This window comes from Streptococcus sp. 1055 (genome assembly GCF_013276815.1).
Taxonomy (GTDB): Bacteria; Bacillota; Bacilli; order Lactobacillales; family Streptococcaceae; genus Streptococcus; species Streptococcus pseudopneumoniae.
The window spans coordinates 1-50,931 of sequence record NZ_VMLT01000044.1; the positions used below are offsets into that span (position 1 = coordinate 1).

Below are 50,931 nucleotides of genomic sequence, written 5' to 3' on the forward strand. Positions count from 1 at the left end.
CCACTGTCAGCAGACAATGGACAAGGTTGCTTTTTGAAAACAATTGAGTATAAATAACACTAAAAAGCAACAATTACTGCTGTAAACGGAACTGCTAGTTGGACACCGGATGAAGCATTACAAGCTGGAGATAAAATAACTACTAGAAACATAGCTAGAGACAGAGAATATATACCAGCTACTTATGGTGGAAATATTAATGTAGAAAGATCTACATCAGACATGAGTGATTCGGTAACAATACCAACTCCAACAACTCCAACATTAGATAAAGATGGGGCGAAAAATGAAGTAGAACAAGCATTTTCAACGAAAACTTCTAATATAGATAAGGATAATTCTTTAACTAATGAAAAAAATAGAAGTGAAAGGATTAGCGAAAACAGTAAAAGATAAAGCTATTCAAAATATAGAAAACGCTCAAGATGAAACAACGTTGAACACAGCGAAGAATAATGGAATTACTAACATAGGAAAAGTCACGTTACCAAGAACTACTAAGAAAGCTGAAGCAAAAGAAGCCATCAATGCGGCAGCAGAGGCTAAGAAAACAGAAATTTCGAATCGTTTTGATTTGACAATTGAGGATAAGTCAAGAGCATTGCAACAGGTAGATCAAGAGGCGAACGATGCTAAGATTGCGGTGGACAAGGGCGTAACAAATAAGGATGTAGAACAGGCAAAAGTGGTAGGAATCGATGCTATCAATAACATCAATCCACAACCAACTTCACGTCCACTTTCTACGCCTCAACCGCAACCTTCTACCCCTACTCAGCCAGACCAAGGAGACACAGAGACACCAACAACTCCATCTAGTCCAAGTGCTCAACCGTCTCAATTATAATAAAATGAAACAGAAATAGGACAAAATAATCAGGATAATCAAATAAATTTCTAGCAATGTTTTAGAAGTCAATATGTACTATTCTAGTTTCAATATACCATAACTGCTCCTAGTCAACCTGCAAATCCTGTCCCAGCTCCAAGCTCAGCTCCGACTCAAGATCCTAGAGTGGTAGCAAGCGCTTCGGCTAGCTCAACGAGCACGCAAGCTCCAGCTCAAGAGCAAGTTGACAAGTTCTGAACTTCGTGCCTTGACAGAGTAAGGTCTGCATACTGCAGTAGAGTCTGTGAAGGCTGCCTTGAACTCTCTCAAAGATGTGCCAGCAAATGCTAGCGACAGCAAGCCTGCACAGGACAAGAAGGATGCCAAACAAGGAACGGAAGATAGTAAGGATTCAGCTAAGATGACTGAAACAACCTCAGTTCCACCAGGAGTGATTGTAGTCGGTCTACTCGCCCTTCTAGGCGTGATTGCCTTCTGGTTGGTTCGCCGTAAGAAAGAGTCAGAAATCCAGCAATTAAGTACGGAATTGACCAAGATTCTCGGACAACTAGATGCAGAAAAAGCGGATAAAAAAGTCCTTGCCAAAGCCCAAAACCTTCTCCAAGAAACCCTTGATTTCGTAAAAGAAGAAAATGGCTCAGCAGAGACAGAAGCTAAACTAGTAGAGGAGCTTAAATCAATCCTTGCTAAACTCAAGTAAAATGTGATTTCTGAAATGTCAGACCTAAAAGACATTTCCGTTCACAAAAGCAGCGACGAGTAATCCTTGTCGTTGCTTTTTGGCTATTTTTGGGGATAAGATCCGCCTTGACTAGCAAAAGAAAAGATTGGTCCAATAGTGTTCAAGACGAATTTGCGTAGCAGAAAGCTTACAAATAAAATTGAATATAGTAAAATAGGATTAGAAATCTTAAGAAAGTTGGTTCTTTATTGGAAACGATAATATTTTCAATCTCCGTTTTTTTAGCAGGGGTCTTGTCCTTCTTTTCTCCCTGTATTTTTCCTCTTTTGCCAGTCTATGCTGGAATTTTGCTGGATGATCAGGAAAGTGCAAAAAGTTTTTCCTTATTTGGGAGAAAGGTTCTTTGGTCCGGTTTGATCCGAACACTTTGCTTTATCGCAGGTATCTCTCTCATTTTCTTTATTCTAGGCTTTGGTGCTGGCTACTTTGGTCATATTCTCTATGCAAATTGGTTTCGATATGTTATGGGAACAATTATTATCATTTTGGGACTTCACCAGATGGAAATTTTTCATTTTAAGAAATTAGAGGTTCAAAAAAGCTTTACTTTTAAGAAATCAGAAGCCAATCGTTATTGGTCAGCCTTTTTACTCGGTATTACCTTTAGCTTTGGTTGGACGCCTTGTATTGGTCCAGTTTTAAGTTCTGTTTTAGCGCTTGCGGCTTCTGGAGGCAATGGAGCTTGGCAAGGTGCTATCTATACTCTTATTTACACTCTGGGGATGGCTCTTCCTTTCTTGGTCTTGGCTCTAGCTTCAGGTGTAGTCATGCCTTATTTTAGTAAAATCAAACGTCATATGATGCTAATGAAGAAAATTGGTGGTTTCCTCATTATTTTAATGGGAATTTTGTTACTATTAGGACAAGTAAATGTTCTAGCTGGAATTTTTGAATAAAGGAGAAAATGATGAAAAAAGTAATGTTTGCTGGCTTAAGTCTCTTGTCATTAGTTGTATTGATGGCCTGTGGTGAGGAAGAAACTAAAAAAACTCAAGCCCCACAACAGCCAAAACAACAAACGCCTGTACAGCAAATTGCTGTTGGGAAAGATGCTCCAGACTTCACCTTGCAATCCATGGATGGTAAAGAAGTCAAGTTATCTGATTTTAAGGGTAAAAAGGTTTACTTGAAGTTTTGGGCTTCCTGGTGTGGTCCATGTAAGAAAAGTATGCCTGAGTTGATGGAATTAGCTGCAAAACCAGATCGCGATTTCGAAATTCTTAGTGTCATTGCACCAGGAATTCAAGGTGAAAAAACTGTTGATCAATTCCCACAATGGTTCCAAGAACAAGGATATAAAGATATCCCAGTTCTTTATGATACTAAAGCAACAACCTTCCAAGCTTATCAAATTCGAAGCATTCCTACAGAATACCTAATTGATAGTCAAGGAAAGATTGGAAAGATTCAATTTGGTGCTATCAGTAATGCGGATGCAGAAGCAGCATTTAAAGAAATGAACTAGAATCGATAAAAATCTGATTACAAGATGTAGTCAGATTTTTTTTAGAAAAATATTTTATAAATAGTCACAAATCTCCTATATTTATGGTAAAATAGAATCATCATTTTATTTGGAGAAGAAATATGAATATATTTAGAACAAAGAATGTAAGTTTGGATAAAACGGAGATGCACAGGCATTTGAAGTTATGGGATTTGATTTTGCTGGGTATCGGAGCCATGGTAGGGACAGGCATCTTTACAATTACAGGTACTGCAGCTGCCACACTTGCTGGTCCAGCCCTAGTGATTTCAATCGTCATTTCTGCCTTGTGTGTGGGATTATCAGCCCTCTTTTTTGCAGAATTTGCTTCACGAGTACCTGCTACAGGTGGTGCCTACAGTTATCTCTATGCTATTTTAGGAGAATTCCCAGCCTGGTTGGCTGGTTGGTTAACCATGATGGAGTTCATGACAGCCATATCAGGCGTAGCTTCGGGTTGGGCAGCTTATTTTAAAGGCTTGCTCTCTCAATACGGGATAGCCCTTCCTCAGCCTTTAAATGGTACCTTTAATCCTCAAGCAGGGACATTTGTTGATTTATTGCCTATTCTTGTCTTGGTATTGGTGACCTCGCTTGTTTTACTCAATGCTAAAGCAGCCTTACGCTTTAATTCTATTCTAGTTATTTTGAAATTCTCGGCTTTAGCTCTCTTTGTTTTAGTAGGAATTTGGCATATCAAACTTGATAATTGGAGTAATTTTGCTCCTTATGGTTTTGGACAAATCTATGGTGCTAGTACTGGTATTATGGCTGGTGCCTCCTTAATGTTCTTCGGTTTTTTGGGATTTGAATCCATCTCTATGGCTGTAGATGAGGTCAAGATTCCTCAAAAAAATATTCCTAGAGGGATTGTCTTATCGCTTTCTATCGTAACCATTCTCTATGCCTTGGTGACCCTTGTTTTGACTGGTGTGGTTCACTATAGTCATTTAAATGTCAATGATGCCGTTGCCTTTGCCCTTCGTAGCGTTGGGATCAGTTGGGCAGCCAACTATGTGTCATTAGTGGCTATCTTGACCTTGATTACAGTTTGTATCTCGATGACCTATGCCCTATCGCGTATGATTTACAGTTTAGCGCGCGATGGCTTAATGCCTGCCGCCTTTAAAGAACTAACGAAGACTAGCAAGGTACCAAAGAATGCTACTATTTTAACAGGTCTAGCTTCAGCAGTAGCAGCAGGAATGTTCCCTCTTGCTAGTATCGCAGCCTTCTTAAATATTTGTACCTTAGCCTACTTGATTATGCTAGCTTACGGCCTGATTCGCTTACGGAAAGAAAAAGGAATGCCCAAAGCAGGAGAATTTAAAACACCATTGGTACCCTTATTACCGATTTTATCAATCATCATTTGTCTATCCTTCATGTTGCAGTATAATATGGAAACTTGGATTGCTTTCCTAGTTGCTTTGTTGATAGGAAGTATTATTTACTTCACTTATGGTTATAAGCATTCTACCATAGAAGAATAATACTCTTCGAAAATCTCTTCAAACCACGTCAGCTTCGCCTTGCCGTATGTATGGTTACTGACTTCGTCCGTTTCATCTACAACCTCAAAAACATGTTTTGAGCTGACTTCGTCAATTCTATCTGCAACCTCAAAGTCGTGCTTTGAGCAGCCTGCGGCTAGCTTCCTAATTTGCTCTTTGATTTTCATTGAGTATATAAAGTGAGAATCTGTTGAGTTGTTGAAACTCAGCAGATTTTTATATGTGAAAGAAATTTCAAATTTTTTCTAAAAATATCTTGACAGATTAAGTTTTTAGGAGTAGAATGTTTACTAGTTAATTAAACAGTTAAGGAGTTGTTCATGAAGAAACAAAATTTATTTTTAGTCTTGTTAAGTGTCTTTCTTTTATTGCTAGGAGCCTGTAGTCAAAAGGAAAGCCAGACAGGAAAGGGGATGAAAATTGTGACCAGTTTTTATCCTATCTACGCTATGGTTAAGGAAGTATCTGGTGACTTGAATGATGTTCGGATGATTCAGTCAAGTAGTGGGATTCATTCTTTTGAACCTTCGGCAAATGACATCGCGGCCATCTATGATGCAGATGTCTTTGTTTACCATTCACATACGCTCGAATCTTGGGCAGGAAGTTTAGATCCCAATCTAAAAAAATCCAAAGTGAAGGTTTTAGAGGCTTCAGAGGGAATGACTTTAGACCGCGTCCCAGGGCTAGAAGATGTGGAAGCAGGGGATGGAGTTGATGAAAAAACGCTCTACGATCCTCATACTTGGCTAGATCCTGAAAAAGCTGGTGAAGAAGCTCAGATTATCGCTGATAAGCTTTCGGAGGCGGATAGTGAGCATAAAGAAACTTACCAAAAAAATGCGCAAGCCTTTATCAAAAAAGCTCAAGAATTGACTAAGAAATTCCAGCCTAAATTTGAAAAAGCGACTCAGAAAACATTTGTAACACAACATACAGCCTTTTCTTATTTAGCTAAGCGATTTGGACTCAATCAACTTGGTATTGCAGGTATCTCTCCGGAACAAGAACCAAGTCCAAGACAACTAACAGAAATTCAGGAATTTGTTAAAACCTATAAGGTTAAAACGATTTTTACAGAAAGTAACGCTTCTTCAAAAGTAGCTGAAACTCTTGTCAAATCAACAGGTGTAGGTCTTAAAACTCTGAATCCTTTAGAGGCAGACCCACAAAATGACAAGACCTATTTAGAAAATCTTGAAGAAAATATAAGTGTTCTAGCAGAAGAATTAAAGTGAGGAAAAAATGAAAATCAATAAAAAATATGTAGCAGGTTCAGTGGCAGTTCTTGCCCTAAGTGTTTGTTCCTATGAACTTGGTCGTTACCAAGCTGGTCAGGCTAAGAAAGAGTCTAATCGAGTTGCTTATATAGATGGTAATCAGGCTGGTCAAAAGGCAGAGAACTTAACACCAGATGAAGTCAGTAAGAGAGAGGGAATCAATGCTGAACAAATTGTTATCAAGATTACGGATCAAGGTTATGTGACTTCTCATGGAGACCATTATCATTACTATAATGGCAAGGTTCCTTATGATGCCATCATCAGTGAAGAGCTCCTCATAAAAGATTCGAATTATCAGTTGAAGGATTCAGACATTGTCAATGAAATCAAGGGTGGTTATGTCATTAAGGTAAACAGTAAATACTATGTTTACCTTAAAGATGCGGCCCATGCGGATAATATTCGGACAAAAGAAGAGATTAAACGTCAGAAGCAGGAACATAGTAGTAATCACGGTGGCGGTTCAAACAATCAGGCGGTAGTTGCAGCCAGAGCCCAAGGACGTTATACAACGGATGATGGTTATATCTTTAATGCCTCTGATATCATTGAAGATACAGGCGATGCCTATATTGTTCCTCATGGCAATCACTTCCACTATATTCCTAAGAGTGATTTGTCTGCCAGTGAATTAGCTGCTGCCCAAGCCTTCTTATCTGGAAAAGGCGGTCAATTAAGTACGGTTGAATATCGTTCTAGCAGGGGAGAAACAAGATCTAGTGTGAGAACGAGTCCATCTGAAACTCCTCAAAATCTTACAACAACTCCTGAGAGTCAAAATGAGGATTTAGCTAGTCTCCTTCAAGAATTGTACGCTTTGCCACTTAGCCAACGTCATGTGGAGTCTGATGGATTAGTATTTGACCCAGCACAGATTACAAAACGTACTGCAAATGGTGTGGCAGTACCTCACGGAGATCATTTCCATTTCATTCCTTATTCGCAAATGTCTGCCTTGGAAGAAAAATTGGCTCGAAATCTACCAATTGGAGGTCAGCCAGTTCAAAAGCATTCTGATAATACGAAACCAAGCAGTCCTGCGAAACCAAGTTCAGCCATTAAAGCAAACTTTAATCTCAATACGCAGGCACCGAATAGAGCAACTGGAGGAGCCTATACAACGGATGATGGGTATGTCTTTAGTCCAACAGATGTGATTGAAGATACAGGTGACGCTTTTGTTGTACCGCATGGAAATCATTTTCACTATATTCCTAAGAGTGATTTGTCTGCAGGAGAATTGGCTGCAGCCCAAGCCTATTGGAATGGGAAGCAGGGGTCTCGTCCTTCTTCAAGTTCTAGTCATAATGCAAATCCAGCTCAACCAAGCTTGTCAGAGAACCATAATTTGACTGTCAGCCCAACTTATCATCAAAATCAAGGGGAAGACATTCCAAGCCTTTTACGTGAATTGTATGCTAAACCCTTATCAGAACGCCATGTAGAATCGGATGGACTAGTATTTGACCCGGCACAAATAACAAATCGTACAGCTAATGGTGTTGCTGTACCGCACGGAGACCATTATCACTTTATCCCTTATTCACAAATGTCACCTTTGGAAGAAAAATTGGCTCGTATGATAGCTATTAAGGGACAAAATGGTGCAGTCTTGCCGGGAATGAATTATTTGAAACCAGCACCAAAATCGCAAGCTCAACCATCAACTGAGAAAAAACAAACTGATTTTGCAGTAGAACAGGTTGTTAGAAAAGTTGGGGAAGGATATGTTGTGGAAATTGCTGGTGTCAGTCACTATGTTTTTGCTAAAGACTTGGCTAAGGATAAGATTGATGCTATTGAAAATCTCTTGTCTAAGAAAACTCAAGAGACACATGCTCTAGTTGCTAAAAAAGAAAATGTCGCTTCTCGTGACCAAGAATTTTATGATAAAGCCTACAATCTGTTAACCCAGGCTCATAAAGCCTTGTCTGAAAATAAAGGTCGCGTTTCTGATTTCCAAACTTTAGACAAATTAGCAGAGCGCTTGAATGATGAATCTTCTAATAAAGTAAAATTGGTAGATGATTTATTGGCATTCCTAGCACCAATTACCCATCCAGAGCGACTTGGCAAACCAAATGCTCAAATTGCCTATACAGACGATGAAATTAAATTAGCGAAATTAGCAGGTAAATATACAACAGAGGATGGCTATATCTTTGATGAGCATGATATTGAAAGTGATGAAGGAAATGCCTACGTCACTCCACACTTGAACCATAGCCACTGGATTAAAAAAGACAGCTTATCTGAAGCTGAAAGAGCAGCAGCTCAGGCTTATGCTAAAGAAAAAGGCTTACAAGCTCCAAATTCTACTGAAGCAACAGAAGCAAAACCAGAGGCAACAGGGACAGAAGCTATCTATAACCGCGTAAAAGCTGAGAAAAAGGTACCATTAGAAAAAATACCGAATCATTTACAGTATACTGTAGCTGTACAAAATGGTCACTTTATAATTCCTCACTTTGATCACTATCATAACCTTAAGTTTGCATGGTTTGATGAAGGACTTTACTCAGCTCCTGAAGGCTATACCTTAGAAGATTTATTTGCGACAGTGAAATACTACGTTGAACATCCTGACCAACGTCCTCATTCAGATAATGGTTGGGGTAATGCTAGCGACCATGTTCGTAAAAATAAGGCAGACCAAAACGGTAAACCTGATGAAGATAAGGAACATGATGAAGTAAGTGAGCCAACTCATTCTGAATCTGATGAAAAAGAGAATCACGCTGGTTTAAATCCTTCAGCAGATAATCTTTATAGACCAAGCACTGATGCGGAAGAGACAGAGGAAGAAGCTGAAGATACTACAGATGAGGATGAAGTTCCACAAGTAGAGCGTTCTGTTATTGACGTTAAGATAGCAGAGGCGGAGACCTTGCTAGAAAAAGTAACAGATTCTCGTACTCGCCAAAATGCTATGGAGACATTGTCTGGTCTAAAAAGTAGTCTTCTTCTCGGAACGAAAGATAATAACACTATTTCAGCAGAAGTAGATAGTCTCTTGGCTTTGTTAAAAGAAAGTCAACCGGCTCCTATACAGTAGTAAAATGAATGGAGCATATTTTATGGAGAAGTAACCTTTCGTGTTACTTCTCTTTTTTAGAAAAACGTAACAGAAACTTGACAAAAGTAATTTTAAATAGTAAACTATTTACTGGTTAATTAAATGGTTAAATAACCGGTTTAGAAAAACTGTTTAACCGATAAAAAGAAGTTAAGAAAAAGCTTCATCATTTATTGAAATGAGGGATTTATGAAATTCAGTAAAAAGTATATAGCAGCTGGATCAGCTGTTATCGTATCCTTGAGTCTTTGTGTCTATGCACTGAACCAGCATCGTTCGCAGGAAAATAAAGACAATAATCGTGTTTCTTATGTGGATGGCAGCCAGTCAAGTCAGAAAAGTGAAAACTTGACACCAGATCAGGTTAGCCTGAAAGAAGGAATTCAGGCTGAGCAAATTGTCATCAAAATTACAGATCAGGGCTATGTGACGTCACACGGTGATCACTATCATTACTATAATGGGAAAGTTCCTTATGATGCCCTCTTTAGTGAAGAACTTTTGATGAAGGATCCAAACTACCAACTTAAAGACGCTGATATTGTCAATGAGGTCAAGGGTGGTTATATCATCAAGGTCGATGGAAAATATTATGTCTACCTGAAAGATGCAGCTCATGCTGATAATGTTCGAACCAAAGATGAAATCAATCGTCAAAAACAAGAACACGTCAAAGATAATGAGAAGGTCAGCTCTGATGTTGCTGTAGCAAGGTCTCAGGGACGCTATACGACAGATGATGGTTATGTCTTTAATCCAGCTGATATTATTGAAGATACTGGTGATGCTTATATCGTTCCTCACGGAGGACACTATCACTACATTCCAAAAAGTGATTTGTCTGCTAGTGAATTAGCAGCAGCAAAAGCTCATTTAGCTGGCAAAAATACGCAACCAAGTCAGCTAAGCTATTCTTCAACAGCTAGTGATAATACTAATCAAGCTATAGAGAAAGAATCAACTAGCAAGCCAGAAAGCAAAGCTGAAAATCTCCAAAGTCTATTGAAAGAACTCTACGATTCACCTAGTGACCAACGTTACAGTGAATCAGACGGTCTGGTTTTTGACCCTGCTAAGATTATCAGTCGTACACCAAATGGAGTTGCGATTCCGCATGGCGACCATTACCACTTTATTTCTTACAGCAAGCTTTCTGCCTTAGAAGAAAAGATTGCCAGAATGGTGCCTATCAGTGGAACTGGTTCTACAGTTTCTACAAATGCAAAACCTAATGAAGTAGTGTCTAGTCTAGGCAGTCTTTCAAGCAATCCTTCTTCTTTAACGACAAGTAAGGAACTCTCTTCAGCATCTGATGGTTATATTTTTAATCCAAAAGATATCGTTGAAGAAACGGCTACAGCTTATATTGTAAGACATGGTGATCATTTCCATTACATTCCAAAATCAAATCAAATTGGGCAACCGACTCTTCCAAACAATAGTCTAGCAACACCTTCTCCATCTCTTCCAATCAATCCAGGAACTTTACATGAGAAACATGAAGAAGATGGATACGGATTTGATGCCAATCGTATTATTGCTGAAGATGAGCAAGGCTTTATTATGAGTCATGGTAACCACAATCATTATTTCTTCAAGAAGGACTTGTCAGCAGAGCAAATTAAGGCTGCGCAAAAACATTTAGAGGAAGTTAAAACTAGTCATAATGGATTAGATTCTTTGTCATCTCATGAACAGGATTATCCAAGTAATGCCAAAGAAATGAAAGATTTAGATAAAAAAATCGAAGAAAAAATTGCTGGCATTATGAAACAATATGGTGTCAAACGTGAAAGTATTGTCGTGAATAAAGAAAAAAATGCGATTATTTATCCGCATGGAGATCACCATCATGCAGATCCGATTGATGAACATAAACCGGTTGGAATTGGTCATTCTCACAGTAACTATGAACTGTTTAAACCCGAAGAAGGAGTTGCTAAAAAAGAAGGGAATAAAGTTTATACTGGAGAAGAATTAACGAATGTTGTTAATTTGTTAAAAAATAGTACGTTTAATAATCAAAACTTTACTCTAGCCAATGGTCAAAAACGCGTTTCTTTTAGTTTTCCGCCTGAATTGGAGAAAAAATTAGGTATCAATATGCTAGTAAAATTAATAACACCAGATGGAAAAGTATTGGAGAAAGTATCTGGTAAAGTATTTGGAGAAGGAGTAGGGAATATTGCAAACTTTGAATTAGATCAACCTTATTTACCAGGACAAACATTTAAGTATACTATCGCTTCAAAAGATTATCCAGAAGTAAGTTATGATGGTACATTTACAGTTCCAACCTCTTTAGCTTACAAAATGGCCAGTCAAACGATTTTCTATCCTTTCCATGCAGGGGATACTTATTTAAGAGTGAACCCTCAATTTGCAGTGCCTAAAGGAACTGATGCTTTAGTCAGAGTGTTTGATGAATTTCATGGAAATGCTTATTTAGAAAATAACTATAAAGTTGGTGAAATCAAATTACCGATTCCGAAATTAAACCAAGGAACAACCAGAACGGCCGGAAATAAAATTCCTGTAACCTTCATGGCAAATGCTTATTTGGACAATCAATCGACTTATATTGTGGAAGTACCTATCTTGGAAAAAGAAAATCAAACTGATAAACCAAGTATTCTACCACAATTTAAAAGGAATAAAGCACAAGAAAACTCAAAACTTGATGAAAAGGTAGAAGAACCAAAGACTAGTGAGAAGGTAGAAAAAGAAAAACTTTCTGAAACTGGGAATAGTACTAGTAATTCAACGTTAGAAGAAGTTCCTACAGTGGATCCTGTACAAGAAAAAGTAGCAAAATTTGCTGAAAGTTATGGGATGAAGCTAGAAAATGTCTTGTTTAATATGGACGGAACAATTGAATTATATTTACCATCGGGAGAAGTCATTAAAAAGAATATGGCAGATTTTACAGGAGAAGCACCTCAAGGAAATGGTGAAAATAAACCATCTGAAAATAGAAAAGTACCTACTGGAACAGTTGAGAACCAACCAACAGAAAATAAACCAGCAGATTCTTTACCAGAGGCACCAAACGAAAAACCTGTAAAACCAGAAAACTCAACGGATAATGGAATGTTGAATCCAGAAGGGAATGTGGGGAGTGACCCTATGTTAGATCCAGCATTAGAGGAAGCTCCAGCAGTAGATCCTGTACAAGAAAAATTAGAAAAATTTACAGCTAGTTACGGATTAGGCTTAGATAGTGTTATATTCAATATGGATGGAACGATTGAATTAAGATTGCCAAGTGGAGAAGTGATAAAAAAGAATTTATCTGATCTCATAGCGTAAGGAATAGCAGTAGAAAAAGTCTGAATCAAAAATGAAGTTCTCTCAAAAGTTAGAAATAAAACTCTGACTTTGGGAGAATTTCATTTTATTATTAATATATAAAATTTCTTGACATACAACTTAAAAAGAGGTGGAATATTTACTAGTTAATTAATTGGTTAATTAATTTATTTATTTAATCATTTAATAATGAAGACATCATATAAATAATTATAGAAATGAGGTAATTATGAAATTTAAAAAGAAATATATAGCAGCTGGATCTGTTGTTATCCTTTCCTTAAGTCTGTGTGTTTATGCTCTGAACCAACATAGCTAACAGGCCAATACAGATAAAAATCGTGTTTCATATGTAAACAGTAATAAAGACACTAAGAAGACTGAAAATTTGACTCCAGACTAGGTTAGTCAAAAAGAAGGAATTCAAGCAAAACAAATTGTTATTAAGATTACAGGTCAAGGTTATGTAACTTCTCATGGCGATCATTATCACTGCTATAATGGTAAAGTTCCTTTTGATGCGCTCTTTAGTGAAGAGCCATTAATGAAAGCCCCCAACTATCAGCTGAAAGATCAAGATATCGTCAGTTAGGTTAAGGGAGGATATAGTATTAAGGTAGATGGAAAGTATTATGTTTACCTTAAAGATTAAGCTCATGCAGAAAATGTACGAACAAAAGATGAAATCAATCGCCAAAAACAAGAACATGGTAAAGACGATAAAGGAGCTAGTGCAGAAGTATCTGTAGCAAAATTACAGGGACGTTATACTACCGATGATGGTTATATATAGTGAGTTGAATTTAGAATAGCACATCATAGTTTCTAAATCATTGTTAGAAATTACTTTAAAATCCCCTTATCAATTTGCTCATATTCTATTTCAACCTACTATAGTACCACATGGTGGTCACTATCATTTCATTCCTGAGAGTGACTTGTCGGCAGGTGAATTAGCAGCCACATATGTTTTTAACCCTAATGATATTGTCAGAGATATAGGTGATGCTTATATAGTAAGACATGGGGAACACTATCACTATATTCCTAAGTCATCTCTTAACAATCCCCCATCACACTCTAACACGGAAGAGGTAGGAAGTTCTTCTAGTTCTGTATTAAGTAATCCGTCACTACATGTCCACCATGAGGAAGAAGATGGTCATGGTTTTTGATGCCAATCGAATTATAAGTGAAGATTCAGAAGGTTTTGTGATTCCTCATGGAGACCACAATCACTACATCAAGGTTCAAACTAAGGGCTATGAAGTAGCCTTGAAAAACAAAATTCCAGCCCTGCAATCCAACTATCAACCTGGAACTTTTGATGAGAAGGCAGTCTTGGCAAAAGTAGATCAACTTCTAGCTGATAGCAGAAGCATCTACAAAGACAGATTGAGTTAGCTTTAGGTCAGTTTACTGAAAGTTTGAAAAAAATAAAAGTTAGTTGATTGATTACTTCTCTAAATTTTGGGCACACTAAAAAGAGGTCTTGACACCTAAACTTTAAAATTAAAGCATATTGAATCCGTGCTGCTGTGCGAAGCGAATAGCGTCTTGGACGAACATTGTCTTATCTGGATTTCTTATTTCTGTAAGGCCTTGTAATCTTGGATTATAACTCTCCTGTTTTAGGAGTACATGGTAGATAGCAACCAATAATCTGCGACAGATAGCAAGGAAGAAGTAGAAAGTCTTTTGAACAAGGCAAATCAACTCTTGGAACAAATCCATGAAGAAGGAATCAGACAATCCTTGGCAGAAGAAGTAGAAAATCTAAAAGCTGCCACAAACAAGGCTGATGCAGACTTGGATGAAGTAAACAGTCAGGTAAAAGATGTTTTGACTCGTATCGCTAGCGCCCTTCAACAAGAAAAGGAAAATGCTGAGCAAGATTCTCAGACACTTGTACTCTATCAAAAACTCTACGATATTCTCATGTCGCTTCACTCTTATTTAGAAAGTAATAATGGATCTGATGCGGACTTTGATAAGGTGGATGCATTATTAGATCAACTTTCTGCTAATAGTAAAGACAAAACAGCTTTACTTGAATCGACAAAAGCTATTCTAGTTTTGAATCATCAAATCCAGTCAAAAGCTAGCGCAAGTGAAGAAACAAGTCCAGCAAGAAATGCTGAAGCAAATGGTGATAACACCAGTGCTGAGAACCAACCAAACGCAACTGCAGATCTAACATTGAAACTGCTAGCGACGAAAACAAACCAAGCAATACAAGAGATTCTAAACCTGCTGAATCAACTTCAGAAAATAAAACAACAGAATCTTCTACAACTACTGGAAATCAAGAAAAACCAGTAGAATAAAAAGAAAGGCGAAGTAGCTGAGCCACCTCGTCTTTTTAGCCTTTATAAGCTACGATGCCAATGATGGTATCAACTGCACGTTCCATAGTCTGAAGGCTAACGTATTCAAAACGTCCGTGCATATTTTCGCCACCTGCAAAGATATTCGGAGTTGGGATTCCCATAAAGGAAATCTTAGAGCCGTCTGTTCCACCTCGGATTGGTTCGATAATAGGCGTGATACCTAGATCTTCCATAACGGCTTTAGCAACGGTAATTGGAGTCATATCTTTTTCAATGACTTCTTTCATATTGTAGTACTGGTCTGTCAAGTTGAGAGTGACACGGTTGCTCCCAAGTTCTTCATTCATCTTATCAGCGATAGATTGCATGGATGCTTTACGCGCTTCAAAGGCATCTTTTTCAAAATCACGAATGATGTAGCTTGCACGCGCCTCCTCAACACTACCTGTCACATCCATTAGATGGTAAAAACCTTGGTAACCTTCAGTTAACTCAGGTCGGTCATTTTCTGGAAGTTGATTATGAAAATCAATTGCTAGCTGAAGGGCATTGACCATCTGCCCTTTGGCAGTACCAGGGTGGACATTACGGCCTTGGAAATGCAATTCAGCACCCGCTGCTGAAAAGGTCTCGTACTGAAGCTCACCTAGTGGGCCACCATCAACAGTGTAAGCAAAATCAACATCAAAATCTTCTGCATCAAATTTATTGGCACCAACACCGATTTCCTCATCTGGACCAAAACCAACACGAATCTCACAGTGCTTGATTTCAGGGTGGGCAGTTAGATATTCAATGGCAGTCATAATTTCAGCAATCCCTGACTTGTCATCAGCACCTAGCAAGGTTGTTCCATCGGTTGTGATGAGCGTTTGTCCGGGATATTTCTCAAGACTCTTGAAGTCGGCTGGATCGAGTTTGAAACCAGAATTCCCTAGTTCAATCACACCACCATCGTAGTTTTCAATTACCTGGGGATTAACTCCTTCGGCATTAAAGTCAGCAGTATCCATGTGGGAGATAAAGCCAATCTTACGCGTTAAAGATGGATCATTGGCTGGCAAGGTTCCAATAGCAAAACCATTCGGAAGGTAGTAGACATTTTGCAGTCCAACACGTTTCATTTCAGGAATTAGGACATTTGTTGCAAAGTCAACCTGACTCTGTGTACTTGGAGTAGTAGTAGAGTGTTCATCAGAGCGCGTGTTGACCTTAACGTAGGTCAAGAAGCGGTTCAAGAGATTTGGATAAGTCATAAAAAACTCCTTTTGAATTCATTTTTTCCATTGTATCATAGAAAGAAGAGAAAAACAAAAGACAGAAGTTAGGGCAATCTGCTATGTTAGCGTTTACTTATCAGTGGATTCATGATAAAATAAACTTGATAAAAATATCACAAGGAAGCGATTATGAAAAAAGCAATTTTAATGATGACTTTCGGTTCGCCAGAAGAGATTACCTTTGAAGGTGTAGCTGATTTTTTCACAAATATTCGTCGTGGAGTGAGACCTCAAGACCATGAGATTCAAACTCTCTATGATAATTATGTGCGAATTGGAGGTACTCCTCTGCAAAAAATTACCCGTCAAGAGGTTGCCTTGGTAGAAGCTAGGCTAGGAAATGAATATAGTGTTTATTTTTCCAATAAATTTTCCAGACCTTTTATTCCAGATGTGATTGGTCAGATGGAAGCAGACGGCATTGAACAGTGTATTTGCTTGATTTTGGAGCCCCATTATTCTTTTTACTCTGTCATGGGCTATGAGAAATTTTTAGAAAGCAAGCAAATTCAATTTTTGGTCATTAAGGACTGGTATCAGGAGGAAGCGCTCTTAAACTATTGGGCAGATGAAATTGCTAAGATTTTAAAAGAAGAAGTAAAGCAAGATAGCTTTAAAGTCATCTTTTCAGCCCACAGTGTGCCCATTTTTGCCTTGGATTTTGGTGATCCCTATATCGATCAAATTTTCGAAAATAGCAAGTTAGTCGCTGAAAAACTAGGTTTGAGTTCCGAGCAATATACAAATACCTGGCAAAGTGAGAGTGATATTGGGATTCCATGGATTAAGCCAGATGTATTAGAATATCTCAGAGAACAGACAGAACATCCAGACAATTATATTTTTGTTCCTATCAGCTTCATTAGCGAGCATATTGAAGTCTTGTTTGATAATGATGTGGAATGTTATGACTTGTGTCAAGAATTGGGTGTCAACTACCATCGACCACCAATGCCAAATACGGATTCTCGCTTGATTGATGCCTTAGTCAATACAGTTAGAGCCAATGAACATCAAGAGTTTAAGGAATTTCTCCCAGAAGAAGAAACCTTTGATGAGTTAGTTCCTTCAGACGAGACGAAAAACATTTTGGCTGAATCTCAAGATTTACAAATGCCGGAATTTGTGAAAAAACTGATTGAGAAAAAAGGGCGGGAGAATGTTAAGATGCCTTATCTTATCAAGAAGATGATAGAAAAAGCAGGCAAGTTGCCCAAAGAGTAAAGAAAAAAGGATTTAGCTTTCTTTGCGCTAGATCCTTTTAAACGATTATTTTTTCTCAAGAAGAGCTTTGATTTCTTGAAGGACTTCCAATTCGGTTGGTTTTTTTTCGTCAGTTTTTTCTTCCTTTATGCCAGTCAGTTTCTGTGCTTTTTCAATACCCTTGATAATAAAGAAGAGGGCGGTACCCACAAAGATAAAATTGATAATAGCACTTAAAAAGTTACCATAGCCGACTCCATGCCAAGAAAGTTGAGCGATACGTTCGACTTTAGCAGCTTTCAAAGCGGGATTTAAAATAAGAGGAGTGATAATGTCGTTTACAAGTGAAGTAACGATAGCACCAAAAGAAGAGGCAATGACAACACCGACAGCAAGGTCAATCACATTTCCTCGAAGCAAGAATGATTTTAGATTTTTTAACATACTGTTTTCCTTTCAACGTTTCGTGTTTCATTGTATCCTAAATCATTATAGAAGGCAATTAAAAGGCTCATAAATGGAGCATTATTTTCTAAAAATATAGACCTTGCTCAAGATATAATTGATGATAATAATGAGTATTTGTGCAATTATTGTTTCAATAGCATTTATCTTATCAATGTTTTCATTTACGAATTGACCTATGATGTGAGGAAATTGGGTTACAAAGAGAAAAGTTAAAAACAAGTCTAACAGAAAAGTAGAAAGGCGAGCAAGAGAAAATTTCAATAAACGGATAAGTCGATTCTTCCTTGCTTGCTTAAATACAATCGTATCATTTGTGATAAAGGCAAATAGGATACCAATAATATTTGCTAGGGCAGTAGCAAGGAGTTCCTGATGACTTAGTTGATAAATGACTAGTCGTGAGAGAATCGAAACTAGAGTTGTTGCAAGGCCAAAAAAGAGATAGGTTAAGATTTCATTGTTAAAAAATTTTTGAATAGGTTTTTTCATGCTTTAAGTATAGCATAAAGCAGGCTATTGTGCTATACTAGTAAGGTTGAATAAAGCAACCCTTGGTGCTTAGCTTCTTTCACCAAGCATATTACACGCGGATAACCGCCAAAGGAGAAAAAATGAAAAAATTAACTATTCGTGATGTTGCAGATATTGCAATCGTTGCTGCTATTTATGTCGTTTTGACTGTCACACCGCCCCTAAATGCCATCAGCTATGGTGCTTATCAGTTTCGTATTTCAGAAATGATGAACTTTATGGCTTTTTACAATCCCAAGTACATCATCGGAGTTACTATCGGTTGTATGATTGCTAATTTCTTTAGCTTCGGACTACTAGATGTCTTTGTTGGTGGCGGATCAACCTTGGTATTCCTCAGTTTAGGTGTTTGGCTTTTTGCAAAATATAGCAAGGATTACCTCTTTAACGGATTGATTCGAAAAGATCATTTCTTCTTTTCAATCCTCTTTTCAATTTCCATGTTTACCATCGCTGCAGAGTTAAATATTGTAGCAGAATTACCATTTTTCCTTACTTGGTTTACAACAGGAATCGGTGAATTTGCCTCATTGATTATTGGAGCGATTATCATTGGTAAAATTGGTCGTCGAATCGATTTAAGCAAATAGAACAGGACAAGCTAGGTAGCCTTTACCTGGCTTTTTCTTATGGAAAATTTCTAAGAAAACTTGACAAGTTTTTCTGATTATAGTATACTTACTTAAGTAAGCTGATTTAGCTCAGTTGGCAGAGCGCATCCATGGTAAGGATGAGGTCGCCGGTTCAATCCCGGCAATTAGCATGATATGTATAGGGAAACTCTTGAATACGAGAGTTTTTTGTTATACTCGATCGAAAAAATTTCTTATTGACAAAATCAAGTATCTCTAGTAATATAGAATATGCGATGAGTCGATAGGTAGTCTTCGGACTACTATTGAGCATAAGGAGGTCATAACGCAGGAGCGGACCTTGATGAGTTGTGTGAACCTGCTCATCACATGAAGATGCCTCTTAGTCCCTAGTCTAACGACTGGGGATTTTTATTTTCCAAAAAATGATGAAAAAGCTTTGCAATTCATGGAAAAAGTAGTATAATACTTCTATTATAGAAATTTTTAGAAAATTCCGAAAGAGGTTATTTATGGGATATACAGTTGCTGTAGTCGGCGCGACAGGTGCTGTCGGTGCTCAGATGATAAAAATGTTGGAAGAATCAACACTTCCAATCGATAAAATTCGTTTACTTGCTTCTGCACGTTCAGCAGGCAAGACTTTGAAATTTAAAGATCAAGATATTACGATTGAAGAAACGACTGAAACAGCTTTTGAAGGAGTTGATATTGCTCTCTTTTCAGCAGGTGGTTCTACATCAGCTAAGTATGCACCATACGCAGTGAAAGCTGGAGCGGTAGTAGTAGATAATACATCTTACTTCCGTCAAAATCCAGACGTTCCTTTGGTTGTTCCAGAGGTCAATGCTCACGCACTTGATGCCCACAATGGGATCATTGCCTGCCCTAACTGTTCAACAATTCAAATGATGGTGGCTCTTGAGCCAGTTCGCCAAAAATGGGGCTTGGACCGTATCATTGTTTCAACTTACCAAGCAGTTTCAGGTGCTGGTATGGGAGCAATTCTTGAGACACAACGTGAACTTCGTGAAGTCTTGAATGATGGTGTAACCCCACGTGATTTGCATGCCGAAATCTTGCCTTCAGGTGGTGACAAGAAACATTATCCTATCGCCTTTAATGCTCTTCCACAAATTGATGTCTTCACTGACAATGATTACACTTATGAAGAGATGAAGATGACTAAGGAAACTAAGAAAATCATGGAAGATGATAGTATTGCCGTTTCAGCAACATGTGTTCGTATTCCAGTCTTATCAGCTCACTCTGAGTCTGTTTATATCGAAACAAAAGAAGTGGCTCCAATCGAAGAAGTCAAAGCAGCTATCGCAGCCTTCCCGGGTGCTGTTCTTGAAGATGATGTAGCTCATCAAATTTATCCTCAAGCTATCAATGCAGTTGGTTCGCGTGATACCTTTGTTGGTCGTATCCGTAAAGACTTGGATGCTGAAAAAGGAATCCACATGTGGGTTGTTTCAGACAACCTGCTCAAAGGTGCTGCTTGGAACTCAGTTCAGATTGCTGAAACTCTTCATGAACGTGGCTTGGTTCGTCCAACAGCTGAATTGAAATTTGAATTAAAATAGTCATATCGTTTAGGAGTTCAGATGAACTCCTTCTTTGAAATAGAGAGGTGTTTTCATGTCTTATCAAGATTTAAAAGAGTGTAAAATCATCACAGCCTTTATTACCCCCTTCCATCAGGATGGTTCCATCAACTTTGATGCTATTCCAGCCTTGATTGAGCATTTGTTGGCTCATCATACGGATGGAATTCTTCTCGCAGGGACCACTGCTGAGAGTCCAACCTTGACTCACGATGAAGAGTTGGAGTTGTTTGCGGCTGTACAAAAGATTGTCAATGGACGCGTTCCTTTGATTGCGGGTGTTGGTACCAATGATACGCGTGACTCTATCGAGTTTGTCAAAGAAGTCGCGGAATTCGGCGGTTTTGCTGCTGGGCTTGCTATTGTTCCTTACTACAATAAACCTTCTCAAGAAGGGATGTATCAGCACTTTAAGGCTATTGCAGATGCTTCTGACCTACCAATTATTATCTATAACATTCCAGGGCGTGTAGTTGTCGAATTGACTCCAGAAACCATGCTTCGCTTAGCTGACCATCCAAATATTATTGGTGTCAAAGAATGTACCAGCTTGGCCAATATGGCTTACTTGATTGAGCACAAGCCAGAAGAGTTCTTGATTTATACAGGTGAGGATGGAGATGCTTTCCATGCCATGAACCTTGGTGCGGATGGGGTTATTTCTGTTGCCTCTCATACAAATGGGGATGAAATGCACGAGATGTTTACTGCCATTGCAGAAAGCGATATGAAGAAAGCTGCAGCTATTCAACGTAAATTCATTCCTAAGGTCAATGCCCTCTTCTCTTATCCAAGTCCTGCTCCTGTTAAGGCAGTTCTGAACTATATGGGATTTGAAGCTGGTCCAACTCGTCTACCTCTTGTTCCAGCACCAGAAGAAGATGCCAAACGCATTATCAAGGTTGTTGTAGATGGTGACTACGAAGCGACTAAGGCAACTGTAACAGGGGTTTTAAGACCAGATTACTAATAAGACAATAAAATCCATGACCGCAAGAAGGATCATGGATTTTTCTTATTTTCCTAAACAGAATTGGCTAAAGAGTTGGGTGATGAGTTCATCAGGAGCCGCATCTCCAGTGATTTCTCCGAGGATTTCCCAAGTACGAGTCAAATCAACTTGAAGCAAGTCAACTGGCATACCTAGTTCAAGACCTTGGTTAACAGCTTGTAGGCTTTCAACTGCTTTTTCAATCAGGGAAATGTGACGAGCATTTGATAGGTAGGTTGCGTCTTGCTCAACCAAACCAGCATTTTCAAAGAAGAGGTTGTTAATTCTCTCTTCAATCTTATTGATATTTTGATTTTTAAGGACTGAAATGCGAATGACATCTTCTGGAAGTTCAGAGGTTTCAATAACTTCTGGCAGGTCAGTTTTGTTAAGAAGAATAATGCGATTAGTCTCCTGACTGATTTCTAGGAGTTGGCGGTCTTGGGCGGTTAGTGGTTCACTGGCATTTAGCACCAGTAGAACCAAGTCGGCTTCCTTGAGGGCTTTTTTCGAACGCTCAACTCCAATTTGTTCCACGATGTCATCCGTTTCACGGATACCGGCTGTATCAATCAATTTGAGAGGGACACCGTTGATGTTGACGTATTCTTCAATGACATCTCGAGTAGTACCAGCAATATCTGTAACGATAGCCTTGTCCTCACGCAAGAGGTTGTTGAGAAGGCTAGATTTCCCAACGTTTGGGCGTCCGATGATGGCAGTGGAAATTCCTTCACGAAGGATTTTACCGCGACGAGCTGTTCTAAGAAGATTGGTTAGCAATTGCTCAAACTCCATAGTCTTCTCACGGACAACAGCAGTAGTGGCTTCCTCAACATCGTCATACTCAGGATAGTCAATATTAACCTCGACTTGGGCAAGTGTATTGAGGATTTCTTGACGGGTATTATTGATAAGATCAGAAAGGGAACCATCAAGTTGTTTGACCGCAATGTTCATGGCCTTGTCTGTTTTAGCACGGATGATGTCCATAACGGCTTCAGCCTGAGTCAAGTCAACACGTCCATTTAGGAAGGCACGTTTAGTAAATTCACCAGGTTCAGCCAATCGAGCTCCCTCACGGATAGCTAGTTGGAGAATCTCATTGGTTACCGCAATTCCACCGTGGGTGTTAATCTCGATAATATCCTCACGAGTGAAGGTCTTTGGAGACTTCATAGCTCCAACCATAACCTCGTCCATGACTTTTCCTGTCTGAGGGTCAACGATGTGACCGTAGTTGAGAGTGTGGCTGGCAACCTTGTTCAAGTCTTTTCCTTTAAAAATCTTTTGCGCAATAGCAAAACTGTCTGTTCCGCTCAGGCGGACAATACCAATAGCCCCTTCACCTAGTGGAGTAGAGATAGCAGCGATGGTATCAAATTCACGTGTAATCATAATGTTTCCTTTAATAAATAGCTCTTTTATTGGAAATTTTTCCAAGTCTCTTTTCAAATTGTAACAAATTTGAACTATTTCTTCAATGAATGCTACTTGGAGATTGAAAAAGCCTAAGCAATTCTGCTTAAGCTAGCTTATTTGGTGCGCATTTCTCCTTGTGGGAAATAAGTTCCTTCTGGCATGTCGTTGATGATGACATGGACAGAAGATTGAGGTGCTCCAGTGTTACGGACAACCGCTTCCGTTACTTCCTTAGCAAGAGCCTTCTTTTGCTCGAGCGTGCGTCCTTCAAATAAATCGATGCGTACAAATGGCATAATAGCTTCCTCCACTAGTTTTTATTTCTTCTATTTTACCACATTTTGCCGTTTAAAGCTTAAGAAAATTATGATATACTAGAATGTAGCAAAAATTTAGAAATGGACGTGAAGCAAGAAACATGGCACAGTTGTATTATCGTTATGGGACCATGAACTCTGGTAAGACGATTGAGATTCTCAAGGTGGCCTATAACTATGAGGAGCAAGGAAAAGGTGTTGTGATTATGACCTCGGCTCTGGATACGCGTGACGGTGTTGGCTATGTGTCGAGTCGGATTGGTATGAAACGCCCTGCCATTGCGATTGAGGAAACGACGGATATCTTCGGCTATATCCGAGACCTACCAGAAAAACCTTACTGTGTGTTGGTCGATGAGGCTCAGTTTCTCAAGCGTTACCATGTTTACGACCTAGCTCGTGTTGTTGATGAGTTAGATATACCTGTCATGACTTTTGGTTTGAAAAATGACTTTCGCAATGAACTGTTCGAAGGTTCCAAATATCTCTTGCTTTTAGCAGACAAGATTGACGAAATCAAGACCATCTGTCAGTGTTGTAAGAAAAAGGCAACTATGGTTTTGCGTACACAGGATGGACTGCCAGTCTATGATGGTGAGCAGATTCAAATCGGTGGCAATGAAACCTATATCTCGGTTTGCCGTAAACATTATTTTGCGCCAATGATAACCTCTAACGAGGAGCAAAACTATGACAATTGAACTAAGAGATGTTACAATGGAAAATTATTTTGATGTTTTGAATTTGGATGTCAAGGAATATCAAAAACAATTCATTGCAACCAACGCAATTAGTTTAGCTGAAGCATACGTCTACACTAAAAATGGAGATTTTGTAGCTCCATTGGCAGTTTATGATAATGATGCAATTATAGGTTTTGTGATGATAGCTTATGATAAAAAGATCGGAATTAGTAGTGGAAATTATTTACTATTTCGTTTTATGATTGATAAGAATTTTCAAAATCAAGGATATTTTAAACCAATTATGGATAAAGTACTAGACTATGTTCGGACAGCGCCAGCAGGTTTAAGCAATAAACTTTGGTTGTCTTATGAACCAGAAAATGAATATGCAAGATCTTGTTACCTCAGTTATGGATTTAAAGAAACTGGGGAAATATCCGAGAACGAAGTAGTAGCAATCTATGATTTAACAATTGAGAAATAAGGAGAAAAAATGAACATCTATGATCAACTACAAGCTGTAGAAGACCGTTATGAAGAATTAGGAGAATTGCTCAGTGACCCGGATGTCGTTTCAGACACTAAGCGTTTCATGGATCTTTCCAAAGAAGAGGCTTCTACTCGCGATACGGTAACAGCCTACCGTGAGTACAAACAAGTCCTTCAAAATATCGTCGATGCTGAAGAGATGATTAAGGAATCAGGTGGAGATGCAGACTTGGAAGAAATGGCCAAGCAAGAACTCAAAGATGTCAAGGCTGAAAAAGAAGAATACGAAGAAAAACTGAAAATCTTGCTCCTTCCTAAAGATCCAAACGATGACAAGAATATCATCCTTGAAATCCGTGGCGCCGCTGGTGGAGACGAAGCAGCACTTTTCGCTGGAGATTTGCTAACCATGTACCAAAAGTATGCTGAAGCTCAAGGATGGCGCTTTGAAGTTATGGAAGCTTCTATGAACGGTGTCGGTGGTTTCAAAGAAGTGGTTGCCATGGTTTCAGGTCAGTCTGTTTACTCTAAACTCAAGTATGAGTCTGGTGCCCATCGTGTTCAACGTGTCCCTGTGACAGAAAGCCAAGGGCGTGTGCATACCTCTACAGCGACAGTCCTTGTCATGCCTGAAGTGGAAGAGGTAGAATATGATATTGATCCAAAAGACCTTCGTGTTGACATCTACCATGCATCTGGAGCTGGTGGACAAAACGTCAATAAGGTTGCGACAGCCGTTCGTATCGTTCACTTGCCAACCAATATCAAGGTTGAGATGCAGGAAGAACGTACCCAGCAGAAGAACCGTGAGAAAGCCATGAAAATCATCCGTGCGCGTGTTGCTGACCACTTTGCTCAGATTGCACAAGATGAACAAGACGCTGAGCGCAAGTCAACAATCGGGACTGGTGACCGTTCAGAACGGATTCGTACTTATAACTTCCCACAAAACCGTGTCACGGACCACCGTATCGGCTTGACCCTCCAAAAACTAGATACCATTTTGTCTGGTAAATTGGACGAAGTTGTGGATGCCTTGGTGCTTTATGACCAAACACAAAAATTAGAAGAATTAAACAAATAATGAAATTAGCTCAATTATTTTCAGATTTTGAAGAAGAATTGATAAGACAAGGAGAGGAAGCAGAAAGCCTCTCTTTTGTCTATCGTAGCCTGAAAAATCTATCTTTTACGGGCTTTGTTTTTGCCCTCCAGCAGGAAGTGACGGAAGAGGAAGAAGTATTTGTAAAAGGAATTTTCCAACAGTTAGCAGCTCATAAACCGGCACAGTACATCATTGGACAGGCAGATTTTTATGGAATGCAGTTAACAGTTGATGAGCGGGTTTTGATTCCTCGTCCAGAGACAGAGGAATTGGTGGAGCTTATCCTAGCTGAAAATCCTGAGACGAATCTTTCAGTTCTGGATATTGGAACAGGTAGTGGAGCTATTGCTCTCGCCTTAGCAAAAAACAGACCAGATTGGTCAGTGACAGCAGCAGATATTTCCCAAGATGCTTTAGATGTAGCTAATGAAAATGCTAAAAATCAAAATCTTCAAATATTTTTAAAAAAATCTGACTGTTTTACAGAAATTTCTGAAAAATATGATATAATTGTTTCCAATCCACCCTATATCTCTCGTGAAGATGAGTCAGAGGTCGGCTTGAATGTTTTGCATTCGGAGCCTCATCTAGCTCTCTTTGCAGACGAGGATGGCCTAGCTATTTACCGTAGAATTGCGGAAGATGTAAAAGACTATCTCAAAGATGGTGGTAAGATTTACCTTGAAATTGGATACAAGCAAGGTCAAAGTGTTCCTGAACTTTTTAGGAAGCATCTTCCTGAAAAACGTGTAAGAACACTTAAGGACCAATTTGGTCAAGATAGGATGGTCGTGGTTGATGATGGACAGGATTAGACAAGAGTTGGAAAAGGGTGGAGCTGTTGTTCTGCCTACAGAGACTGTTTATGGTCTTTTTGCTAAGGCCTTAGATGAAAAGGCAGTTAACCATGTTTACCAACTCAAACGTCGTCCTAGAGACAAGGCACTCAATCTCAATATCGATTCTCTCGAGGACATCTTGCACTTTTCAAAGAATCAGCCAACTTATCTACAAAAACTTGTAGAGACCTTTTTGCCAGGTCCTTTGACCATTATTCTCGAAGCTAATGACCGAGTTCCCTATTGGGTCAATTCTGGCCTCGCGACTGTTGGATTTCGGATGCCCAGTCACCCTATCACACTGGATTTGATTCGAGAGATAGGTCCCTTGATTGGGCCGTCTGCCAATATTTCAGGTCAGGCAAGTGGAGTGACCTTTAATCAAATTCTAGAGGATTTTGACCAAGAGGTTCTGGGTCTGGAAGACGATGCTTTTCTAACTGGACAGGATTCAACTATTTTGGACTTGTCGGGAGACAAGGTGAAAATCTTACGCCAAGGGGCCATTAAGCGAGAAGATATTCTTGCTCGGTTGCCAGAGATTTCTTTTGAGGAGGAATAAAATGCTAAGAGATTTGCAAGAAACAGATGTGAAAGCTATATGTGAGATCAACCAAGAGGCTTTAGGCTATTCTTTTAGTTCAGAGGAAACGGCTAGCCAACTAGCTAGACTATCTCAGTATTCTCATCATTTCCTACTTGCTTATGAGGATGAAGTTAGTCATGCCTTGCTTGGATATGTCCACGCTGAGGTCTATGAATCACTTTATTCTAAAGCAGGATTTAATATCTTAGCCTTAGCAGTTTCACCTCAAGCACAAGGTCAAGGTATTGGTAAAAGTTTACTACAAGGGTTGGAAGAAGAAGCAAAAAGACGTGGTTATGGGTTTATCCGCTTAAACTCTGCCGATCATCGTCTGGGAGCTCATGCATTTTATGAAAAAGTTGGTTATACTTGTGATAAAATGCAGAAACGGTTTATTCGCATCTTTTAGTTTGATTTTCTAATAAGAAAATGAAACTAATGGACTAGTCACACAATAAAAGGAGAAGACCTATGATTTTTGACAAAGATGATTTTAAAGCATACGATGCTGATCTCTGGAATGCTATTGCCAAAGAAGAAGAACGACAACAAAACAACATTGAGTTGATTGCTTCGGAAAACGTAGTTTCCAAGGCTGTTATGGCAGCTCAAGGGTCTATCTTGACAAACAAATATGCCGAGGGTTACCCAGGCCGCCGTTATTATGGTGGAACGGATGTGGTAGACGTGGTAGAGACTCTTGCTATTGAACGCGCAAAAGAAATTTTCGGTGCAAAATTTGCTAATGTCCAACCTCACTCAGGAAGCCAAGCCAACTGTGCGGCTTACATGGCCTTGATTGAACCAGGTGATACCGTTATGGGGATGGATTTAGCAGCAGGTGGACACTTGACCCACGGAGCTCCAGTTAGCTTCTCAGGTCAAACCTACAACTTTGTTTCTTATAGTGTAGATCCTGAAACGGAATTATTGGACTTTGATGCTATATTGAAGCAAGCCCAAGAAGTAAAACCAAAACTGATTGTAGCTGGTGCTTCAGCCTATTCTCAAATTATCGACTTTTCAAAATTCCGTGAAATTGCGGACGCTGTTGGGGCTAAACTTATGGTAGATATGGCTCATATCGCTGGTTTGGTTGCTGCTGGTCTTCACCCAAGTCCAGTACCATATGCTCATATCACTACAACAACGACTCACAAAACCCTTCGTGGACCTCGTGGTGGTTTGATTTTGACTAATGACGAAGAACTTGCTAAGAAAATCAATTCAGCTATTTTCCCTGGTATTCAGGGTGGTCCTTTGGAGCACGTTGTGGCGGCTAAAGCTGTTTCCTTCAAAGAAGTTTTGGATCCAGCCTTCAAGGAATATGCTGCTAATGTTATCAAGAACAGCAAGACTATGGCAGCTGTCTTCTTACAAGACCCTGATTTTCGTATTATTTCTGGTGGGACTGAAAACCACCTCTTCCTAGTGGATGTGACTAAGGTTGTAGAAAACGGAAAAGTTGCTCAAAACTTGCTGGATGAAGTCAATATTACCCTAAATAAAAACTCAATCCCATATGAAACCTTGTCACCATTCAAGACAAGTGGTATTCGTATCGGATCTGCAGCCATTACTGCACGTGGATTTGGTGAAGAAGAAAGTCGCAAAGTGGCTGAACTCATCATTAAAACCCTTAAAAATGCAGAAAATAAAGCTGTCTTAGAAGAAGTGAGAAGTGCAGTTAAAGAATTGACAGATGCCTTCCCATTATACGAGGACTAAAACTTTTATGGATATTTATATTAAGAAAGCCATTATTCACCAGTTCAGTCCGGATGATACCGAGCTGTTCCTAGCGGATAAGCTTCTCAATATTACTCCAAAAATCGAAGAATACCTGCGTAAAAAAATTGAACGTGTGTATTCAGATGAAGCCAAGACTGGGATTTTCGAAGAAGAAAATCCCTTCTTCAATCATATCACAGACGATTTGTTGGAGACATCAGTAACACTGGCTAATCTCTGGAAAGAGGAGTTCAGCATTTCAGAAAATCTTAAGACCAATGACTTGATTTTTGTGCAATTTTCTAAAGAAGGTGTAGAACATTTTGCTTTCTTACGAATTGCTCTGCGTGAGACCTTGACTCACCTTGGAGGAGAAGTTGATAATCCAATCAAACTGACTCAGAATAATCTGCCTGGATTTGGAACGGGTGCCGACGAAGCCTTGGTGGTCAATCTTCAGAGTCGCAAGTACCATCTGATTGAAAAACGCATCAAGTACAACGGGACTTTTTTGAACTATTTTTCAGATAATCTTCTTGCTGTCGTCCCTAAGATTTCACCCAAGAAATCCATCAAGGAACTGGAAAAGACAGCCCAGAGAATTGCTGAGACTTTTAACACAGATGATTTTCAATTTCAATCTAAGGTCAAATCAGCGATTTTCAACAACCTAGAAGAAAGCAATGAATTGTCACCTGAAAAATTGGCTAATGACCTTTTTGACAACAATCTGACGGCTCGTTTAAGTTTTATTGACCAAGTTAAAGAAGCCGTACCAGAGCCAGTTCAGTTTGATGAAATTGATGCCAGTCGCCAATTAAAGAAATTTGAAAACCAAAAACTCTCCTTGTCAAATGGAATTGAGCTCATCGTTCCCAATAACGTCTATCAAGACGCCGAATCTGTTGAATTTATCCAAAACGACAATGGAACTTACTCTATCTTAATCAAAAATATCGAGGATATTCAAAGTAAATAATGTTTAAACGAATTCGAAGAGTGCTTGTACTAGCAGTCTTCCTTTTTGCTGGCTATAAAGCTTACCGCCTTCACCAAGATGTCAAACAAGTCATGACCTATCAACCCATGGTGCGAGAAATCTTGAGTGAAAAAGACACTCCAGCAAACGAAGAGCTTGTGCTTGCTATGATTTATACTGAAACAAAAGGAAAAGAAGGCGATGTTATGCAGTCTAGTGAGTCTGCAAGTGGTTCAACCAACACCATCAATGATAATGCCTCTAGCATTCGGCAAGGCATTCAAACTCTGACAGGCAATCTCTATCTGGCGCAGAAGAAGGGTGTAGATATCTGGACAGCTGTTCAAGCCTATAATTTTGGACCTGCCTATATCGATTTTATCGCCCAAAATGGCAAGGAAAATACCTTGGCTCTAGCCAAACAGTACTCTCGTGAGACTGTTGCTCCCTTGCTTGGTAATACGACTGGAAAGACTTATAGTTATATTCACCCCATTTCCATTTTTCACGGTGCTGAACTCTATGTAAATGGAGGAAACTATTATTATTCTAGACAGGTACGACTTAACCTTTACATCATCAAATGTTTCACTCTCTTTTCAATATCTGGCTAGACCAGGTGTTTTTGTTATAAGTTTTCTTTAAGATAGATATATTACTCTAAAGAAGTAAAGGAGGAAATTCCCTATGAGAAAGAAACTCTTTCTGACTAGCGCTGCGATCTTGTGGGCAGTAACAGCTATGAATAGCGTCCATGCAGCAACAGATGTTCAAAAAGTTATCGATGAAACCTATGTCCAACCTGAATATGTCCTAGGTTCTTCCCTATCTGAAGACCAAAAAAATCAAACTCTTAAAAAACTGGGGTACAATGCCTCAACAGATACCAAAGAACTCAAGACCATGACACCTGATGTTTATTCTAAAATCATGAATGTGGCCAATTACTCTAGCTTACAGTTGTATTCATCAGCCAAGATTCAAAAGCTAGGTGACAAATCGCCACTTGAGGTCAAGATTGAAACACCAGAAAATATCACTAAGGTGACTCAGGATATGTACCGAAACGCAGCAGTAACGCTGGGTATGGAACATGCCAAAATCACTGTAGCAGCCCCTATTCCAGTTACAGGAGAAAGTGCTTTAGCAGGGATTTACTATTCGCTAGAGGCTAATGGAGCCAAGGTGCCACAAGCTAATAAAGATTTGGCTCAAGAAGAGTTGAAGGCTTTGTCAGATATCAATGCTGAAAACAAGGACAACTCAGGCTATGATGCTAATAAATTAAACGTTGCCCTAGCTGATATCAAGTCAGGACTCGCCAAAGCTAAAGAAAGCAAGGGAAATCTGACAGAAGAAGATATCCGCAAGATTGTTGAAGATACCTTAAAAAATTACAAACTTGATCAGGTCATAACAGGAAACCAGATCAATATCATCATCAATTTTGCCTTGAATCTCTCAAAGAGTGATATCCTCAGCAATGCAGATTTCACTAAAACCCTAAATGACCTTAAACAAAGCATCGTATCACAAGCTGGCGACAGTTTTAAAAATATCAACCTTAACTTTGATGCGGATAAGGCGCTAGAGGACGGTGGTAACTTCTTAAGCTCCCTCTGGCAAGCCCTTGTCACCTTCTTCAAGAGTTTTGGTTCTTAAGAAATTTCATGGTATAATGGATGGTAACCGTAACGTTGCCGTCTTTTTTGTCGGCCAATAGAAAGAGAAAAGAATGTTAAAGAAAAATGATATTGTAGAAGTTGAAATTGTTGACTTGACCCATGAAGGGGCAGGAGTTGCCAAGGTAGATGGTTTGGTCTTTTTTGTAGAGAATGCTTTACCGAGTGAAAAAATTCTCATGCGTGTCCTCAAGGTCAATAAAAAGATTGGCTTTGGAAAAGTTGAAAAATACCTTGTCCAGTCACCACACCGTAATCAAGATCTAGATTTGGCTTACCTGCGTTCAGGAATCGCGGATTTAGGACACCTTTCTTATCCAGAACAGCTCAAGTTTAAAACCAAGCAAGTCAAGGACAGTCTCTACAAGATTGCTGGAATTGCAGATGTAGAAGTTGCTGAAACGCTTGGTATGGAACATCCAGTCAAGTATCGCAATAAGGCGCAGGTGCCCGTTCGTCGAGTGAATGGTGTCTTGGAAACAGGATTTTTCCGTAAGAATTCGCACAACCTCATGCCCCTTGAAGATTTCTTTATCCAGGATCCTGTCATTGACCAAGTCGTAGTAGCTCTTCGAGACCTGCTCCGTCGTTTTGATTTAAAACCTTATGACGAAAAGGAACAGTCTGGATTGATTCGGAATCTTGTGGTGCGTCGTGGTCACTATTCAGGACAAATCATGGTCGTTTTGGTGACAACTCGTCCAAAAGTTTTTCGTGTTGACCAATTGATTGAACAAGTTATCAAGCAGTTCCCAGAGATTGTGTCTGTCATGCAAAATATCAACGACCAGAATACCAATGCGATTTTTGGTAAGGAGTGGCGCACTCTTTATGGTCAAGACTATATTACGGACCAGATGTTGGGAAATGACTTCCAAATCGCTGGCCCAGCCTTTTACCAAGTCAATACTGAAATGGCGGAGAAACTCTATCAAACAGCCATTGACTTTGCAGAGTTAAAAAAAGATGACGTGGTTATTGATGCTTATTCTGGTATTGGAACCATTGGTTTATCAGTCGCCAAGCATGTCAAAGAAGTCTACGGTGTTGAACTGATTCCAGAAGCGGTTGAGAATAGTAAAAAAAATGCTCAGCTGAACAATATTTCAAATACCCACTATGTCTGTGACACAGCTGAAAATGCTATGAAGAATTGGCTTAAAGATGGGATTCAACCAACCGTTATCTTGGTTGATCCTCCACGCAAGGGCTTGACAGAAAGCTTTATCAAAGCAAGCGCCCAAACAGGAGCCGATCGCATCGCCTATATCTCCTGCAATGTCGCAACCATGGCGCGTGATATCAAACTCTACCAAGAATTGGGATATGAGTTAAAGAAAGTCCAGCCGGTGGATTTGTTTCCTCAAACGCATCACGTTGAATGTGTAAGTTTATTAGAGAAACGTAGTTAATCCTCAAAAGGTTCCCCGAACCTTTTGAGTCCCACTGACGCATCACGCTGAGGCGGTATCACTGCTTGTACGAGTTGAAGCATCAGCGAAGTAAAAGTAGATGTTCAGCCAATGCAACGAGGTGAGACCGAAGGTCGATAAGGTGTGTTCTGGGTATAGGACTCGTAAAGTAAGTAGGAAATATGATGAGATGATACAGAGAGCCTGAATTGGTCAGGTGACGTGCTTATTTACATTAGCCTGATAATGAAAATGGAGAGATTATCGATGGTTATATTGGAATTGTACCAAAATGATTATTCTAAAGATTTAGTAGCATTTGATTCCATAGAAGATGGGAAAGCCTTTGTAGCTCAAATCCCGGGATACACTCTGGAAACAGAAGATGGTTTTGAAGTGGAGTATTTTAATCCTAAAAACATACCGGATTATATGGAAATTATTTTTAACGGAAATATTGTTCCTTTATCTAAATTTATGTTCGATCCTGGGGAAAATGTAAACATTATTTGGAAAGAGATTTCAAATTTATCCCTCAAAAATGATAGAGTGATCGAAGGATATTCAAAAATTGATGCATATGTCGTTAACAACCATGAAGTTAAAGCCTATGTCGAAACAAGAGAAACGAACTATCGTAAAGCAAAAGACTTCTTAGAAAGCCGCGGATATGAAATCGACAGAAGTTTTTTCGGAAGTGAAGACGGTGAAGCGATTCTTTACAGAAAAAAAGGGATCGAAGTTTGGCATTTCTTGTGTCACTTAGACCCAATGTTTGTAGAGATTGAAGATGTAGAAGGATATGTTAAAGAAGAAGTTGGAGAGATTCAATAGTCAACCAAAGTTCCTTGTGAGTATATACCTTTGCTAGTAAAAGAGTCAAAACGTTATAACGAAGGGGGGAAGAAAATCCTTGAGTGTAAGTCTTTTTCTTGTTTAGAGGGAAAGTATTAGAGTAGCCGCTCATAATTTATACTAGATTTGATAACTGATTTGAGACAGATTTTATTTCTATAAATATTGTGAAAATTTTTTAATACCAAAGATTTAAAGTTACTGTGTAAAAAATCCTCTCCACTTTTAAACTAATGTATTATAAAAGCCAGTTGACACAAGTGTTACACCTGTGATAGAATTAACTTGAGGTGATGAAAATGGCAACCGATAAAAATAGAATAATGATTAGCTTGGATGATAAAAATCTAGAGAAACTTGAAAATTTAGTAGAAGATGCTAGAGATAGAAGGGGAATGCGACTAACAAAGTCCCAGGTTATTGAATTACTCCTAAATACCGTTGATTATTTCGATGATATTATAGGGGCTATTTACTCAAAAAAATAAGAGCAAAATTGCTATTATTTTTTACAAATTGGTGTAACACTAGTGATATAGGAGTGATGAAATGGTTGTTTATATTAGACAAAGTAAATTACCAAGTGAGGTTTCAATTAATAAATACAATGCTCAAGTAGGTGCCTACTTACAAGGAGAAGAAGTTATTTTATATCAATCTTTTTCTGAAATAAAAGAGTTAACAAGTGAAGATATAGTTGTAGATTATATAATGGAGACTAGAGCATTACTAAAAATGATGGGCTTAAACGTTCCGGTTTATGACTATCCTATTGAGCTTAAAGAGTTTTATGGTCGAAAGATTTATGTTGCTATTTTAGGAGAGATTGTGAATATACCTGATAATTGGGGAAAATTTATTAAGCCTAAAGCTGGTTCAAAAGTCTTTACTGGAAGAGTTGTTAATGGAACCCATGATTTAATAGGTATTGGTCTACCTTTCGACTATCCTATATGGATTAGTGAGGTTGTAGAATTCATAGCTGAATGGCGTTGTTTTGTGTTAGATGGTCGCGTATTAGATGTTCGACCCTATACAGGTGATTATCATGCACAATTTGATGCAAGTGTAATTGATGAAGCGATATCATGTTGGAAAGATGCGCCAATAGCTTATGGACTAGATATCGGTGTTACTCGCGATGGCAGAACACTTGTTGTTGAAGTAAATGATGGTTATGCATTGGGAAATTATGGCCTATCTCCTTTAAAATCAATCAATTTTCATAGAGCTAGGTGGAAAGAAATGGTAAAACCCTATTTTGAAAAAAATGAAATTTTTAAAATCCAACAGGATGTTATTTTCTAAAATAAATATGGTAGATAACCAATATAAAAAGCATCAAAATGAACAAGGAGGAATCTGATGCTTGGAGCAATTATTGGAGATATTGTCGGTTCTGTTTACGAATGGAACAATATCAAAACAAAGGACTTTCCTTTATTTCGGAAGGACTGCTTTTTTACAGATGACACGGTTATGACTTGTGCTGTTGCAGAAGCAATTATGAATGGTGGACAAAAAGACGACTTCATTGACGCGATGAAGAAATATGGCAGAATGTATCCGAATGCTGATTACGGTGCTCGGTTTAATGCATGGCTAAACAGCGATAACCGTGAGCCTTATAATAGCTTTGGTAATGGATCAGCTATGCGTATTTCTCCATGTGCTTGGATCATGGACTGTGGTTTTTATGCGAAAACTGGTATATGGCCATCATCTAGAGGACTTACGAGTCTTTCTGCAGAGGTAACTCATAATCATCCAGAAGGTGTCAAAGGCGCTATGGCTACAGCTGATGCTATCTTTCTATGTCGTTTTTACTTTGGTGGTTATTGTAGAGAGTACGAGCAATCAATTAACGACAATCCTACAGAGTGTAAAAGACGAATTAAGGATTATATAGAAAAAGAATACGATTACAATCTATCTCAAACTTTAGATGAAATCCGTCCTAACTATCGTTTTAACGAAACATGTCAGGAAACTGTCCCTCAAGCCATTATCGCCTTTCTTGAAAGTAGAGACTTCGAAGATGCGATAAGAAATGCCATCTCACTTGGTGGCGACAGTGATACTCTCGCAGCAATCACTTGTAGCATAGCAGAGGCAGCTTACGGTATTCCTGATTGGATCAAGGATAAGGCCTATTCTTACTTGGATGAACCCTTAAAGGATGTAGTTAGGTGATGGGAAAATAGAATAAAAGCGTATTAATCTCCAGTACATCAGATTTCTCTTTTCTGTATTTTCATTGTATAATAGGATTACATTTACTTGCATACGACGAAATGTAAACATTTCTATTTAAAATTAAGGATAAAATCAATGAAAAAAGCAATGGTAATTATCAACCCCACTTCTGGTGGCGAGAAGGCTTTGGATTACAAAGAAAAGCTGGAGAATAAAGCAAAAGAATACTTTGAATATGTTGAAACCAAAATTACAGAAAAAGCGCTGGATGCAACACATTTTGCTGAAGAAGCTTCTCGTGAGCAGTATGATGCAGTGGTTGTGTTTGGTGGAGATGGGACTGTCAATGAAGTCATTTCAGGTATTGATGAGAGAGGCTACATTCCTAAGTTAGGGATTATCCCAGGCGGTACGGGTAACCTCATTACAAAACTTTTGGAAATCAATCAAGACATCGATGGCGCAATTGACGAACTGGATTTTGATTTAACCAATAAGATTGATATCGGTAAAGCAAATGACAACTATTTTGGTTATATCTTTAGTATCGGTTCTCTGCCTGAGGCGATTCACAATGTTGAAATAGAGGACAAAACAAAATTCGGTATTTTAACCTATGCTGTAAATACCATGAAGTCTGTCATGACAGATCAGGTCTTTAACATTAAGGTTGAGACAGAAAATGGAAATTATGTTGGTGAAGCTAGCCATGTTTTGGTCCTTTTGACAAATTACTTCGCTGATAAGAAAATCTTTGAAGAAAACAAGGACGGCTATGCCAACATTTTGATTCTGAAAGATGCCTCTATATTCTCCAAATTATCCGTCATTCCTGATTTATTAAAAGGGGATGTTGTCGCAAATGATAATATCGAGTATATCAAAGCGCGTAATATTAAAATCTCTTCAGATAGTGAATTGGAGTCAGATGTTGACGGAGATAAATCAGATAACCTACCTGTAGAAATCAAAGTCCTAGCTCAGCGAGTAGAAGTATTTTCAAAACCGAAAGAGGATTAGTATATAGAGAAAGCCTTTTTTAAGGCTTTTTGTATACTTTAAAAGATAGTTCCTTTAACAACGGACATTCCTTGCAAATAGTTTACAAAAATAGTATACTGGATTTATTGAGTTTGAAAACGTTTTCGTAAAATTTGAATGAATACTTTAGGAGACAAATTGATGGAATTGAGTGCTATTTACCATAGGCCTGAGTCGGAGTATGCCTATCTTTATAAGGATAAGAAACTCCATATTCGAATTCGAACTAAGAAAGGGGACATTGAAAGCATCAACTTGCACTATGGGGACCCTTTTATCTTTATGGAGGAGTTTTATCAGGATACAAAAGAAATGGTCAAGATAACTTCTGGTACCTTATTTGACCATTGGCAGGTTGAAGTGTCAGTTGACTTTGCACGTATCCAGTATCTCTTTGAGCTCAGAGATACAGAAGGTCAAAATATTTTGTATGGCGATAAAGGGTGTGTGGAAAATTCTCTAGAAAATCTTCATGCAATTGGGAATGGATTTAAGTTGCCTTATCTTCATGAGATTGATGCCTGCAAAGTTCCTGACTGGGTTTCAAATACGGTATGGTATCAGATATTTCCTGAAAGATTTGCCAATGGCAATGCTCTATTAAACCCAGAAGGGACTTTAGACTGGGATTCATCTGTCACACCTAAGAGCGATGATTTCTTTGGTGGTGATTTACAGGGGATTATTGATCATATGGATTACTTGCAAGACTTGGGTATTACTGGACTATATCTTTGTCCCATCTTTGAATCTGCAAGCAATCACAAGTACAATACGACAGATTACTTTGAAATTGACCGTCATTTTGGAGACAAGGAGACCTTTCGGGAACTGGTGGATCAAGCGCATCATCGTGGCATGAAAGTCATGCTGGATGCGGTATTTAATCATATTGGTTCGCAATCTCTTCAATGGAAAAATGTCGTCAAAAATGGTGAACAGTCTGCTTATAAGGATTGGTTCCATATTCAACAATTCCCAGTGACAACTGAAAAGCTAGTTAATAAGAGAGACTTACCCTATCATGTTTTTGGTTTCGAGGACTATATGCCTAAGCTAAATACAGCCAATCCAGAGGTCAAGAATTATCTTTTAAAGGTTGCGACTTATTGGATTGAAGAGTTTAATATCGATGCTTGGCGTTTGGATGTGGCTAATGAGATTGACCATCAGTTCTGGAAGGATTTTCGTAAGGCAGTTTTAGCTAAAAATCCTGATCTTTATATCCTAGGAGAAGTCTGGCATACATCTCAGCCTTGGCTAAATGGAGATGAGTTCCATGCCGTCATGAATTATCCTTTATCTGATAGTATCAAGGACTATTTCTTACGAGGAATTAAGAAGACAGACCAGTTCATCGATGAAATCAATGGAGAGTCTATGTATTACAAGCAGCAGATTTCAGAGGTCATGTTTAATCTCTTGGATTCACATGATACAGAGCGAATCCTGTGGACGGCCAATGAAGATGTTCAACTGGTTAAATCAGCCTTAGCCTTTCTCTTTTTACAAAAAGGAACACCGTGCATTTATTACGGAACCGAGCTAGCCTTGACTGGAGGACCAGATCCAGATTGCCGTCGTTGTATGCCTTGGGAACGTGTATCAAGTGACAATGATATGCTGAACTTTATGAAGAGGCTGATTAAGATTCGGAAATACGCATCAGTAATCATTTCGCATGGCAAGTATAGCCTTCAAGAAATCAAATCTGATCTAGTAGCTCTGTAATGGAAATACGAAGGACGGATCCTCAAAGCAATATTCAACCAATCAACAGAAGATTATCTTTTAGAGAAAGAAGCAGTAGCACTAGCAAGCAATTGCCAAGAATTGGAGAATCAGCTTGTCATCTCTCCAGATGGATTTGTGATTTTCTAAAAACTAGTTGATGAAGATTATGGTACATTTCATATCTTATATAGTATAATAAGGCTAGTTACTAAACTTGTAAAGGAGAACTTAAATGAATTGTAGAGGACATGAAACAAGACAAAGAATTGTTAGAGATTTTGAAGTTTAGCCTAAAGCACATATTAAGCTGTTAGCAAATCAACAAAAACATAGTGATGCAGGAGCAACTATTGAAGATGAATATTATGTATTTATCGCTGAGAGTAAAATTGATGGCAAGAAGGAAGTTATTCAGTGTTGCATGGGTGCGGCAAGGGATTTTTTAGAACTAATTAATCACAAAGGGCTACCTCTTTTTAATCCGCTTGTAGGTGATTCTCATGTAAATAATAGACAAGAATATGACAATACAGGGAGTGGAAATTTATAACCTGAAAAGTGGAATGAAACTGCAAAGCAGCTTTATAATGTTATAATGTGGTTGATTATTTTATGGAATGCTAAGCCGGATACACCTTTATTTAATTTTAAAGACGAAGTAATTAAGTATAAAACATATGAGCCTTTTGAAAGCAGTATAAAAAGAGTAAATACTACTATAAAGAATGGTAGTAAAGGGAAAACTCTGACTGAGATGATTAATGGCTACAGAGCGGATAACGATATTAGAGATGAAATTCGTAACTTTAATATTCTGAAAAATAAAATTCGTGATATGAAAGACCAACAAGGAAATACAATGGAATCTTACTTTTAGTTATTGTTGAATTTTGGGTATTCTATAAAATATCCTAATTGAGATTTAAATAGTAGACTATACAATATAGTTAAAATATCAGTAAAAACAACACTTTATTGAGGTATTGGATACGCTTTGCTAATAGCCTAATAATCACATGTGGAGTGTTGCTACAACGAAAAAGGTGATAATCCTTGATTTCAAGCTATTTTATAAGCATTTTGTCTTTGTAGATAAAGGCAATTTTGACAATAAAAATCCTAAAAGGTGAATCGTTATAGATGTATTTGTAGATATCGTTTGCGCATCGAAAAAATTAATACAAGAATAAATATTTATAGCTCTTTAGGTGACTTTTATAGAAGTAAAGTTTAGGATAGAAAAACAAGAAATAACGCACCATTTTTGGTGCGTTATGCTTTTTTATGCTATAATGGATTTATAAAAATAAAGGAGTTTGCTATGATTGGAAAGAACATAAAATCCTTACGTAAAACACATGACTTAACACAACCCGAATTTGCACGAATTATAGGAATTTCTCGAAATAGCTTGAGTCGTTATGAAAATGGAACGAGTTCAGTCTCTACGGAATTAATTGACATCATTTGTCAGAAGTTTAATGTATCTTATGTCGATATTGTAGGAGAAGATAAAATGCTCAATCCTGTTGAAGATTATGAATTGACTTTGAAAATTGAAATTGTGAAAGAAAGAGGTGCTAATCTATTATCTCGACTCTATCGTTATCAAGATAGTCAGGGAATTAGCATTGATGATGAATCTAATCCTTGGATTTTAATGAGTGATGATCTATCTGACTTGATTCATACGAATATCTATTTAGTAGAAACTTTTGATGAAATAGAGAGATATAGTGGCTATTTGGATGGAATTGAACGTATGTTAGAGATATCTGAAAAGCGGATGGTAGCTTAATGGAAATCCAAGATTATACTGATAGTGAATTCAAACATGCTTTAGCAAGGAATCTTCGTTCACTGACAAGAGGAAAAAAGTCCAGTAAGCAACCTATAGCGATTTTGCTTGGAGGGCAAAGTGGTGCTGGTAAGACTACAATTCATCGTATTAAACAGAAAGAATTTCAAGGAAATATTGTTATCATAGATGGTGATAGTTTTCGTTCTCAGCATCCACACTATTTAGAACTGCAGCAAGAATATGGCAAAGATAGCGTTGAATACACCAAAGATTTTGCAGGAAAAATGGTAGAGTCTTTAGTAACAAAATTGAGTAGTTTGGGATACAATCTTTTGATAGAGGGAACTTTACGAACGATTGACGTTCCAAAGGAAACAGCACAACTCTTGAAAAGTAAGGGATATGAAGTACAATTAGCCTTGATTGCGACAAAGCCTGAGCTGTCCTATCTGAGCACTCTTATCCGATACGAAGAACTGTACGCTATCAATCCAAATCAAGCACGCGCAACTCCAAAAGAACATCATGATTTCATTGTAAATCATCTAGTTGATAATACACGGCAATTAGAAGAACTAGCTATCTTTGAAAGAATTCAAATTTACCAACGAGATAGAAGTTGTGTATATGATTCAGGAGAAGATACAACTTCAGCAGCAGATGTTCTTCAAGAGTTACTCTTTGGGGAGTGGAGTCAGGTAGAGAAGGAGATGTTGCAGGTGGGGGAAAAGAGACTTAATGAATTACTTGAAAAATAAACAATTGATATTTTTAGGAGAATAGAAATGAGAGGGTTTAATAACAAGATAAAGTCTGTTTATCAAGAACTAACAAATTCCAAAGAGAAATTCGGTAGCTTTCACAAGACTTTAATTCATTTGCATACACCTGTTTCTTATGATTACAAGCTATTTTCTAATTGGACTGCAACGAAATATAGAAAAATTACTGAAGATGAACTATATGATATATTTTTTGAAAATAAGAAAATAAAAGTTGATAAGACAATTTTTTTTAGTAATTTTGATAAGGTTGTTTTTTCTAGTTCAAAAGAATATATTAGTTTTCTTATGTTAGCAGAGGCAATCATAAAAAATGGAATAGAAATAGTTGTAGTAACTGATCATAATACTACCAAAGGTATTAAAAAGTTACAAATGGCAGTCTCAATCATAATGAAAAATTATCCGATTTATGATATACATCCTCATATTTTACATGGAGTAGAAATTAGTGCAGCAGATAAATTGCATATTGTATGTATATATGATTATGAACAAGAATCATGGGTTAATCAATGGTTAAGTGAAAATATTATAAGTGAGAAAGATGGAAGTTATCAACATTCACTGACTATAATGAAGGATTTCAATAATCAAAAAATAGTTAACTATATTGCTCATTTCAATAGTTATGACATTTTGAAAAAAGGTTCTCACTTATTAGGTGCATATAAACGAAAAATTTTTTCTAAAGAAAATACACGATTTTTGGAGTTTAATATTAACTCGAAAGAATCTTCGCAACAACTTGATATTCTCTATAAAGAAGTTGGTGTATTAAGTTTGGGACAAAAAGTTGTAGCCATGCTTGATTTTTTATTAGCATATAGTGATTATTCTAAAGACTTCAGACCATTGATTATTGATCAGCCTGAAGACAATCTAGACAATCGTTATATTTACAGGCATTTAGTTCAGCAGTTTAGAGATGTGAAAGCTCAACGTCAAATTATTTTAGCAACACATAATGCTACAATTGTAACAAATTCTATGACAGATCAAGTTGTTATTATGGAGTCAGATGGAGTTAACGGATGGATTGAATCACAGGGATATGTTAGTGAAAAATATATAAAAAATCATATCATCAATCAATTAGAGGGAGGAAAAGATTCCTTCAAGCATAAAATGTCTATATATGAGACGGCTTTATCAGAGTAGAGTCAGAAAAAGTAGGTTAGAAATTTAGCCTACTTTTTTCTTTGTCCGACAGGCATAGTGTACATCTGAGGTCCAAGTCCTCTGTGGATATTTGCTGCAGATGAAACCAATAGCGACTCCTAAGCCTGAATATCGTGAGGTAGGGGGGATAGGAAGGAATTAGCGAAATCAAGGTTCTACAAACAGAATCGTGACTTGAAGCCATATATAGCGGATGAGGAACTCTAAAATCCAAATAGGTGTCGTAACCTATATACGTAAATTACGAGAGTAAACTAGGAAAGATGTACGGCTTATTCCGTGAGCGTTTAGGACGTAGTACAACGAATCATGGGAGTCAGCTGAACACATAGTATTGAAGAAATTTCTGTAATGGAAATGGAGCGAAGAAGTGAACAATTAAATGAATACCTCTCTAATTAAATTTGTCAATTCTAATTCCTGGTATGAAAAGACAGTGACCTGAAAATGTAAACGATGGGAGCTGATCATAAATATAGGACGGTACATGCAGTGGTGTTAGAGATTAGTCCTTACTTGATTTGTGATAACTTCCCCAAATTTCTTCTGCTATACTTTTCTCAACTTTTAAAAATCCAACTAAGAATTTTACCTGGGGGTTTGGGGGCGAAGTCACCAAGTTATCTTATCGTTGGCTGTCAAAACTAGAAAGTTTTGATAGGCTGGCGATATGATTTTTGGGATATTGTGGACACAATATCTGAGCTCGCAAAGCCTTACAAGAATGAAAATCAGTTGTTGGAAAAGTGTACTGACATTGTATGGTAGCTCACATTGTCAGTACAAGTATTTTGGAAAGGAAGTAGCAGTATGAAACGAGATGTGCGTGATATTCGGAAACAATTTCGTTTAACAGAAGCAGAAGAAAAGCAAATTCTAGCTTTGATGAGAGAGCGGGGAGAGACTAATTTCTCTGATTTTCTTCGTAAAAGTTTACTTTCCTCTGATTTACAAAAACAGATGGAGACATGGTTTGCCCTCTGGCAATCCCAAAAACTAGAACAAATCAGTCGTGACGTTCATGAAGTTTTAATCTTGGCACAGTCAGAACGTCAAGTCACCCAAGAGCATGTATCTATTCTCTTAACGTGCGTGCAGGAATTGATTCAAGAGGTTGCAAACACCATACCCCTCAGTAAAGAATTTCGTGAGAAGTACATGAGGTAAGCACATGGAACATCGTTACCGAACCAATCTCAAGAAAGTGTTTTTGTCTGATAGTGAGTTGAACCAACTAAATATAAATATCGATCAAAGTGGTTGTAAATCCTTTTCTGAATATGCGAGACGAACTCTACTCGATCCTGGTATGAATTTTATCACGATTGACACAAACGGTTACCAAGATTTAGTGTTTGAGTTAAAGAGGATTGGCAATAATATCAACCAGATTGCTCGAAGTGTTAATCAATCTCAGTTAATTTCTGGTGAAGAATTGCAGGAGTTGAAAAAAGGAATTGGTGAATTGATAAAAGAAGTTGATAAGGAATTTAATCTGCAAGCGCAGAAGCTAAAGGAGTTCCATGGTCATCACTAAACACTTTGCCATTCACGGAAAGAGTTACCGCAGAAAGCTTATCAAGTACATTCTCAATCCTGAGAAAACCAATAATCTTGCCTTGGTGTCGGACTATGGCATGAAGAATTTTCTGGACTTTCCTAGCTATGAGGAAATGGTGCAGATGTATCATGAAAATTTCATCAGCAACGATACGCTTTACGATTTTCGCCACGACAGGATGGAAGAAAATCAACGAAAAATACACGCTCACCACATCATTCAGTCTTTCTCGCCAGAGGATCATCTCACTCCTGAACAAATCAATCGGATAGGTTATGAGACTGTGAAGGAATTAACTGGTGGCAAATTTCGTTTTATCGTTGCGACCCATGTTGATAAAGACCACCTGCACAATCACATCATTATCAATTCAGTAGATAGCAATTCTGACAAAAAGCTCAAGTGGGACTACAAGGTGGAGCGAAATCTTCGCATGATTTCTGACCGTTTTTCTAAAATCGCAGGTGCTAAAATCATTGAGAACCGCTATTCTCACCAGCGGTATGAAGTCTATCGTAAGACTAATCACAAGTATGAACTCAAGCAGCGACTCTATTTTTTGATGGAACATTCTAGGGACTTTGAGGATTTCAAAAAGAATGCTCCGCTACTACATGTGGAGATGGATTTCCGTCACAAGCATGCCACCTTTTTTATTACGGACTCAACTATGAAACAGGTGGTGCGTGGCAAGCAACTCAATCGCAAGCAGCCTTACACAGAAGAATTTTTTAAGAACTACTTTGCCAAAAGAGAAATAGAAAGTCTCATGGAATTTTTATTGCTGAAAGTTGAGAATATGGATGATTTACTTCAGAAAGCAAAACTTTTTGGACTAACTATCGATCCTAAACAAAAGCATGTTTCTTTTCAATTTGCAGGAGTGGAGGTAAAGGAGACAGAGCTAGACCAGAAAAATCTTTATGATGTAGAGTTTTTCCAAGATTATTTTAAAAATAGAAAAGATTGGCAAGCTCCAGAAACTGAGGATTTCGTTCAACTTTATCAAGAAGAAAAGTTATCCAAAGAAAAAGAACTTCCAAGCGATGAGAAGTTCTGGGAGTCCTATCAAGAGTTCAAGAGTAACAGAGATGCCGTTCATGAATTTGAGGTGGAGTTGTCACTCAATCAAATTGAAAAAGTAGTGGATGATGGAATTTACGTCAAGGTCAAGTTTGGTATTCGTCAGGAGGGACTTATCTTTGTGCCGAACATGCAGCTTGATATGGAAGAGGATAAGGTGAAGGTTTTCATCAGGGAAACCAGCTCCTACTATGTCTACCACAAAGACGCTGCCGAGAAAAATTGTTATATGAAAGGTCGAACCTTAATTAGACAGTTCAGCTATGAAAATCAAACCATTCCATTACGCAGAAAAGCGACAGTCGATATGATTAAAGAGAAGATTGCGGAAGTGGATGCTTTGATTGAACTGGAAGTAGAAAATCAATCTTATGTCACGATTAAAGATGAGTTAGTGCATGAACTAGCAGCGTCTGAATTGAGAATCAATGAGTTGCAAGAACGAATGTCAACCTTGAATCAAGTAGCAGAATATCTACTGGCTTCAGTTGGAAGTAAGCAAGAAATGAAATTAAATCTTTCAAAACTGAATATAACTGAGAATATCAGTGCTAATATTGTTGAGAAAAAATTGAAGAGCCTGGGGAATCAACTGGAATTGGAAAGGGGCAGGTATGAAAAGATGGTAGTCAGGCTAGATAAATTTATAAATCGCTTAAATACAGGACTTTCAAAAGGAGATGGGATAGATTTTCAAAAATAGGAATCTAGCCAATAATTATATACAATGTGTATCTTTTGTAAAATATATTTGAAATTTAGATTTAATCATGTTACAATTAACATTGAAATCAAATAGAAAAGGAAGATGCAAACGTGGGTACACTATTAGCAACAAGATTAAAAAATAGACGAAAAGAATTAAAAATGTCTCAGCGAGAATTAGCTGAGGGTATCTGTAAACAGGGGCAAATTAGTCGATTAGAGAGTGGAGAGTTCACCCCTGGAGCGGATTTTTTACATGCCCTTGCTAAGAAATTAAAAGTTAGTATGGACTACTTTTTTGATGAGCAGGTTGTAGAGGAAGTCAATGAGTTATCAGAGTTTAAGAAGTTAGCACAGACATTTATCACAAATCGTAATTATGAATCTTTAAAATATATATATGAATTGGAAAATGTAAAAGCCCATCGCTTATCTCTAGCAGATAAATTTTACATGGAATGGATAAAGTCTCCTATAGATTTTTATTTTTATGGACAGAAAGAAGAGGCAATTACACGATTAGAGAATATGCTACCTCAGTTAAATGTATCTGATTTGAACTACCTTCAAGTTTCAAACACTCTATTCAATTTTTATTATGATATTGAAGATTTAGAACGTTTTAATGAGATTAGAGACAAGCTAGAGCATCAAGTGAATCAGCTTAATTTAAACACAATTGAAGAGTTAGAACTATCAATTAAGTTCAATTATAACGTTTGTCGATACCTATGGTTACAGAAAAATATTGAAGAAGCTATTACGAAAATCACAGCTACGATAAAGCAATGTAAGGAGTACAGGACAACTTATCTATTAGCTGATTTGTATTTATTGATGGGAAGTGTAAGTGAAAATTTTTCTTCTAAAAGTTCAGTAAAAGAATATTTTGAGACTGCTCATTTTCTCTACAAACTTGAGGAAAACATGTCAATGGCTTTGAAAGTCGAACATTATTTTGCAGATATAACAGAATAAGGAATACGGTGTTCTAGTGAGCATCGTTTTTTAAATCTAATTTGAATACAAAAAAGTATTAAATAAAAAAAAATAAAAAAAGATTATAAAAATACTTGACAAGCTAATTTTGAAGTGATAAAATAAATGCAAGAAAACGAAAGGAGAGGTATATGAGAAGTTTGTTTAGGAAAATTGTTGCTTTGTTAGTCATAGGATTAATCCTATTAGGGACTGCTGGAGGAACTCAAGTTCATAAGATGGCTAGAGGGATTGATCCAGGTCCTGCGAATGGTATTTATAGATAGGAGATTATAGTCACTTAAAAATCAAAAAATTATAAAATTTTTGTTTTACTTAAATAGATATTTTATGATGGGCGAAGTTTTTATAACTAGTTCCTATAAGTACAGAAACCTATTTTAATTTACTAATTTCAAAACAATTTTTTGAGATATATGTAATTAAATCTAAATTAAGCTTTAAAAAATTATTTTTAGCAATTTGATTTTGAAAGTGTCATGCAGCAATATGAAAGCGTAGAATAGAGGTGTTTCCAATGTACAAGTAAGTTTTGATTCCAAATAAAGTAATAGAAAAGGAGCTATATAATGAGTAGTCAAATGAAAGCTTTCTTGAATGAACTTCAAGGAAATATGGAAGTTGTTGGAGAATTTTTTGATAATCCTGAAAAGGTAATTAGAAAATTTGGAATTGTCGGAAGAGAGAAGGAAGCATTGCTAATCTGTGACTTAAATGATATGGATGATTATGCTCTTTCAATTCAAAATAGCGTTGCATCGCCTTCTGGGGCACATAGTAGCACTTGCCATTTTGTTAGACAAGATTTACAATCCGCATAATTGTTAATATATAAAACATAAAATTTCAATTTTCAATTAGGGATAATAGAATTCCTTACTATGATATAGAAAGTGAATTAATTAGGAAATCTTAGTCAGAGGTTTCTGATTAATTCATTTTTTATATATTAAGAGTGATGTGAAATGTTCAAATTGTGAGACTACTCTCGGATTGTTGTATAGAAATTTAAAATTTTATTGTGAGCTTTTTAAGGAAGAGTGGCCGATATGAAAAATAAATACGATGTTAAAAGAATTATTCCGGATGAATTATCAGAATCACTAGATATTTTTCTAAAAAATTATTCTGAAACTGGATTGTCAGATTATAATACTTATCTCTTTTATGGTTTTATCTTGAAGTCCTATAAATTGCCTCGAGAAAATAGATATAGCATAAAATTATTGGTGAAGGAATTACAAAATAGAGGACTGAAAGTTACATTGATTATCAACATTTATTATCACGCTTTAAATTGTTTGGCTTTAAATGATGGTCTAAAAATTTATGGAGAAGATTTCTTAATATGAATTACGAAAAGTATTTAAACTATTTGGACTATGAAACTGAAATAGAAGACGCATACCATAATTTATTATTAGAATATAAAATTAGTGATAATTTTAGTGATAATTTTAGTGATGAACATTGGTTATATAATTTGCCGTCTAATATCACCCAATCTAAGGGATTTAAAATACACCTGAGCGCTTCAATATTAAATGCTAATTTGGTTGCTAAAAAATTCTTTGATTTTATATTTTCTAGAGAGAAGAAGATAAATTTCAAAATTTTGGTTAGCATTAAAGAACTTTCTTTGCAAAATACAGGGCTTAATGGTTATTCACAAGTCGGGAAATTCATTACAATTTATCCAAAAGATAATAAAGAGTTTCAACGTTTGTTACACAAATTAGAAATATTGTATAAAGGTGTAAAGGGTGTAAACATACCATCAGATTTCAGATTTCAACTTAGCGAGGTTGTATATTACAGATATGGGGAGTTCGTAAAAGATAGCACTTTCAAGGATAAAAGAGATAAGAAAATCCCTTCAAATGTGAATGTTCCAATAAGGGATTACTATATTCCAAGATATAACACTATTCCTGATCAATATATTATTTTGGAAGTGATTTCTAAAAATGCCAAAGGTGGAGTTTATAAAGTATTTAATACTCAAAAGCGAGTTTATTCTTTATTAAAAGAAGCTAGTGATTTATCGTTGGTTGATTTTACAAATAGAGATTCTGTGAATCGTTTAATAAATGAAAGAGAAATATTAGTAGAATTGGAAAAGGAGGAATTTACTCCAAAAGTTTTTAACGATTTTTACATAAAGAATTCGTATTTTGTGGAATTTGAGTTTATTATTGCAGATAAATTAAGCGAGTATAATATGGTTAGTGGCTCGTATGATTGGTTTTTAACATTAATTGATTATATGGAGATAATAAACTCCAAATATAATCTTTCCTATAGAGATTTATCATTTAATAATATACTTATTGATAATAGAAATAATATTTATATTATAGACTTTGAGCATGCCCTAAGGAAAGAAACTCAAATTGAAGAAAAAAAGTTGCCTCTATTTGGAACTCCAGGGTTTTATGAAACCAACTTAAATTTATTGAATAATCAACCAGAGGATATTATGGGATTGGTTTTGTTATTATATTGGAGTCAGAATTTAGATGATTTTAACGTCTTTTCAAAAATGAGTTTTTTAGAAGCGATGGAGTATGCAATGAATTTTAATTCGCGTCGCTTAGACACACTTGATAAATCAGATTGGCTTTATGATATTTATAAAAAAGCGTTCAATTATAAATATGATACTTTTTCTGAATTAAAAAAAGATTTTATAGAGGTATTAAAATAAAGGTAGGGGTGTTATGAATTGTTTCTTGAAAATGAATAATGTAAGTGTTCGTTATGATGACGTAATAGCTTTAAAAGATATAACTTTACAAATAAATAAGGGAGATTTCATTGGCTTATTAGGTTCAAATGGTGCAGGTAAATCTACGTTAATTAATTCTATTGTAGGTTTTCAAGAGATTTATTTAGGAGAAATAGAGTATTGTGATAAAGATTTGATAGTTAGTTCTCAACCTTTTGCTCATTTAGGCTTTACTCCTCAAACCACAGTAATTGATTTTTATACTACTGTGAAGGACAATGTAATATTGGGGCTGAACCTTGCTGGAAAGTTTGGGAAAAATGCTGAGAAGTTGTGTCAAATAGCCTTAGAAATTGTTGGGTTAGCTGATAAAAAAAATAATTTGGTAGAAACATTGTCAGGTGGACAACTGCAACGCGTCCAGATTGCTAGAGCAATAGCTCATAATCCAGATTTTTATATTTTAGATGAACCTACCGTTGGTTTAGATACTGAATCTGCCGAAAAATTTTTAATGTATTTAAAAGATAAGAGTTTGGAAGGAAAAACTATTATCATATCTTCACATGACATAAATCTACTCGAAAAGTTTTGTAAAAAAATACTTTTTTTACAAAATGGCTCCATATCATTTTTTGGTGATATGCGTGACTTTGTAGATAATTCAACTATCAAATTAAATTTTTCAATGCAGAATAGAATTTCTAGATATCAAATTGAATTTTTAGAAAATTTTAGATTTAAAGTTCACATCGAAGATAATGATAGTTTTACAATAGAAGTCCCTATAGAAGAAAATATCTTAGATGTTATCAATGAGATAGGAAAAGCATGTGAAATTAAAAACTTTTCAACAAGTAAATTAACCTTACAAGAAAGTTATTTGCAAAGAATAGGAGGAGAAAAATGAAGGCTGATCAATTAAGGCACAAATCGGACTTAGGTTTAAGAGGTCTAGCGATTATTGCTAAAAATGAGATTATTGCTTTTTTTAGAAGTAAAGGTTTAATTATTTCTCAGTTTCTACAACCAATCTTATATGTTGTTTTTATAATAATAGGATTAAATTCTTCGATAAAGAACATTCAGTTTAATGATATAAAAACCTCTTATGCAGAATATACAATCATTGGTGTTATAGCTTTATTGATAATCGGGCAGATGACTCAAGTTATTTATAGGGTGACAATAGATAAAAAATATGGGCTACTTGCTCTTAAGTTATGCAGTGGAGTTCGTCCTTTATATTATATTTTAGGGATGAGTATCTATTCTATATTAGGGTTGATAGTTCAAGAAATTATTATATATATAATTACGTTAGCGTTTGAGATAAATATCGCAATGGATAGATTTTTTTATACAGTTTTGTTATCTATTGTTGTTTTATTATTTTGGGACTCCCTTGCAATTTTACTTACAATGTTTATCAATGATTACAGAAGACGTGATATTGTAATACGTTTTGTACTAACACCGCTTGGTTTTACAGCTCCTGTTTTCTACTTAATAGATTCTGCTCCTAGTATTGTGAGATGGATTGGTCAGTTAAATCCCTTAACTTATCAATTAACTATTTTGAGAAACTTTTATTTTAAAAATTCAACAACTTTGGAATTAGTTTTCTTATTGTTAACATCATTACTTGTCCTTATATCTGTATCTTTTATTATACCAAAGATAAAATTGATACTGATAGAAAGATAAAAGTTGGGTCATCCAACTTTTTTGTTGTCTCCCGAAAACCACT

The 50,931-nt window shown here is 37.1% G+C and carries 47 protein-coding genes, 1 tRNA gene, 5 pseudogenes and 1 riboswitch; of the genes and pseudogenes, 46 read left to right on the forward strand and 7 right to left on the reverse strand.

Annotated features, from left to right (window positions below; genetic code table 11):
• Positions 1–222 precede the first annotated feature (222 nt).
• The 6 genes from HT699_RS04400 (at position 223) to HT699_RS04425 (ending at position 4,571) form a co-directional block, all read left to right on the forward strand.
• Positions 223–396 (forward strand): hypothetical protein, encoded by a 174-nt coding sequence (locus tag HT699_RS04400; protein WP_172930589.1) that lies wholly within the window; start codon positions 223–225, stop codon positions 394–396.
• Positions 350–847 carry a DUF1542 domain-containing protein gene (locus HT699_RS04405; protein ID WP_016399236.1) on the forward strand — a complete coding sequence of 166 codons (498 nt, stop codon included), beginning with the start codon at positions 350–352 and terminating at the stop codon, positions 845–847. Before HT699_RS04400 ends, HT699_RS04405 begins: the two co-directional genes overlap by 47 nt.
• 286 nt (positions 848–1,133) lie before the next feature.
• Positions 1,134–1,550, forward strand: coding sequence for a transmembrane domain-containing protein (locus tag HT699_RS04410; RefSeq protein ID WP_171043156.1), 417 nt, complete (start codon positions 1,134–1,136; stop codon positions 1,548–1,550).
• A gap of 230 nt (positions 1,551–1,780) precedes the next feature.
• Positions 1,781–2,488, forward strand: coding sequence for a thiol-disulfide oxidoreductase-associated membrane protein CcdA2 (ccdA2, locus tag HT699_RS04415; RefSeq protein WP_138707290.1), 708 nt, complete (start codon positions 1,781–1,783; stop codon positions 2,486–2,488).
• 11 nt (positions 2,489–2,499) lie between these two features.
• A complete protein-coding gene (gene sdbB, locus HT699_RS04420; protein WP_119941915.1) occupies positions 2,500–3,057 on the forward strand; it encodes a thiol-disulfide oxidoreductase-associated lipoprotein SdbB in 558 nt (185 codons plus the stop codon).
• A gap of 122 nt (positions 3,058–3,179) precedes the next feature.
• Positions 3,180–4,571 carry an amino acid permease gene (locus tag HT699_RS04425; protein WP_119919545.1) on the forward strand — a complete coding sequence of 464 codons (1,392 nt, stop codon included), beginning with the start codon at positions 3,180–3,182 and terminating at the stop codon, positions 4,569–4,571.
• Here the strand turns inward: HT699_RS04425 and HT699_RS11670 are convergent.
• On the reverse strand, positions 4,544–4,759 hold the full coding sequence (locus HT699_RS11670) for a hypothetical protein (protein WP_138707291.1): 216 nt from the start codon (positions 4,757–4,759) through the stop codon (positions 4,544–4,546). The two genes, HT699_RS04425 and HT699_RS11670, sit on opposite strands and share 28 nt — an antisense overlap.
• A 153-nt stretch (positions 4,760–4,912) precedes the next feature.
• On the opposite strand from HT699_RS11670, the gene adcAII reads away from it, so the two are divergent.
• From adcAII to HT699_RS12000, 4 genes and pseudogenes are all read left to right on the forward strand, one after another.
• Entirely contained in the window at positions 4,913–5,830 is a 918-nt protein-coding gene (gene adcAII, locus HT699_RS04435; protein WP_000744536.1) for a zinc-binding lipoprotein AdcAII, read from the forward strand.
• Between the two features lie 7 nt (positions 5,831–5,837).
• Positions 5,838–8,930, forward strand: a complete 3,093-nt coding sequence (locus HT699_RS04440; protein WP_138707292.1) for a pneumococcal-type histidine triad protein — start codon at positions 5,838–5,840, stop codon at positions 8,928–8,930.
• A 210-nt stretch (positions 8,931–9,140) separates the two neighbouring features.
• Positions 9,141–12,260: a pneumococcal histidine triad protein PhtE gene (gene phtE, locus HT699_RS04445; protein WP_172934123.1), complete on the forward strand. Its 3,120-nt coding sequence runs from the start codon at positions 9,141–9,143 to the stop codon at positions 12,258–12,260.
• 229 nt (positions 12,261–12,489) lie between these two features.
• Positions 12,490–13,502 (forward strand): annotated as a pseudogene (locus HT699_RS12000) (pneumococcal-type histidine triad protein); the annotation flags it as partial.
• A gap of 270 nt (positions 13,503–13,772) precedes the next feature.
• On the opposite strand, the pseudogene HT699_RS12005 reads toward HT699_RS12000, so the two are convergent.
• Positions 13,773–13,937: pseudogene (locus HT699_RS12005) on the reverse strand (IS110 family transposase); the annotation flags it as partial.
• Here HT699_RS12005 and HT699_RS04460 point away from each other — a divergent pair.
• A pseudogene (locus HT699_RS04460) lies at positions 13,935–14,587 on the forward strand (HIT family hydrolase); the annotation flags it as partial. The pseudogenes HT699_RS12005 and HT699_RS04460 overlap by 3 nt on opposite strands.
• Positions 14,588–14,622: 35 nt before the next feature.
• Here HT699_RS04460 and pepT read toward each other — a convergent pair.
• Positions 14,623–15,846, reverse strand: a complete 1,224-nt coding sequence (gene pepT, locus HT699_RS04465; RefSeq protein ID WP_172934124.1) for a peptidase T — start codon at positions 15,844–15,846, stop codon at positions 14,623–14,625.
• Between the two features lie 153 nt (positions 15,847–15,999).
• Between pepT and hemH the strand changes: the two genes are divergently transcribed.
• Complete coding sequence (gene hemH / locus HT699_RS04470) at positions 16,000–17,094, forward strand: ferrochelatase (RefSeq protein WP_172934125.1); 1,095 nt, start codon at positions 16,000–16,002, stop codon at positions 17,092–17,094.
• Between the two features lie 45 nt (positions 17,095–17,139).
• On the opposite strand, the gene mscL is transcribed toward hemH, so the two are convergent.
• Positions 17,140–17,517 (reverse strand): large conductance mechanosensitive channel protein MscL, encoded by a 378-nt coding sequence (mscL, locus tag HT699_RS04475; protein ID WP_023932701.1) that lies wholly within the window; start codon positions 17,515–17,517, stop codon positions 17,140–17,142.
• Positions 17,518–17,598: 81 nt separating this feature from the next.
• Positions 17,599–18,030, reverse strand: a complete 432-nt coding sequence (locus tag HT699_RS04480; protein ID WP_172934126.1) for a GtrA family protein — start codon at positions 18,028–18,030, stop codon at positions 17,599–17,601.
• Between the two features lie 28 nt (positions 18,031–18,058).
• Positions 18,059–18,155, forward strand: a riboswitch (PreQ1 riboswitch).
• Here HT699_RS04480 and HT699_RS04485 point away from each other — a divergent pair.
• From HT699_RS04485 to dapA, 4 genes are all read left to right on the forward strand, one after another.
• Positions 18,153–18,662, forward strand: a complete 510-nt coding sequence (locus HT699_RS04485) for a QueT transporter family protein (protein ID WP_000737071.1) — start codon at positions 18,153–18,155, stop codon at positions 18,660–18,662. Its footprint overlaps the riboswitch before it by 3 nt.
• Before the next feature lie 100 nt (positions 18,663–18,762).
• Positions 18,763–18,835 (forward strand) — tRNA-Thr (locus HT699_RS04490).
• A 342-nt stretch (positions 18,836–19,177) separates the two neighbouring features.
• Complete coding sequence (locus HT699_RS04495) at positions 19,178–20,254, forward strand: aspartate-semialdehyde dehydrogenase (protein ID WP_000542464.1); 1,077 nt, start codon at positions 19,178–19,180, stop codon at positions 20,252–20,254.
• Positions 20,255–20,309: 55 nt separating this feature from the next.
• The gene (gene dapA / locus HT699_RS04500; protein WP_023935945.1) at positions 20,310–21,245 is read left to right on the forward strand and encodes a 4-hydroxy-tetrahydrodipicolinate synthase; all 936 of its coding nucleotides are present in this window, start codon (positions 20,310–20,312) and stop codon (positions 21,243–21,245) included.
• 45 nt (positions 21,246–21,290) lie between these two features.
• On the opposite strand, the gene mnmE is transcribed toward dapA, so the two are convergent.
• The gene (gene mnmE, locus HT699_RS04505) at positions 21,291–22,664 is read right to left on the reverse strand and encodes a tRNA uridine-5-carboxymethylaminomethyl(34) synthesis GTPase MnmE (protein ID WP_023935943.1); all 1,374 of its coding nucleotides are present in this window, start codon (positions 22,662–22,664) and stop codon (positions 21,291–21,293) included.
• Between the two features lie 137 nt (positions 22,665–22,801).
• A complete protein-coding gene (locus tag HT699_RS04510; protein WP_023935941.1) occupies positions 22,802–22,984 on the reverse strand; it encodes a 4-oxalocrotonate tautomerase in 183 nt (60 codons plus the stop codon).
• 122 nt (positions 22,985–23,106) lie between these two features.
• On the opposite strand from HT699_RS04510, the gene HT699_RS04515 reads away from it, so the two are divergent.
• The 30 genes and pseudogenes from HT699_RS04515 (at position 23,107) to HT699_RS04660 (ending at position 50,888) form a co-directional block, all read left to right on the forward strand.
• Positions 23,107–23,706 (forward strand): thymidine kinase, encoded by a 600-nt coding sequence (locus HT699_RS04515; RefSeq protein WP_172934127.1) that lies wholly within the window; start codon positions 23,107–23,109, stop codon positions 23,704–23,706.
• Complete coding sequence (locus HT699_RS04520; protein WP_023940680.1) at positions 23,696–24,175, forward strand: GNAT family N-acetyltransferase; 480 nt, start codon at positions 23,696–23,698, stop codon at positions 24,173–24,175. Before HT699_RS04515 ends, HT699_RS04520 begins: the two co-directional genes overlap by 11 nt.
• Positions 24,176–24,184: 9 nt before the next feature.
• Positions 24,185–25,264, forward strand: a complete 1,080-nt coding sequence (gene prfA, locus HT699_RS04525) for a peptide chain release factor 1 (RefSeq protein ID WP_172934128.1) — start codon at positions 24,185–24,187, stop codon at positions 25,262–25,264.
• Complete coding sequence (gene prmC / locus HT699_RS04530) at positions 25,264–26,100, forward strand: peptide chain release factor N(5)-glutamine methyltransferase (RefSeq protein ID WP_172934129.1); 837 nt, start codon at positions 25,264–25,266, stop codon at positions 26,098–26,100. Before prfA ends, prmC begins: the two co-directional genes overlap by 1 nt.
• Entirely contained in the window at positions 26,084–26,686 is a 603-nt protein-coding gene (locus HT699_RS04535; protein ID WP_172925024.1) for an L-threonylcarbamoyladenylate synthase, read from the forward strand. The genes prmC and HT699_RS04535 overlap by 17 nt, the downstream gene beginning before the upstream one ends.
• A gap of 1 nt (position 26,687) precedes the next feature.
• Positions 26,688–27,119, forward strand: a complete 432-nt coding sequence (locus HT699_RS04540; protein WP_138701067.1) for a GNAT family N-acetyltransferase — start codon at positions 26,688–26,690, stop codon at positions 27,117–27,119.
• A gap of 62 nt (positions 27,120–27,181) precedes the next feature.
• Positions 27,182–28,438, forward strand: coding sequence for a serine hydroxymethyltransferase (gene glyA, locus HT699_RS04545; protein ID WP_050261644.1), 1,257 nt, complete (start codon positions 27,182–27,184; stop codon positions 28,436–28,438).
• A gap of 7 nt (positions 28,439–28,445) precedes the next feature.
• Positions 28,446–29,420, forward strand: coding sequence for a nucleoid-associated protein (locus HT699_RS04550; RefSeq protein WP_172934130.1), 975 nt, complete (start codon positions 28,446–28,448; stop codon positions 29,418–29,420).
• Entirely contained in the window at positions 29,420–30,034 is a 615-nt protein-coding gene (gene pmp23 / locus HT699_RS04555; RefSeq protein WP_172934131.1) for a cell wall hydrolase Pmp23, read from the forward strand. The genes HT699_RS04550 and pmp23 overlap by 1 nt, the downstream gene beginning before the upstream one ends.
• Before the next feature lie 73 nt (positions 30,035–30,107).
• A complete protein-coding gene (locus HT699_RS04560) occupies positions 30,108–31,082 on the forward strand; it encodes a DUF1002 domain-containing protein (protein WP_172934132.1) in 975 nt (324 codons plus the stop codon).
• A 73-nt stretch (positions 31,083–31,155) separates the two neighbouring features.
• Positions 31,156–32,514: a 23S rRNA (uracil(1939)-C(5))-methyltransferase RlmD gene (gene rlmD, locus HT699_RS04565; protein ID WP_172934133.1), complete on the forward strand. Its 1,359-nt coding sequence runs from the start codon at positions 31,156–31,158 to the stop codon at positions 32,512–32,514.
• Between the two features lie 267 nt (positions 32,515–32,781).
• A complete protein-coding gene (locus HT699_RS04570) occupies positions 32,782–33,348 on the forward strand; it encodes a hypothetical protein (RefSeq protein ID WP_000234985.1) in 567 nt (188 codons plus the stop codon).
• Between the two features lie 320 nt (positions 33,349–33,668).
• Positions 33,669–33,857 carry a CopG family transcriptional regulator gene (locus HT699_RS04575; RefSeq protein ID WP_172934134.1) on the forward strand — a complete coding sequence of 63 codons (189 nt, stop codon included), beginning with the start codon at positions 33,669–33,671 and terminating at the stop codon, positions 33,855–33,857.
• A gap of 61 nt (positions 33,858–33,918) precedes the next feature.
• Positions 33,919–34,677, forward strand: coding sequence for an ATP-grasp domain-containing protein (locus HT699_RS04580; protein WP_172934135.1), 759 nt, complete (start codon positions 33,919–33,921; stop codon positions 34,675–34,677).
• 57 nt (positions 34,678–34,734) lie between these two features.
• A complete protein-coding gene (locus HT699_RS04585; protein WP_119919531.1) occupies positions 34,735–35,562 on the forward strand; it encodes an ADP-ribosylglycohydrolase family protein in 828 nt (275 codons plus the stop codon).
• 138 nt (positions 35,563–35,700) lie between these two features.
• Positions 35,701–36,585, forward strand: a complete 885-nt coding sequence (locus HT699_RS04590) for a diacylglycerol kinase family protein (protein ID WP_050261636.1) — start codon at positions 35,701–35,703, stop codon at positions 36,583–36,585.
• A 162-nt stretch (positions 36,586–36,747) separates the two neighbouring features.
• Positions 36,748–38,487 (forward strand): annotated as a pseudogene (locus HT699_RS04595) (glycoside hydrolase family 13 protein).
• A 274-nt stretch (positions 38,488–38,761) separates the two neighbouring features.
• Positions 38,762–39,217, forward strand: a pseudogene (locus tag HT699_RS11685) (hypothetical protein).
• Between the two features lie 444 nt (positions 39,218–39,661).
• A complete protein-coding gene (gene pezA / locus HT699_RS04605; RefSeq protein WP_000579612.1) occupies positions 39,662–40,138 on the forward strand; it encodes a type II toxin-antitoxin system antitoxin PezA in 477 nt (158 codons plus the stop codon).
• Positions 40,138–40,899 (forward strand): type II toxin-antitoxin system toxin PezT, encoded by a 762-nt coding sequence (pezT, locus tag HT699_RS04610; protein ID WP_172934137.1) that lies wholly within the window; start codon positions 40,138–40,140, stop codon positions 40,897–40,899. Before pezA ends, pezT begins: the two co-directional genes overlap by 1 nt.
• Before the next feature lie 27 nt (positions 40,900–40,926).
• Positions 40,927–42,084, forward strand: coding sequence for a hypothetical protein (locus HT699_RS04615; RefSeq protein WP_001213951.1), 1,158 nt, complete (start codon positions 40,927–40,929; stop codon positions 42,082–42,084).
• 831 nt (positions 42,085–42,915) lie between these two features.
• Positions 42,916–43,272 (forward strand): SAG1252 family conjugative relaxosome accessory protein, encoded by a 357-nt coding sequence (locus HT699_RS04620; protein ID WP_000817623.1) that lies wholly within the window; start codon positions 42,916–42,918, stop codon positions 43,270–43,272.
• 4 nt (positions 43,273–43,276) lie between these two features.
• Positions 43,277–43,642, forward strand: a complete 366-nt coding sequence (locus HT699_RS04625) for a MobC family plasmid mobilization relaxosome protein (protein ID WP_000401239.1) — start codon at positions 43,277–43,279, stop codon at positions 43,640–43,642.
• Positions 43,629–45,452 (forward strand): SAG1250 family conjugative relaxase, encoded by a 1,824-nt coding sequence (locus HT699_RS04630; protein WP_172934138.1) that lies wholly within the window; start codon positions 43,629–43,631, stop codon positions 45,450–45,452. The genes HT699_RS04625 and HT699_RS04630 overlap by 14 nt, the downstream gene beginning before the upstream one ends.
• 113 nt (positions 45,453–45,565) lie before the next feature.
• On the forward strand, positions 45,566–46,432 hold the full coding sequence (locus HT699_RS04635; protein ID WP_172934139.1) for a helix-turn-helix domain-containing protein: 867 nt from the start codon (positions 45,566–45,568) through the stop codon (positions 46,430–46,432).
• A gap of 590 nt (positions 46,433–47,022) precedes the next feature.
• Positions 47,023–47,274, forward strand: coding sequence for a hypothetical protein (locus tag HT699_RS04640; RefSeq protein WP_172934140.1), 252 nt, complete (start codon positions 47,023–47,025; stop codon positions 47,272–47,274).
• Between the two features lie 228 nt (positions 47,275–47,502).
• Entirely contained in the window at positions 47,503–47,805 is a 303-nt protein-coding gene (locus HT699_RS04645; RefSeq protein WP_000792536.1) for a hypothetical protein, read from the forward strand.
• Positions 47,802–49,160, forward strand: a complete 1,359-nt coding sequence (locus HT699_RS04650; protein WP_054375616.1) for a protein kinase — start codon at positions 47,802–47,804, stop codon at positions 49,158–49,160. Before HT699_RS04645 ends, HT699_RS04650 begins: the two co-directional genes overlap by 4 nt.
• Positions 49,161–49,191: 31 nt before the next feature.
• The gene (locus HT699_RS04655) at positions 49,192–50,091 is read left to right on the forward strand and encodes an ABC transporter ATP-binding protein (protein WP_224782874.1); all 900 of its coding nucleotides are present in this window, start codon (positions 49,192–49,194) and stop codon (positions 50,089–50,091) included.
• Positions 50,088–50,888 carry an ABC transporter permease gene (locus HT699_RS04660; RefSeq protein ID WP_000642567.1) on the forward strand — a complete coding sequence of 267 codons (801 nt, stop codon included), beginning with the start codon at positions 50,088–50,090 and terminating at the stop codon, positions 50,886–50,888. The genes HT699_RS04655 and HT699_RS04660 overlap by 4 nt, the downstream gene beginning before the upstream one ends.
• Positions 50,889–50,931 lie beyond the last annotated feature (43 nt).

Bases quoted from the DNA above. Each gene is read 5' to 3' on its own strand.
- HT699_RS04400 (WP_172930589.1), top strand. From the start codon at position 223: ATGAGTGATTCGGTAACAATACCAACTCCAACAACTCCAACATTAGAT.
- HT699_RS04405 (WP_016399236.1), top strand. From the start codon at position 350: ATGAAAAAAATAGAAGTGAAAGGATTAGCGAAAACAGTAAAAGATAAA.
- sdbB (WP_119941915.1), top strand. From the start codon at position 2,500: ATGAAAAAAGTAATGTTTGCTGGCTTAAGTCTCTTGTCATTAGTTGTA.
- HT699_RS04425 (WP_119919545.1), top strand. From the start codon at position 3,180: ATGAATATATTTAGAACAAAGAATGTAAGTTTGGATAAAACGGAGATG.
- HT699_RS11670 (WP_138707291.1), bottom strand. From the start codon at position 4,759: ATGAAAATCAAAGAGCAAATTAGGAAGCTAGCCGCAGGCTGCTCAAAG.
- adcAII (WP_000744536.1), top strand. From the start codon at position 4,913: ATGAAGAAACAAAATTTATTTTTAGTCTTGTTAAGTGTCTTTCTTTTA.
- HT699_RS04440 (WP_138707292.1), top strand. From the start codon at position 5,838: ATGAAAATCAATAAAAAATATGTAGCAGGTTCAGTGGCAGTTCTTGCC.
- phtE (WP_172934123.1), top strand. From the start codon at position 9,141: ATGAAATTCAGTAAAAAGTATATAGCAGCTGGATCAGCTGTTATCGTA.
- pepT (WP_172934124.1), bottom strand. From the start codon at position 15,846: ATGACTTATCCAAATCTCTTGAACCGCTTCTTGACCTACGTTAAGGTC.
- hemH (WP_172934125.1), top strand. From the start codon at position 16,000: ATGAAAAAAGCAATTTTAATGATGACTTTCGGTTCGCCAGAAGAGATT.
- mscL (WP_023932701.1), bottom strand. From the start codon at position 17,517: ATGTTAAAAAATCTAAAATCATTCTTGCTTCGAGGAAATGTGATTGAC.
- HT699_RS04480 (WP_172934126.1), bottom strand. From the start codon at position 18,030: ATGAAAAAACCTATTCAAAAATTTTTTAACAATGAAATCTTAACCTAT.
- HT699_RS04485 (WP_000737071.1), top strand. From the start codon at position 18,153: ATGAAAAAATTAACTATTCGTGATGTTGCAGATATTGCAATCGTTGCT.
- HT699_RS04495 (WP_000542464.1), top strand. From the start codon at position 19,178: ATGGGATATACAGTTGCTGTAGTCGGCGCGACAGGTGCTGTCGGTGCT.
- dapA (WP_023935945.1), top strand. From the start codon at position 20,310: ATGTCTTATCAAGATTTAAAAGAGTGTAAAATCATCACAGCCTTTATT.
- mnmE (WP_023935943.1), bottom strand. From the start codon at position 22,664: ATGATTACACGTGAATTTGATACCATCGCTGCTATCTCTACTCCACTA.
- HT699_RS04510 (WP_023935941.1), bottom strand. From the start codon at position 22,984: ATGCCATTTGTACGCATCGATTTATTTGAAGGACGCACGCTCGAGCAA.
- HT699_RS04515 (WP_172934127.1), top strand. From the start codon at position 23,107: ATGGCACAGTTGTATTATCGTTATGGGACCATGAACTCTGGTAAGACG.
- HT699_RS04520 (WP_023940680.1), top strand. From the start codon at position 23,696: ATGACAATTGAACTAAGAGATGTTACAATGGAAAATTATTTTGATGTT.
- prfA (WP_172934128.1), top strand. From the start codon at position 24,185: ATGAACATCTATGATCAACTACAAGCTGTAGAAGACCGTTATGAAGAA.
- prmC (WP_172934129.1), top strand. From the start codon at position 25,264: ATGAAATTAGCTCAATTATTTTCAGATTTTGAAGAAGAATTGATAAGA.
- HT699_RS04535 (WP_172925024.1), top strand. From the start codon at position 26,084: ATGATGGACAGGATTAGACAAGAGTTGGAAAAGGGTGGAGCTGTTGTT.
- HT699_RS04540 (WP_138701067.1), top strand. From the start codon at position 26,688: ATGCTAAGAGATTTGCAAGAAACAGATGTGAAAGCTATATGTGAGATC.
- glyA (WP_050261644.1), top strand. From the start codon at position 27,182: ATGATTTTTGACAAAGATGATTTTAAAGCATACGATGCTGATCTCTGG.
- HT699_RS04550 (WP_172934130.1), top strand. From the start codon at position 28,446: ATGGATATTTATATTAAGAAAGCCATTATTCACCAGTTCAGTCCGGAT.
- pmp23 (WP_172934131.1), top strand. From the start codon at position 29,420: ATGTTTAAACGAATTCGAAGAGTGCTTGTACTAGCAGTCTTCCTTTTT.
- HT699_RS04560 (WP_172934132.1), top strand. From the start codon at position 30,108: ATGAGAAAGAAACTCTTTCTGACTAGCGCTGCGATCTTGTGGGCAGTA.
- rlmD (WP_172934133.1), top strand. From the start codon at position 31,156: ATGTTAAAGAAAAATGATATTGTAGAAGTTGAAATTGTTGACTTGACC.
- HT699_RS04570 (WP_000234985.1), top strand. From the start codon at position 32,782: ATGGTTATATTGGAATTGTACCAAAATGATTATTCTAAAGATTTAGTA.
- HT699_RS04575 (WP_172934134.1), top strand. From the start codon at position 33,669: ATGGCAACCGATAAAAATAGAATAATGATTAGCTTGGATGATAAAAAT.
- HT699_RS04580 (WP_172934135.1), top strand. From the start codon at position 33,919: ATGGTTGTTTATATTAGACAAAGTAAATTACCAAGTGAGGTTTCAATT.
- HT699_RS04585 (WP_119919531.1), top strand. From the start codon at position 34,735: ATGCTTGGAGCAATTATTGGAGATATTGTCGGTTCTGTTTACGAATGG.
- HT699_RS04590 (WP_050261636.1), top strand. From the start codon at position 35,701: ATGAAAAAAGCAATGGTAATTATCAACCCCACTTCTGGTGGCGAGAAG.
- pezA (WP_000579612.1), top strand. From the start codon at position 39,662: ATGATTGGAAAGAACATAAAATCCTTACGTAAAACACATGACTTAACA.
- pezT (WP_172934137.1), top strand. From the start codon at position 40,138: ATGGAAATCCAAGATTATACTGATAGTGAATTCAAACATGCTTTAGCA.
- HT699_RS04615 (WP_001213951.1), top strand. From the start codon at position 40,927: ATGAGAGGGTTTAATAACAAGATAAAGTCTGTTTATCAAGAACTAACA.
- HT699_RS04620 (WP_000817623.1), top strand. From the start codon at position 42,916: ATGAAACGAGATGTGCGTGATATTCGGAAACAATTTCGTTTAACAGAA.
- HT699_RS04625 (WP_000401239.1), top strand. From the start codon at position 43,277: ATGGAACATCGTTACCGAACCAATCTCAAGAAAGTGTTTTTGTCTGAT.
- HT699_RS04630 (WP_172934138.1), top strand. From the start codon at position 43,629: ATGGTCATCACTAAACACTTTGCCATTCACGGAAAGAGTTACCGCAGA.
- HT699_RS04640 (WP_172934140.1), top strand. From the start codon at position 47,023: ATGAGTAGTCAAATGAAAGCTTTCTTGAATGAACTTCAAGGAAATATG.
- HT699_RS04645 (WP_000792536.1), top strand. From the start codon at position 47,503: ATGAAAAATAAATACGATGTTAAAAGAATTATTCCGGATGAATTATCA.
- HT699_RS04650 (WP_054375616.1), top strand. From the start codon at position 47,802: ATGAATTACGAAAAGTATTTAAACTATTTGGACTATGAAACTGAAATA.
- HT699_RS04655 (WP_224782874.1), top strand. From the start codon at position 49,192: ATGAATAATGTAAGTGTTCGTTATGATGACGTAATAGCTTTAAAAGAT.
- HT699_RS04660 (WP_000642567.1), top strand. From the start codon at position 50,088: ATGAAGGCTGATCAATTAAGGCACAAATCGGACTTAGGTTTAAGAGGT.